Source organism: Desulfosporosinus youngiae DSM 17734 (assembly GCF_000244895.1).
GTDB classification, from domain to species: Bacteria; Bacillota; Desulfitobacteriia; order Desulfitobacteriales; family Desulfitobacteriaceae; genus Desulfosporosinus; species Desulfosporosinus youngiae.
This window is the reverse complement of the sequence record NZ_CM001441.1, coordinates 3,936,246-3,993,916: the sequence shown is the minus strand read 5'-3', so window position 1 is coordinate 3,993,916 and position 57,671 is coordinate 3,936,246. Positions and strand designations below refer to the sequence as shown.

Annotated in this window: 42 protein-coding genes, 1 pseudogene and 2 riboswitches (2 of these 45 cut by a window edge); of the genes and pseudogenes, 38 read left to right on the top strand and 5 right to left on the bottom strand. The window is 46.4% G+C overall.

The genetic code is table 11. From position 1 onward, the window contains the following. The 5 genes from DESYODRAFT_RS18520 to DESYODRAFT_RS18500 form a co-directional block, all read left to right on the top strand. On the top strand, positions 1-74 hold the 3' portion of the coding sequence (locus DESYODRAFT_RS18520; protein WP_042339868.1) for a response regulator transcription factor. The gene continues 625 nt to the left of window position 1, outside the view; only the last 74 of its 699 coding nucleotides appear in the window; its start codon lies beyond the left edge, outside the window; it ends in the stop codon at positions 72-74. 1 nt (position 75) lies between these two features. Beyond that, positions 76-1,479 (top strand): HAMP domain-containing sensor histidine kinase, encoded by a 1,404-nt coding sequence (locus tag DESYODRAFT_RS18515; RefSeq protein ID WP_007785414.1) that lies wholly within the window; start codon positions 76-78, stop codon positions 1,477-1,479. Continuing rightward, a complete protein-coding gene (locus DESYODRAFT_RS18510; RefSeq protein WP_007785413.1) occupies positions 1,463-2,962 on the top strand; it encodes a hypothetical protein in 1,500 nt (499 codons plus the stop codon). Before DESYODRAFT_RS18515 ends, DESYODRAFT_RS18510 begins: the two co-directional genes overlap by 17 nt. A gap of 110 nt (positions 2,963-3,072) precedes the next feature. Beyond that, entirely contained in the window at positions 3,073-4,146 is a 1,074-nt protein-coding gene (locus DESYODRAFT_RS18505; protein ID WP_007785412.1) for a DUF2157 domain-containing protein, read from the top strand. Then, positions 4,139-4,660, top strand: coding sequence for a GDYXXLXY domain-containing protein (locus tag DESYODRAFT_RS18500; protein ID WP_007785411.1), 522 nt, complete (start codon positions 4,139-4,141; stop codon positions 4,658-4,660). Before DESYODRAFT_RS18505 ends, DESYODRAFT_RS18500 begins: the two co-directional genes overlap by 8 nt. Positions 4,661-4,728: 68 nt before the next feature. Here DESYODRAFT_RS18500 and DESYODRAFT_RS18495 read toward each other — a convergent pair whose 3' ends face one another. Next, the gene (locus tag DESYODRAFT_RS18495) at positions 4,729-5,259 is read right to left on the bottom strand and encodes a ferric reductase-like transmembrane domain-containing protein (RefSeq protein WP_007785409.1); all 531 of its coding nucleotides are present in this window, start codon (positions 5,257-5,259) and stop codon (positions 4,729-4,731) included. Positions 5,260-5,533: 274 nt separating this feature from the next. On the opposite strand from DESYODRAFT_RS18495, the gene DESYODRAFT_RS18490 reads away from it, so the two are divergent. The 8 genes from DESYODRAFT_RS18490 (at position 5,534) to DESYODRAFT_RS18455 (ending at position 13,339) form a co-directional block, all read left to right on the top strand. Beyond that, positions 5,534-6,082, top strand: coding sequence for a helix-turn-helix domain-containing protein (locus tag DESYODRAFT_RS18490; RefSeq protein WP_007785408.1), 549 nt, complete (start codon positions 5,534-5,536; stop codon positions 6,080-6,082). A gap of 101 nt (positions 6,083-6,183) precedes the next feature. Continuing rightward, positions 6,184-6,516 carry a cupin domain-containing protein gene (locus DESYODRAFT_RS18485; RefSeq protein ID WP_007785407.1) on the top strand — a complete coding sequence of 111 codons (333 nt, stop codon included), beginning with the start codon at positions 6,184-6,186 and terminating at the stop codon, positions 6,514-6,516. A 90-nt stretch (positions 6,517-6,606) separates the two neighbouring features. Beyond that, complete coding sequence (locus DESYODRAFT_RS18480; RefSeq protein ID WP_007785405.1) at positions 6,607-7,701, top strand: M24 family metallopeptidase; 1,095 nt, start codon at positions 6,607-6,609, stop codon at positions 7,699-7,701. A gap of 50 nt (positions 7,702-7,751) precedes the next feature. Further along, positions 7,752-8,753, top strand: a complete 1,002-nt coding sequence (locus DESYODRAFT_RS18475; protein WP_007785404.1) for an ABC transporter ATP-binding protein — start codon at positions 7,752-7,754, stop codon at positions 8,751-8,753. 10 nt (positions 8,754-8,763) lie between these two features. Then, positions 8,764-9,732 carry an ABC transporter ATP-binding protein gene (locus DESYODRAFT_RS18470; RefSeq protein WP_007785402.1) on the top strand — a complete coding sequence of 323 codons (969 nt, stop codon included), beginning with the start codon at positions 8,764-8,766 and terminating at the stop codon, positions 9,730-9,732. A 68-nt stretch (positions 9,733-9,800) separates the two neighbouring features. Further along, a complete protein-coding gene (locus DESYODRAFT_RS18465; RefSeq protein ID WP_007785401.1) occupies positions 9,801-11,408 on the top strand; it encodes an ABC transporter substrate-binding protein in 1,608 nt (535 codons plus the stop codon). A gap of 82 nt (positions 11,409-11,490) precedes the next feature. Next, complete coding sequence (locus tag DESYODRAFT_RS18460; protein ID WP_007785400.1) at positions 11,491-12,510, top strand: ABC transporter permease; 1,020 nt, start codon at positions 11,491-11,493, stop codon at positions 12,508-12,510. 1 nt (position 12,511) lies between these two features. Then, the gene (locus DESYODRAFT_RS18455) at positions 12,512-13,339 is read left to right on the top strand and encodes an ABC transporter permease (RefSeq protein ID WP_007785398.1); all 828 of its coding nucleotides are present in this window, start codon (positions 12,512-12,514) and stop codon (positions 13,337-13,339) included. 697 nt (positions 13,340-14,036) lie between these two features. Here DESYODRAFT_RS18455 and DESYODRAFT_RS18450 read toward each other — a convergent pair. Continuing rightward, on the bottom strand, positions 14,037-14,480 hold the full coding sequence (locus DESYODRAFT_RS18450; protein ID WP_007785397.1) for an HTH domain-containing protein: 444 nt from the start codon (positions 14,478-14,480) through the stop codon (positions 14,037-14,039). Positions 14,481-15,136: 656 nt separating this feature from the next. Here DESYODRAFT_RS18450 and DESYODRAFT_RS29815 point away from each other — a divergent pair. The 6 genes and pseudogenes from DESYODRAFT_RS29815 to DESYODRAFT_RS26730 all read left to right on the top strand — a co-directional run. Continuing rightward, positions 15,137-15,238 (top strand): annotated as a pseudogene (locus DESYODRAFT_RS29815) (Fic family protein); the annotation flags it as partial. A 30-nt stretch (positions 15,239-15,268) separates the two neighbouring features. Beyond that, a complete protein-coding gene (locus DESYODRAFT_RS29610) occupies positions 15,269-15,700 on the top strand; it encodes a Fic family protein (RefSeq protein ID WP_052315272.1) in 432 nt (143 codons plus the stop codon). A 291-nt stretch (positions 15,701-15,991) separates the two neighbouring features. Further along, positions 15,992-17,431 carry a bifunctional diguanylate cyclase/phosphohydrolase gene (locus DESYODRAFT_RS18440; protein ID WP_007785395.1) on the top strand — a complete coding sequence of 480 codons (1,440 nt, stop codon included), beginning with the start codon at positions 15,992-15,994 and terminating at the stop codon, positions 17,429-17,431. Between the two features lie 239 nt (positions 17,432-17,670). After that, positions 17,671-19,560: a chemotaxis protein CheA gene (locus tag DESYODRAFT_RS18435; protein ID WP_042339865.1), complete on the top strand. Its 1,890-nt coding sequence runs from the start codon at positions 17,671-17,673 to the stop codon at positions 19,558-19,560. 39 nt (positions 19,561-19,599) lie between these two features. Further along, entirely contained in the window at positions 19,600-20,088 is a 489-nt protein-coding gene (locus DESYODRAFT_RS18430) for a chemotaxis protein CheW (protein ID WP_007785391.1), read from the top strand. Positions 20,089-20,112: 24 nt separating this feature from the next. Beyond that, complete coding sequence (locus tag DESYODRAFT_RS26730; protein WP_007785390.1) at positions 20,113-22,776, top strand: methyl-accepting chemotaxis protein; 2,664 nt, start codon at positions 20,113-20,115, stop codon at positions 22,774-22,776. Between the two features lie 181 nt (positions 22,777-22,957). Here the strand turns inward: DESYODRAFT_RS26730 and DESYODRAFT_RS18420 are convergent, their stop codons facing one another. Beyond that, complete coding sequence (locus tag DESYODRAFT_RS18420) at positions 22,958-24,097, bottom strand: acyl-CoA dehydrogenase family protein (RefSeq protein ID WP_007785388.1); 1,140 nt, start codon at positions 24,095-24,097, stop codon at positions 22,958-22,960. A gap of 429 nt (positions 24,098-24,526) precedes the next feature. Here DESYODRAFT_RS18420 and DESYODRAFT_RS18415 point away from each other — a divergent pair, with 429 nt between their 5' ends. The 19 genes from DESYODRAFT_RS18415 to DESYODRAFT_RS18325 all read left to right on the top strand — a co-directional run bounded on the left by DESYODRAFT_RS18415 (position 24,527) and on the right by DESYODRAFT_RS18325 (position 56,117). Next, a complete protein-coding gene (locus DESYODRAFT_RS18415; RefSeq protein ID WP_007785386.1) occupies positions 24,527-25,678 on the top strand; it encodes a thiolase family protein in 1,152 nt (383 codons plus the stop codon). 34 nt (positions 25,679-25,712) lie between these two features. Continuing rightward, positions 25,713-26,480, top strand: a complete 768-nt coding sequence (locus tag DESYODRAFT_RS18410; protein WP_007785385.1) for a 3-hydroxyacyl-CoA dehydrogenase — start codon at positions 25,713-25,715, stop codon at positions 26,478-26,480. Between the two features lie 49 nt (positions 26,481-26,529). Next, positions 26,530-27,666, top strand: coding sequence for an acyl-CoA dehydrogenase family protein (locus tag DESYODRAFT_RS18405; protein WP_007785384.1), 1,137 nt, complete (start codon positions 26,530-26,532; stop codon positions 27,664-27,666). A gap of 180 nt (positions 27,667-27,846) precedes the next feature. After that, positions 27,847-28,027: riboswitch (cobalamin riboswitch) on the top strand. A 208-nt stretch (positions 28,028-28,235) separates the two neighbouring features. Continuing rightward, positions 28,236-28,415: riboswitch (cobalamin riboswitch) on the top strand. Positions 28,416-28,618: 203 nt separating this feature from the next. Then, complete coding sequence (locus tag DESYODRAFT_RS18400; RefSeq protein WP_007785383.1) at positions 28,619-29,422, top strand: DUF4430 domain-containing protein; 804 nt, start codon at positions 28,619-28,621, stop codon at positions 29,420-29,422. Between the two features lie 60 nt (positions 29,423-29,482). Further along, a complete protein-coding gene (locus tag DESYODRAFT_RS18395; RefSeq protein WP_007785382.1) occupies positions 29,483-30,286 on the top strand; it encodes a DUF4430 domain-containing protein in 804 nt (267 codons plus the stop codon). Between the two features lie 150 nt (positions 30,287-30,436). Then, positions 30,437-35,167, top strand: a complete 4,731-nt coding sequence (locus DESYODRAFT_RS18390; protein WP_007785381.1) for an outer membrane protein assembly factor BamB family protein — start codon at positions 30,437-30,439, stop codon at positions 35,165-35,167. Between the two features lie 11 nt (positions 35,168-35,178). Next, complete coding sequence (locus DESYODRAFT_RS18385; protein ID WP_007785380.1) at positions 35,179-38,490, top strand: outer membrane protein assembly factor BamB family protein; 3,312 nt, start codon at positions 35,179-35,181, stop codon at positions 38,488-38,490. 35 nt (positions 38,491-38,525) lie between these two features. Beyond that, entirely contained in the window at positions 38,526-41,726 is a 3,201-nt protein-coding gene (locus DESYODRAFT_RS18380) for a cell wall-binding repeat-containing protein (protein ID WP_007785379.1), read from the top strand. Between the two features lie 78 nt (positions 41,727-41,804). Continuing rightward, positions 41,805-43,811: a cell wall-binding repeat-containing protein gene (locus DESYODRAFT_RS18375; RefSeq protein ID WP_007785378.1), complete on the top strand. Its 2,007-nt coding sequence runs from the start codon at positions 41,805-41,807 to the stop codon at positions 43,809-43,811. A 22-nt stretch (positions 43,812-43,833) separates the two neighbouring features. After that, the gene (locus tag DESYODRAFT_RS26725) at positions 43,834-44,622 is read left to right on the top strand and encodes a DUF4430 domain-containing protein (protein ID WP_007785377.1); all 789 of its coding nucleotides are present in this window, start codon (positions 43,834-43,836) and stop codon (positions 44,620-44,622) included. Between the two features lie 26 nt (positions 44,623-44,648). Continuing rightward, positions 44,649-45,536 carry an energy-coupling factor transporter transmembrane component T gene (locus tag DESYODRAFT_RS18365; protein WP_007785376.1) on the top strand — a complete coding sequence of 296 codons (888 nt, stop codon included), beginning with the start codon at positions 44,649-44,651 and terminating at the stop codon, positions 45,534-45,536. After that, positions 45,509-47,218 (top strand): ABC transporter ATP-binding protein, encoded by a 1,710-nt coding sequence (locus DESYODRAFT_RS18360; RefSeq protein WP_007785375.1) that lies wholly within the window; start codon positions 45,509-45,511, stop codon positions 47,216-47,218. The genes DESYODRAFT_RS18365 and DESYODRAFT_RS18360 overlap by 28 nt, the downstream gene beginning before the upstream one ends. Then, positions 47,197-47,949, top strand: coding sequence for an ECF transporter S component (locus DESYODRAFT_RS18355; RefSeq protein WP_007785373.1), 753 nt, complete (start codon positions 47,197-47,199; stop codon positions 47,947-47,949). Before DESYODRAFT_RS18360 ends, DESYODRAFT_RS18355 begins: the two co-directional genes overlap by 22 nt. Positions 47,950-48,141: 192 nt before the next feature. Further along, positions 48,142-50,223 carry a sigma-54-dependent Fis family transcriptional regulator gene (locus tag DESYODRAFT_RS18350; protein ID WP_007785372.1) on the top strand — a complete coding sequence of 694 codons (2,082 nt, stop codon included), beginning with the start codon at positions 48,142-48,144 and terminating at the stop codon, positions 50,221-50,223. A gap of 166 nt (positions 50,224-50,389) precedes the next feature. Beyond that, positions 50,390-51,019 (top strand): DUF2680 domain-containing protein, encoded by a 630-nt coding sequence (locus DESYODRAFT_RS18345; RefSeq protein ID WP_007785371.1) that lies wholly within the window; start codon positions 50,390-50,392, stop codon positions 51,017-51,019. 379 nt (positions 51,020-51,398) lie between these two features. Continuing rightward, entirely contained in the window at positions 51,399-52,094 is a 696-nt protein-coding gene (locus DESYODRAFT_RS18340) for a TorD/DmsD family molecular chaperone (protein WP_007785368.1), read from the top strand. Between the two features lie 21 nt (positions 52,095-52,115). Then, on the top strand, positions 52,116-54,656 hold the full coding sequence (locus DESYODRAFT_RS18335) for a molybdopterin-dependent oxidoreductase (RefSeq protein WP_007785366.1): 2,541 nt from the start codon (positions 52,116-52,118) through the stop codon (positions 54,654-54,656). A 12-nt stretch (positions 54,657-54,668) separates the two neighbouring features. Continuing rightward, positions 54,669-55,220, top strand: a complete 552-nt coding sequence (locus DESYODRAFT_RS18330) for a DMSO/selenate family reductase complex B subunit (protein WP_007785365.1) — start codon at positions 54,669-54,671, stop codon at positions 55,218-55,220. A gap of 18 nt (positions 55,221-55,238) precedes the next feature. Continuing rightward, a complete protein-coding gene (locus DESYODRAFT_RS18325) occupies positions 55,239-56,117 on the top strand; it encodes a dimethyl sulfoxide reductase anchor subunit family protein (protein ID WP_007785364.1) in 879 nt (292 codons plus the stop codon). A gap of 241 nt (positions 56,118-56,358) precedes the next feature. Here the strand turns inward: DESYODRAFT_RS18325 and DESYODRAFT_RS18320 are convergent, their stop codons facing one another. Both DESYODRAFT_RS18320 and DESYODRAFT_RS18315 read right to left on the bottom strand, forming a co-directional pair. Beyond that, positions 56,359-56,664: a zinc-ribbon domain containing protein gene (locus tag DESYODRAFT_RS18320; RefSeq protein WP_007785363.1), complete on the bottom strand. Its 306-nt coding sequence runs from the start codon at positions 56,662-56,664 to the stop codon at positions 56,359-56,361. Positions 56,665-56,868: 204 nt separating this feature from the next. Then, positions 56,869-57,671: the 3' end of an ABC-F family ATP-binding cassette domain-containing protein gene (locus tag DESYODRAFT_RS18315; protein ID WP_007785362.1), read on the bottom strand. 811 nt of this gene lie beyond the right edge of the window; 803 of the gene's 1,614 nt are visible here — the last part of the coding sequence; its start codon lies off the right edge, out of view; the stop codon is at positions 56,869-56,871.

The window sequence follows — 57,671 nt, the reverse complement described above, 5'->3', positions numbered from 1 at the left end:
AGGACAACCCTTCACGGCCGGAGTTTATTAAAACGGTTTGGGGTTCCGGGTATCGATGGCAGCAGGAATCTTAATATGAAAGGGATCAGGGCGCGGCTGACGGCTAATTTTATGATCGTTATCATCATCACAGTCAGCATCCTCGAAGTTCTCCTTATCTACACGGTACGGCAAAACTACTATGGAAGTTTAGAAGGAAGCCTCACTAACCAGATTAAGATTTCCGCTGATTTGTATGCTAAATATTTTTCTGACACCTCCTTACAGGAAAATGTCTTATATAATGTGGATGCCTTCTGGAATCAAAGTAATGCCGAAGTGGAGATTGTCGATCAGAATGGCAGCATTGTGATGGATTCCTTGGGTGTGATTCCTCCTGGACATGCGGTGACAAACGATATCCAGGACGCCTTAAATGGAAAAACCGGGACATGGATTGGAAGCTTGAATGGCCAAAAGGTTATGGCTGTGGCTCACCCTTTAATGGCCGACAATGAAATAGTGGGGGCCTTGCGCTTTATTACTTCCTTGAGCGCTGTGGACCAGGATATTCAGAATACGGCTTATATCTTTGTTTCAATCGGCCTGGCGGTGGTTTTAGTTGCCGGGCTGATTAGTGTTTTCTTAGCCAATACGATTATTATCCCTTTGCAAGAGGTTACTGCAGTGGCTCAGGAAATGGCTGGCGGTAATTTTCAAGCGCGCAGTAAAAAAACCCATGAAGACGAGATAGGGAAGCTCTCAGACACTCTAAATTATATGGCGGATGAGATTGTCAAAAAGGAACAGCTGAAAAATGATTTTATCTCGTCGGTTTCCCATGAGCTGCGCACCCCTTTGACATCAATCATGGGCTGGGCTATCACTTTGAAGAATGAGCAATTCCAACAGAAAGAAATGCTGGCGGATGGTCTGGGAATCATAGCCAAAGAGAGTGAACGACTTACTTTAATGGTAGAAGAACTGCTGGATTTTTCAAAGTTCGTCTCTGCCCGGGTGAAACTGCAAAAGGAAGAAATTAACTTGTCCTCTCTTATGGAGCATATTCAGAAACAATTAACTCCCAGGGCAGTGCGGGAGAATATTAACTTCACAGTTCAATACCCTGAAGATTTACCGAACTTATGGACAGATGCCAACCGACTCAAGCAATTGTTTATTAATATTTTGGATAATGCCTTTAATTTTACCCCTGCGGGTGGTCTGGTAAGCTTTAACCTGGAACTGAAAAGTGAGAAATTGTTGTTTAGTATTATAGATTCCGGTTGTGGGATAGCAGTTGATGAGCTGCCTATGGTTAAAGAAAAGTTTTATAAGGGGAAAAGTTCACGTTCGAAAAATGGAATTGGCTTATCCATATGCGAAGAGATTGTGAGCCTAATGGGTGGAAAAATGGAGATCACCAGTGAACTTAATCAAGGGACAAAGGTGTTTATCAGCTTACCAAAAGGGGAGAAGTTCTATGCCAAGAGCGTATAAGGTGTTGCTTGCTGTGCTTTCCTTACTTTTGCTCAGCGGTTGCACTAACCTTTCCTGGACGACAGCGGGGAAGATTGTTCCTCCGGTTCCTGATAGCTGCCCCTTGGAAGGGCAGTGGGAGGTAAATCAAGACCTGCAGGCCGATGGAAATCTTGAAGAGTACCATCAGAACTGGGAAGGCAAGACCATTCAATTCACACGCGAAGTTGCTGTGCTGGGTGATTATGTCTGGAGCAATCCCGCCTTTAAACTTAAGAAAGTTTCTTCTGCTCAATACCTGACCACTAAATATTTGAATCTTTCCAGTGATTTGATGCCCGATAATCAAGAGATAGAGGTCATCACTGTATCTGCAGGGGAGAACTTTTTAGGTGAATTCATGAAAATTGATGAGGCGAGACTCATTGCCTTTGTCCAAAATAAGGCGCTGTATCTTCAAAAGCTCTCAGATCAAGTGGACAGTTCTTTAGCCTTGGCTAACCTTAATGACTATCAAGCAAACGAACAAAGCAGCCAGGGATCATCAGGGGTTCTGGTGGGGTTAAAAATACCTGATGGATCAGGTGCTGGCAAGGGCGCAGATAATACCGACTATAGATATCAGACGGTATGGTTGGCTTCCAAAAATAAGAAGCTGAATCCGGTTCTGACAGAAGACAATATCTTTTTTCCGCGCAGCAGCGGCTTTTGGGAACTTCAGGTGCCTCAAATCCAGGAAGGATCAACGATGGAAGATTGGCTATCGGCTCACGATGTTTCTACGAAGGTCCAAGAACCACAATTGAGCAGCCTGAAACTTAGCCGGGGCGAGGTTAATAAGGGAACGGGTAAAAAAATAATTCATTACGTTGGGAATGACTATGTTGCAGTGGAAAATCAAGGGTATGGGAATCAACTGCAGGTGCTGCCGGTGGATAAAATCTCGGCCCTTGAAGGAATCAAGTTTTCCGACTTGCTCGATTACGGCGGATCTTCAACATTCAGTAACGCAAGGGCTCAGGCACGCCGGACTTTAAATAATAATCCGCATATTATAGATATCGATGATGACAGTTTGGAGCAGAATTTTGGGCTGACCCGTAAGAATGGACATTGGTATCTGAGAGGCAGAATTAATTATACCTTACAAAATGCTGATGACCCCAGCCATCTGGATTTTAACATCAATTTAGTTCCCCCTGCCAAATTAATCTTCTACGATACGTTATATCTTAGTTGGCAGTATATAAAAGATCGTGTCCCGGATGCTGTGGATGCCTTTACTTCTCCCAATCAGGATATCGCCCTTGTCGTAACCAAGACTAAGCTTCTGGTTTACCCTATTAGTATGGGTCAATTGGAAAGTGAGGCCTTGGCTAAAATCGATCTGGAGCCCGGGAGCTCAATCATCATGGCGGAGTGGGCTACGGGGTCTTACGTCGATAATTGGGAAAAAGCATTTCTTGCCAATGGTGCCGAAGTAACAGGAAATGAAAGCCAGTGATCAAGGGAAACTGTATTGTAAAATAACTGTTCCTAGAGTAGAATATTAAATAAGAACAATTCTTAAGAAAATACAGAGGATTGCCAGTAAGCATTAAAGGGGGGAACAGTTTGAAACGTCAAATAAGGAAAGCGGACTTCTCCTTAGTCAGTAAGGAACTAGACTATTTTGAAAGTACGGGTCTTATTTCAGGAGAGCAAAAGACTGGGATTCTGGAGAATTATGAAGTACAGGGCGGACTTAACTTTATTCAAGTTGTGGTCACGATTGGCGCTATTTTGGTGGGCCTTGGAATCTTAAGCTTCATTGCCAGCAATTGGGAGGGAATGAGTCATTTTACGAAGCTCCTGATCATCTTCGGAATTTTCGGAGGAGTAAACCTGGCAGGCTATATGCTTACGGAAAACAATCCCCGCACCGGGCGGAGTTTGATTTACCTGGGTACTCTGGTTTACGGAGCGGGCATTTTTCTCATTGGGCAAATGTATCATTTTGGCGGAGAGTTTCCCACGGCGTTTCTGCTCTGGTCCATAGGAGTAATCCCTATGGCCTTCCACCTTCAGGATAAGTATTTAATGCTGTTTGGGAACATCCTCTTCGGGGTCTACCTTTTGGGCTCTCTTGAACAGGGTTTACTCTCTGCGGGTTGGGCAGGAGTTCCCCTGATGTATTTTGCTTACAGCTACTTTGATAAATCAAGGCTGCTCTTGTTCTTCGCTAATCTAACGACACTGAGCTTCATCCTGCAAATCACGTTGCGATATGAGGTTGAAGGTTTGTTTGCAACCCTGCTCTTTTTCTTAATAGGACTGGTCATGTATGGGTTGAAGCACAACTTTGAGCGGGATATATTCCGGGTTCAGGGCAACGTTCTCTTTGGAGTGACCGGCGTCATGCTGACCGTTCCTGAATTATGGGATGTTTTGCTCAGCGCTCAGTCCACGCGGTTAGCGAGTATCCTCTTTGCCCTCGCTTTTGTCGCTTTGCTGTTTTTCCTGATCAGAAAGGGCAGCCTAATAAGCTTAGTCTTTGTATGTGTTACTATCTTCCGCTATTATGCAGACACCTACGCCTTTTTATCGAAATCCCTGTTTTTTATTGTAGGAGGGCTGCTGTTACTCGCCTTTGGTTTCTACTTTGAACGGATGAGGAGTCAGCAAAAGGAGGGATTCAGGCATGAGTAAGAAAACAAGGTTCTTATTAGCTATAGCGCTTCCCTTGCTGATTCTCCTGGGGATGACGATCAAACCTCAGGCAACGGTTCTCTTCGGGCAGGAGATCCTTCTGGAAACAAAGGCTTATGACCCTACAGATTTGTTCAGAGGGGACTATGTCGCCCTGAATTTTGCAATCTCAGATGTGCCCAAGTCTAAGGTGGACCTGTCCCTGGATAAGGTATACAATAAGAATCTTTATGTAAGTCTTAAACAAGAGGGCAAATATTTTGTTGTCGATCAGGTTAGTGACGTTAAACCAAAGCAAGGAGTCTATTTAAAAGGAAAATTCAGAGAAGGATTTAATGGGTTTGGGCAAGCCGGTGAAGCGGCCAATTACCGGGTGGATTACAGTTTGGATAAGTATTTTGTTGAGCAGGGAAGCGGCAAAGAGCTTGAGCAGGAATCTATCAAGGGTGGGCTGGAAGGAACGGTTAAGGTCCTGGGCGGATATGGAGTTCTGACGGGAATTGCCCGTCGCTAGCTTTCGGAAAATAATGCACAAAAAATCAGCCCGAGAGGACGTTTTTTAACGCCTTTCGGGCCTTTTTTTTAAAGAAGATTCAGGTGAAGGACGGTTATTAATATGAGCAGGAGGGTTGCAAAAACATGTTTAAAATACATGGATTCATAATTTGAATTCTTGAAGAATGTGTTTCTGCCTAAGATTATTACATAGAATAAGCAGGCCATAGCACATAGTCCGGTAATAACAACAAAAATAGAGATAGGAACGACCGGCCAAATGTAATAGTACAAAAAGAACAGACTGTGATAGCCTGCGAGAATAAGGATGAACCAGCCCAGGGCTTTATGCAGAAAGCGGAAGATCGTTTGTCCGCTGCTTCGTATTGAGCTGTTTTTGACAAATTCAAGAAAGGCCGCTTTGATAACCGTCAGCAGAAACAAGGCCCCTATGGCGTAAAAGGATAACCCTCCTGCTCTGGCCGAGATGTTCATAGTCGTTGAATTAAGAGGTATGGAAAATAACCCCGAACCGGCTATATATAATACTAGGGTAAGAGTAAAAATATAGGCGATTTTCTGATAAGGAGATTTAATATACCCAGCTATTCTTATCAATGTTAAGAACCTCCAATAGTTTTTTTAGATTCATCAGCTCTCAATATATTCGTTGTTCATTTTTCAATTCCTTTGGAAATTTGCACAATTTTTATAGAGTAAATTAGGCTGAAATTAATAAACTCTTTGGCTCAGAATGACTTGCATTGTTTGATTTAGTATTATCGGAGTGTTCAGTAAAATATTGTATTATTGTGGTTCAATGTCTAGACTTTTTAGTAATACTGTAATATATTTCATATAACTAAATTATTTAAGGAATTCGAGGTATTTTATGGATAATATCTATGAGCGTATTAGGAGTTTGCGTGTCAGCATGAACATGACGCTTAAAGAACTGAGTGAAAAAACAGGTTTATCCGTCAGTTTTCTTTCTCAAGTCGAACGGGGAAACAGCTCCTTGGCTATTACATCCCTTCAGAAGATTGCCGATGTCTTTAAGGTTTCTATGTCCTCCTTTTTTGAAAGCACAGAAAGCAACAGTTTTTTTACGCCTGTGGAAGCGCGGAAGCCATTTCAAATTGAGAGATCTGATTCAGTGTTTACTCGATTAGGAGGAAACTTTCCGGGCAAAGTATTGGAACCAATTCACATAGTATTAGCTCCCTTGCAAGGGCAAGAGGTTATATTTAACCATCCCGGTGAAGAGTTTTACTATATTTTGCGGGGCAGGGTTTTAATGATGGTAGGGGACAAGGAATATGAAATGAACGAAGGGGATACGATTCATTTCCCCTCCACCTTAAATCATACTTGGCATAACCCAACTGACGAAGCAGTTCATATGATCGCCGTACTTACCCCGATCATCTTTCATGAGTAATCAATAGTTTCTTCAATAGAGGCTGACAGCACTTATCCAAGCTATCCTCTGATATGTCGAATTAGGCCCTTCAAAGGAAGTAGAGAAGGAGAAAGCACACCATGAAAATTGTAACAACCAAAGATATCGAAGCAGCAAATCGTCACGATGTGATCATGAAAACCCTTTTCGGCAGTAATGCAGCGAAGGATGCTAACGTGACAATGGGAACCGTCGTATTTCCTCCCGGGGCAAGAGTCCCGGCAGAAGGTGCGGGAGTTCATGCCGAACATGAATATTCGTATATAATGAGCGGATCACTTTTAACCATGAGCGGGGGAAAAGAATGCCGCATATCCGAGGGGCAAGCTACGATCATACCGGCAGGTGAAGAGCACTGGGCCTTCAATGATGGAACAGAAAACTGTGAAATAATTTGGTTCATGGTAAAGTAGTTAATTATCTTTAGTTGAATGAGTTCTCTGCCAGGCCAGCAATATAAAAAGAAGGAAAAATGCCAGGATTTACAAGGAGGATACATATTAATGAATGTATTTAAAGAAAGAATCAAACGAATTCAAGCAATTATGAAATCTCAAAGCACGGATTATCTGGTAGTGGCCCCTTCAGCCAATTTTTTTTATCTCACCGGATTAAGGACGACAGCCGATGAAAGGCTGCAAGCTTATTTGGTGCCTGCAGAAGGCAAGCCGGTTATGGTTCTGCCGGAGATGTATCGGGAAGCGGCAGAAGATGTTGAAGAGAATAGCTTTGAATTACTGACCTGGTCTGATGGAACAGATCCTGTTGACTTGCTGCTTCCTTTGATCAAGGGACACTCAGCACTGGCTGCCATCGATGAAAGAATGTGGGCAGGACACTTTTTGCAGGTCAGAAAAGCGTTCTCCGGGTTCGAGTTTACCGGTGCCGCAAAGATTATGAGACAAGTTCGAATGATTAAGGACCACAATGAGATGAGCCTTTTAGAAATGGCCGGAAGATTAACGGACAAGGTTATGGCGGAGGTTCTAAAGGTCATCAAGCCAGATATTTCTGAAAAGGAATTGGCATTTTTTGTGGAAGGCAAGCTTAAAGAATATGGCGCGGAGGAGCTTTCTTTCAAACCTATTGTAGCCTCAGGACCTAATACCTCATCCCCTCACCACCATACCAGTGAAAGAAGGCTGATTCCAGGTGATTTGGTGGTCTTGGATTTCGGAGGGCTTTTTCAAGGGTACTGTTCAGATATGACCCGGACTTTCTCGGTAGGTAAAGCCTCCGCGGAGATCAAGAAAATATACCAAGCTGTCAAAGATGCCAATGAAGCTGGTTTTCAAGCAGTTTGCGCAGGGATTTCCTGTGAAAAAGTCGATGAGGCCGTCCGGGATACCATTTCACGAGCGGGATATGGACAGTATTTTATTCATCGAACAGGCCATGGTATAGGGTTGGATATCCATGAAGACCCCTTTATAGTTTCGGGTAATCAAGAAACTTTGCAGACCGGAATGACGTTCAGTATTGAACCGGGTATTTATATACCGGGGCAATATGGGGTACGCATTGAAGATATTGTCGGACTCTCCGAAAATGGACCGATACGTTTTAATAATTTTCCCCGGGAATTAATCGAGGCGTAAGAATCGCTGTACCTAAATGATAAATCTTTTATGATTGTGAGACATGAGCGATGAGAGATGTTTTATTAGACAATGAGGATTTACTGAGAATAAACAACCTGAATGTGCGGTTCAGAACCTCGGAGGGGGCCTTTAGGGCTGTCCGGGATGTGAGTATTTCAATACGTTCCGGGGAGACGCTGGGTATTGTAGGGGAAAGCGGAAGCGGTAAAAGTGTCACTGCTCTCTCAATTATGAATTTAATTCCTAATCCTCCCGGAGAGGCGACTGGAGATATCTTGTTCAATGGGCGGAATCTAAGAAATTTATCGCCGGAAGAGGTTCGAACCATTCGGGGTAATGAAATTTCAATGATCTTTCAGGAGCCAATGACCTCATTAAATCCGATTCATACTTGTGGTAAACAGATTATGGAACCGCTCTTGCTGCATAAAGGCTTTACTAAAAAGGAGGCTAAAGTACGCGCTTTAGAACTCTTGAAGATGGTGGGTATTCCAATTCCGGAGCAAAGATTCAAAGAGTATCCCCATCAATTATCCGGCGGAATGCGGCAAAGGATTATGATTGCCATGGCCTTGGCTTGCCGTCCTAAGCTGCTCCTGGCAGATGAACCGACCACAGCTCTTGATGTAACAATTCAAGCTCAAATTCTGGAATTGATGAAGAATTTACGTAAGGAAATCGATACTGCCATTATTATGATTACCCATGATCTGGGGATCATTACCGAAATGTGTGATCGTGTGGTGGTTATGTATGCAGGGCAGGTGGTCGAGTCCAGCCCGCTCAAAGAATTGATAAAAGAGTCGCTGCACCCTTATACGGAAGGGCTGCTGCGGTCTATTCCTACTATAACAAAAGAAAAGCAGCGCTTGCATACAATTGAAGGCACTGTTCCCAGTCCTTTCAACATGCCGATAGGCTGCAGCTTTCAACCGCGGTGTAACTATTCAACCTCACTTTGCTCCGAGAAGACTCCGGAATTGGTTCATATAACGGAAGAACGTGCTGTCAGATGCTGGCGCCATGTGAATGAAGGCAAACAGGGGTAGGAGTGAAAATATGGAAGATAGTTTACTTGTTCAGATTCAAAATCTTAAGATGTATTTTCAAACGGAAGGGAGCTTATCCTTACATAAAAAATACATAAAAGCAGTTGACGATGTCTCATTTGAGCTGTTTAAAGGAGAAACCTTTGGCTTGGTGGGTGAATCAGGCTGCGGTAAAAGTACTCTGGGACGCACAATACTAGGCCTGTATAAGCCAAATGCCGGTAAGGTGATCTTCGAAGGTGAGGATATTTTTTCGTTCAATAATAAGAGAATGAAAGAAATGCGCAAAAAAATCCAGCTAATTTTTCAGGATCCAAGTGCTTCCTTAAATCCAAGAAAGACGATTAATGATATTTTAAATGAACCTTTTCACATTCACCAAGTGGGAACCAAAATCGAGCGTAAGGCGAAGATTAAGGATTTAATGGAAAGAGTCGGTCTTTCTGAGTATCATTTAAGCCGCTATCCTCATGAAATGTCGGGAGGGCAAAAGCAGAGGGTAGGCATTGCCAGGGCTTTGGCCTTGAATCCCAAGCTGATCATCTGCGATGAACCGGTCTCTGCTTTGGATGTTTCGATTCAGGCCCAGGTTATTAATTTATTGGAAGACCTTCAGAAGGAATATGATCTGACCTATTTATTTATCTCCCATAACTTAAGTGTCGTACATCATATCTGCGATCGGGTAGGGGTTATGTACCTGGGAAAACTTGTGGAGATTGGCAGTCATGAGGATATTTATCGTAACACTCAGCATCCTTATGCCAAGGCCTTGATCTCAGCTATTCCCAATGCTGATCCGGATGATCGAAGAGAGCGGATCCTGCTTAAAGGAGATGTGCCAAGCCCGGCAAATCCTCCATCCGGGTGCCGCTTTCATACCAGGTGCCCTGAGGCGATAGACTTATGCAGTCAAGAGGAGCCTCTGCTAAAGGAGGTGTTTGCAGGTCATTGTGCAGCTTGTCATTTAGTTAAATGATCAGGAGAAGGAGGGATTATCGAATAATTACCTATAGTTGAACTTACAATTTGAAGGGAGAGAGAACAGTGAGAAAGAAGCTTAGAATTCTGTTGGCAATGTTGACCATAGTGCTGCTCTTTACGGCAGGATGTGGCGGGAGTAAAGATGCAGCCACTAAGCCTGAAGCCACGGACGGTAATAAACAGTTGATTATGGCCCTTGATCCGGATTATGAAACCTTTGACCCCGGTCTGGCTTATGAGGTGTATGCCCTGCTCGTTCTGCATCCGGTTTATGATACCTTGATGCAGTTTGAAGATAACTTGGATGCACCTGTATACGGCATAGCTGAAAGTCATGAGGTCAGCCAGGACGGTCTGAGTTACACCTTTAAGCTGCGGGAGGGAATTAAGTTTTCCGGCGGCAATCCGCTTACTGCCCAAGATGTCAAGTGGAGTGTGGAGAGATCCATTAGCTTAAAGGGCAATGGTGCATTTTTGGCGGATGGTATTAAATCAATCGAGACCCCTGATGCCAAGACAGTGGTTTTTAACTTAAAAGAGCAGGATGCTTCTTTTTTAACAAAACTTACTTATAATGCCTTTGGTGTTATCGATAGCAAAGTGGCTATGGAGCATGGCGCTACCAATGCAGCAGATGCCAATACCAGCGATAAAGCGAAATTGTGGTTTGATACACACTCTGCGGGATCTGGTCCCTATGTGATTGAATCTTATACCCCTAAAGTGGAAGTGGTCTTAGCCCGCAATCAAAATTATTGGGGCGAAGCTCCCTACTACGATAAAGTAGTTCTAAAAGCTATTTCCGATCCGGGAACTCAATTAATGATGCTCGAAAAAGGGGATATCGACATCGCCTTTAACTTAGGCCCTGAACATGTTAAACAAATTCAAAATAAGGCGGGCATTGAAATTAAAAAAGCTCAAGCCATGACCCTGACCTTTTTATTAATGAACCGTGACCCCAAAATTGGAGGTCCTATTGCCAATCCGGATGTTCAGAAAGCCATCCGCCTGGTTTTGGATTATCAAGGGATGCAGACAATTGCCGGTGAAGGGTCCATCACCCCGGTTGCACCTTTCCAAGTCGGATTTTTAGGTACGTTGCCTCCGCGGGATCCGAAAACCGCTCAAGATGTGGAAAAGGCTAAAGAGTTAATGAAAAAGGCCGGTTATGAGAAAGGCTTTAAGACCACGCTGGAAGTAGCCACCTTGGCTGTTGAGGGTATGGATTTACCTACACTTGCCCAAAAGATTCAGAACGACTTGCTCCAGATCGGCATTGAAACCGAAATCAAACCCTCGGATATTATGGTTGCTCTTGACCCCTATCGTAAAGGCACCCAAGCTTTGTCTCTGTGGTATTGGGGTCCGGACTATCCGGATCCGAACAGCCAGTTAGCCTTCTTACCCGGCAGCCCAGTTGGTTTGCGGGCTAATTGGACCGCTGAGATGAATCCTAAACTAGCTGATTTGGGCAAGAAAGCTGCGGTTGAAGTTGACAAAGCTGCCCGAATCAAGTACCTGGAAGAAATTCAAACGATGATGGATGAAGATAGCGCCTTTAATGTCTTATTGCAGCATGCTCGTCATTACGCTACTCGTGATAACATCCAGGGTACAGATTATATCGACCTTTATAAAATCAATCTCAAGAATGTTTCTGCAAAATAGTCTGGAAATAGTAAGGGCAGGTGCCTATTGGCATCTGCCCTCAATAGAATATCCAAAAGGCCTGAAGGAGGTGAAATGTCATTTGGGACTTCTAAAATACATAGCCAGAAGATTGTTATTTTTAACCTTTCTTGTCATTGGAGTTTCATTAGTTGTCTTTATCATCTCCCACTCTGTACCCAGTGACCCTGTTTTGGCCAATTTAAGTCAGAGGAACATGGATAACCCGGAAATGGTAGAAACCTTCAAAGCTAAGTGGGGCCTGGATAAACCTTTATACACCCAATACTTTATTTATGTAGGCAATTTAGTCAAGGGAGACATGGGCACGTCAATCAGAACTCAACGTCCTGTGATGGAAGACCTGAAGGACTATTTTCCGGCAACCATTGAATTAGCACTTTTTTCTATTCTTATTGCGGTTTTATTTGGAATGCTTTTTGGCATCATCTCGGCCATCAAACGCAACAGCGCAACGGATCAGCTAATAAGGGGAATTTCTGTTTTAGGAGTATCAGTCCCTAGTTTCTGGCTGGGACTTATGTTCTTACTGCTTTTTTATGTCAAGTTAGGGATAGCACCGGGACCGGGGAGGATAAGCCCCTATCTGGCACCGCCTGTGGGAGTCACCAATCTTTATGTTATTGATGCTCTTTTGGCAGGTAATTGGAACCTGGCGGTGGATGCCCTGCAGCATTTGTTGCTGCCCGGCCTGGTTTTAGGCTCATTTACTATGGGTTTGATTACTCGTACCACTCGTTCCAGCTTGTTGGAAGTGATGTCTTTAGACTTTATTCGTACGGCCAGGGCCAAAGGTCTGACTGAAAAAATGATTATTGTGCGTCATGCTTTAGGCAATGCCTTGATACCGGTCGTTACGGTTATTGGAATTGGGTTCGGCAATCTTTTAGGGGGTATGGTTTTAGTAGAAACGATTTTTGCCTGGCCCGGTATCGGGCAATATGCTTATAAAGCGGCAGGAAACTTAGATTTTCCTGCTATCATCGGGGTCTCTATTTTGATTTCCATTAACTACGTTGTTATTAATCTTGTCGTAGACATTTTATATGGAATTCTTGACCCCAGAGTGAGGTATCGTTAATATGCTGGCACGAATTATGAAAAATAATTTATTATTTTCAATAGGAATCATTGTTTGCAGCTTATGGATTGTCATTGCAATTATTGCGCCGCTGATAACCCCATACAGTTATCTGGGGCAGGATTTGGCCAACCGCTTTCAAGCGCCAAGCAGTTTGCATTGGTTTGGTACGGACAGCATTGGGCGGGATGTTTTCAGCCGGGTCCTGATAGGCAGCCGGATTTCACTGATCGCCGGTCTGGTTACTATTATTCTGGCCTCATTTATCGGCATGATTTACGGAGGAATCGCGGGTTATATTGGCGGATTGACGGATGAAATCATGATGCGGGTTTCGGAAATGGTAATGGCCTTTCCGGGAATTATCCTGGCAATGACGATTTCTGCGGCATTAGGGCCAAGTCTTTATAATACCTTGCTGGCTATGGTGATTATTTGGTGGCCGAACTATGCCAGGGTTATGCGAAGCATGGTGATTGCCAACAAAGAGAATGAGTATGTGGAAGCGGCCAAATCACTGGGTGCCTCCCATTTTAGAATATTTTTTCATGAGATTATGCCTAATAGCATCGGCCCGGTCTTGGTGCTGGCTACTTTAGATTTCGGCAATGCCATTCTTCTTTTCTCGGGCTTGAGTTTTTTAGGTCTGGGGTCTCCTCCGCCTACTCCGGAATGGGGTGCCATGGTGGCGGATGGTGTTTTGAATTTTAACTATTGGTGGATTGGGACCTTCCCCGGTTTAGCTATATTAACTATGGCGGTGGGGACCAACTTCATTGGCGACAGTTTGAGGGATTTTCTTGATCCCAGGCTGAGAAAGGAACTGTAACTGCTCAGCAATTCCGGCAGGAGAAGGGCCTGGTAGCAGGTCAAATTCGTCTGCGCAGACGAATTTGATCTGCCGCCGTCAGCGAATAGTTCATCCATTTTGATTTCCGCTTTTTAATAGCTTTAACTACAGCATATGTAGAAACAGAGGGACAGGTGCATTGTTTCGTCAAAACGAAACAATGCACCTGTCCCTCTGTTTCCCTGGCAGAAAACATGCTCATAAGAGTGCGGCCCAAGAGTTCTGTATCCCAAAGTACCGCTTAAAGCAATAGAAAATTCTAGTTCAGACATTCAACCATTTAACGAATTTCCTGGCGAAAAAGGATTACTAGAATTATGGCCAGTTACTGGTAAGGTTCATTACAAGATAACAATGTATGTTGCAGCGACAGGTTTTACGGGTTTAATGGATGTAACGGACATTAGTTCCGGTTTAAGTGGTGGGCGAAATCCAGTATCGGGTTTTAGTGGATCAGTTCCTACTTCCAATATTTCGGGACATAGATATAGTGCTTCATTGACCGGTATGACTACTTTACTGGGTATCCCTGTAGCACATACAGTTCCTAACTATATCACGTGGATAAACTAAAACGGAATAGTGAAAACGGGACGTGACGAAACTCAGTTTCGTCACGTCCCGTTTTCGTCTGCATGTTAAATGTTTCCCGCGCCCCTTTTAGATTCAATTATTTCTAATTAGGATAATTTGGTTTAAATAGATAATGCAATATCATACTTGCGGTTGCCAACTTATATTTTTTCTCATAATCAATCATAGTGGTATCTTTCATGAAGTTTTCAATATCATGTATTTTTAGTCCCGCATAATGTGATATAGTTTCATATTTAAGCCCAAATGTTTGAACAAGTACATTAATAACACTCTTTATTCTCTCATCTTCGCTAATCATTTTTATTCCTTTTGATAAGAAAATGGTTGTCTCAAATAGGAGTCCATATTTTTCAATTGGTAAATCAGCTAGTTCTTTTTTTTTATCTATATAATCAGAAAGCCAATTAATATCTATTCCAGTTACTTTATTTAAAGTGTATAACGTAATTTTATATTCTTTAATAGCTACCAATAAATTCTCCCTTATTATATCTGGTCCTCCAGTAAACTCTATACTTTGCATATGTTTCTCCTTTCTATTACGCGTCTTTTCTTAAATTAGATTGCAAAATATCTTTGTGACGTTGACACTCCAAACGGCTACAGGCAATGGGGTTCTTGGGTAATAAACCGAACTGCCTTTCTGTTATTGGAAATAACCCTAAGTTCAGAGATGTGTCATCGCCCCATCCTAGCACAGTGCTTGTTTTTGTCATTATACCATAACTTTAAACCAATCTAGATTTATCCAATCGTTAAGACTCTCATTTCTATAATCGGGAATGGTACCCCGTACCTTGCTTCGTTGGGGGTAGAGTCCCCCACCGAAGTATTGATGTTCAACTTTAGTTGAACGAGTTCACTTCCCCCCTACGATATATAGAGGAGTTGACAGGTCATAAAGGTTATCTTGTATCATCATCTTAGATGGTGGGAATGATATAAGAATAGCCCACCGATTACGCAGAAACCTCTGCGCACCCGGCGAAATCCGTGAGGTCAAAAATGCTTACGAGGCATACGAAAGGCTGCTGTCGTTCAATCCTTATTCAGTTGACGATTTACTTAAAGCGCACGGCATCCTGATGACTGATCTGGTAAAAGAAGCGGGGCGTTTCCGTTCTGGTGGTGTAGGCGTGTTTAAGGGCGAACAGATAGTACACATGGCTCCGCTAGCCGATATGGTGCCCCAGCTATATCGCCAACCTCCTGCATTGGACAGAAACCGCAAAGGCACACCCGCTGATTAAAGGTTGCGTATTCCATTATGAATTTGAGTTTATCCATCCCTTTGCAGATGGGAATGGCCATATGGGAAGAATGTGGAACACGCTGCTACTGTATCAATGGAAGCCAATATTTGCGTGGATACCTGTAGAAACTGTTATACGCGAAAAGCAGGACGTCTATTACGACTCTCTTAGTGAAGCGGACAGGATTGCCAACGCCACGCCGTTTGTGGAGTTTTTGCTGCAAGCAATCCTCGACACACTTATAGAGATTGAACGCGATCAAATACCCACCGGAAAAGTCAGCCCGCATATTCAGCTATTCTTAGATAAGCTGGGCAATGATGAATTATCCGCAAGCGAGATCATGGAGAGTATGGGACTAAGGAATCGTCCGGCCTTCCGAAAAACGTATTTGCAGCCTGCTTTGAACTCCCAGCTAATTGAAATGACGCTTCCTGATAAGCCAAACAGTAAAAATCAAAAATACAGGAAGCCTAGGCCGGAGCAATGAAAAAGTATAGTATAGCGATCGGATATATCTCTGCCCCTCGGGGTCGTACTTTTGTGCAAATATAGGGTACATGGGATAGGAGTATAAAGGTATTCTGCGTAATTGTATAGTCTGAAGTAAATTTTTCGGCCTTTGGGGAAAGTTGAGCACCGTTTAAAGACGGTGCTTTTGGTGTTTTCTGCACCTTTGGATAGTTAGGGTCTTTAAGTTGTCAAACAGGATAATTAACCAAACAGACAAATAGAGCATAGCTTGTACTAAGATTAAATAGAATCATAGGAGGAAGTTATTATGCTCAATGTCATTCCTGAGGTCCCGGAACGGATTATTCGGAATGAGATGGTCAGCCAAGACTTGTTCAAATACAATTTTGATGCGACTTTTATGATAGACCTTGATGGAAAGTTTGTTGCATTGAATTCTGCTACAACGGGACTATTCGGATATTCGTTCGAAGAGTTAAGACAAATGCAAATTTCAAACATCTTGCTTCCGGAAGAGAAGGATCGTTTATTCAGGTATTTCGAAAATTCACGGTACCATGCACAATGGTTTGAAACCGTTATCAGACAAAAACAAGGAAGCCTTCTAGATGTAGAAATGGTGGTTTTTTCGATTATTGCTAATAACCATTTCATTGGGATTTATGCAATTGCGAGAGATATAAGGGATGGAAAAATGCTAAAAGAGCAGTATAAACGTATTAGCTTCCATGATTCTATGACTGGGCTCTATAATCGGACTTATTTCGAACTGGAAATGCAGAGATTAGAGAATGAACAACGAAGTTCTATTGGACTAATTCTGTGTGATGTTGATGGGCTAAAGAGTGTTAATGATACCTTAGGGCCTGATCAAGGTGATGCTTTGCTGCTTACTGTGTCCAATGTTCTAAAAGCATCAACGGATCAAAAAGATTTAGTGGCAAGAATTGGAGGGGATGAATTTGCAGTCATCGTCGATCAAGGGGATTTATCGAAAATGGAATTGGTTTACAATAGGATTTGTGAAGCTTTAAATGACTATAATATACAAACACCCGAGCTCCCAATAAGTTTATCTATGGGTTGGGGCTTTAGTCCGGAAAATCGAAATAGCTTAACTGAACTATATAAAGAAGCGGAAGACAATATGTATCGCGAAAAACTTCTTCACAGCAGAAGCATGTGCGGAAGTTTTGTTGCAGCTCTGATGAAAGCCCTGGAGAGTCATGATTATATATCGGAACAACATTCCGACAGGGTTCAAAAAAGTGTAACATTAATGGGTACAGCATTAGCATTACCCAATCATCAAATTGCTGACTTGAGAATGTTGGCAAAAATACATGACATTGGGAAGATTGGAATTTCAGATCGGATTCTCCAAAAGGCTGGGCCTTTAACCCCTCAGGAGTACAAAGAAATACAACGTCATAGCGAGATTGGACAGAAAATTATAGAATTAGTTTCACCCCTTAAACCAATCGCCGGCTATATCCTGAAACATCATGAATGGTGGAATGGTAAGGGTTATCCATTGGGTATAAAGGGAGAGGAAATCCCTGTGGAGTGCAGGATTTTAAGTATTGCGGATGCTTATGATGCTATGACCAACGATCGGCCTTATCGAATGGCTTTATCTCGCGTAGAGGCAATGGTAGAGCTTAAACGCGGTAAAGGGATACAGTTTGATCCCAAGCTTGTCGACTTATATCTGGAGATTATCAAGAAGCGTGAATTTAAAGTTTAGATAAAAATAAGCCTCCACGTTCACTAGAACGTGGAGGCTTATTTTTATCTAAACTTACTGAACTTTTTAAAAGCTTGTCAAGATAGTTAGTACAAACATATCATATACAAACAAATTGGTTGGTATAAAATCCCATCCGTGATAGATATAGAATATCTTCAGACAATTTGTAAAGCACTAGGCGTTTAAAAAGTATCGCTAAGATATGGGGTGAATAACGATTGTCTAACCGGGAACCAATGCTGGAACTCTTCATCTTTGAGTCCATGCAACTAATTGAGCAAATGGAGTTATTAATTATTTCTAATGAATCATCGAGTTCGTATACCTTCGAGACTATCAACGAGATCTTTCGGATCATGCATACGATAAAGGGTTCAGCTGCTATGATGAGCTTTAACAATATATCTATGCTGGCACATTCTATAGAAGACGTGTTTTACGTCCTAAGGGAGGATAAACCCCGGAATATTAATTATTCGGAACTATCCGATTTAGTACTTGAGGGGCTCGACTTTATCAAGGTAGAAATTGCGAAAATAAAAAATCTGGACCGGCCGGATGGCAATGCAACTGAGTTAATTAATAATTTGCGCGCTTTTCATACCGCGATCAAAGGACGTGGTCCGGACGCAACTCCCTGCAGAAATAAGTTCAAGGCCATACTGCGCTTTGATCAATGTGCAAGTGGAATGGAAAACGTGCGGGCGTTCGTGGCAGTTCGTGATTTGGAAGATCTTATTGAAGAGTACTATCATATTCCGGAAGATCTCAATCATGAAGATAGTGCCGCTGCTATCCGGGAGCAAGGGTTTATCCTGTTTATGAAAACCGAGCGTTCCTTGGAAGAAATTCGCAATGTTCTGCTTCAGACTATTGGTTTAAAAGATCTTCAATTGACTCAAGAGGAAAATAATGAGCGGGTTAAGGATCCGAAAGACAACAATCATCCTTCAACCAAAACTCAGCCAAGCATTATTAGTGTTAGTGTTGGGAAGCTGGATCAGCTCATGGATTTGGTGGGAGAAATGGTAATCGCCGAAGCCATGGTCACACAAAATCCGGATCTCAAAGGCTTGGAACTGAACAACTTTTCCAAGGCCGCCCGCCAACTCAGAAAAATTACCGGCGAATTACAAGATATAGTTATGTCCGTGCGCATGGTACCGTTAGCCGGCACATTCCAAAAAATGAAGAGGCCGCTTCGGGATATGTGTAAAAAACTCAACAAGGAAGCTCAGCTTCAGCTTATTGGTCAAGAAACAGAGGTTGATAAAAATATCATTGAGCATATTTCTGATCCCTTAATGCATTTAATCCGCAATTCCATCGATCATGGCATAGAAATGCCGGATGAACGTGAAGCCAAGGGCAAACCTTGTTTAGGAACCATTACTTTGGAAGCTAAAAATGCAGGCGGGGATGTCTTAATCATTATTCGTGATGATGGTCAAGGTTTTAATAAAGACCGAATCTTGATCAAAGCTCGTGAAAAGGGGCTAATTCAAGTGCCGGATGAGGAAATCACGGATAAGGAAATTTATAACTTGGTCTTATTGCCTGGGTTTTCGACGAACGAGAATGTTACGGAATTTTCCGGGCGCGGGGTTGGGATGGATGTGGTTGTGAAGAATCTCGAAGCCGTTGGGGGAGCAATAGCGGCGGATAGTGTGCCTGGAAAGGGAACGACCATTACCCTCAAAATTCCTCTAACCCTGGCTATCATAGATGGAATGAATATCAAGGTAGGGGATTCGGGCTTTACCATACCGACGACCGCGATAAAAGAGTCCTTCAGGCCCATAATGACAGACGTGATTGTCGACCCAAATGATAATGAAATGATAATGGTTCGGGGACAGTGTTTTCCCATCCTGCGTTTGCATGATATTTACCATGTCCGGACAGATGTAACCCAATTGGCAGATGGGATCATCATTATGGTGGAGCAGGACAACAAAACCCTTTGTGTTTTTGCAGATAGAATGATTGGTCAGCAGCAGATTGTTGTGAAAGCCCTGCCAACGTATATTCGGAACACGAAAATAGTTAAGAGTTTGGCTGGATGTACCTTATTGGGGGATGGAAGTATCAGCCTCATACTGGATATCGGGGGGCTGATGAGTTAGATAATCATCATGTTCTTTGGATGAGAAAGGAGAACTATTATGCCGGATATTGCTGAACAAGATACTCCGGACTTGATCGAAGATACTCAGAAAGGCAAGTTTCTTACCTTTTGCATGGGCAAAGAGTTTTACGGGATTGAAATTGAATATGTCACGGAAATCATTGGAATGCAGCCTATTACTGAAATTCCCCAGATGCCTGATTATATTAAGGGAATCATTAATTTGCGAGGTAAGATTATCCCTGTCATGGATGTGCGGCTGCGCTTTAAGAAACCCTTCAGAGAGTATAATGATAGGACTTGCATCGTGGTCATTGATATAAGAGATGTTTTGATAGGTCTCATAGTTGATAGTGTTTCCGAAGTATTATTTATTGCTGATCAAGAAATTGTTGCTCCTCCGAACATGGATAATGAAGGTAACAAATATATCAAAGGGATCGGTAAAGTGGGAGGGGAAATCAAACTTCTCTTGGATTCAGGTTTGCTCAGGGAAACAGAGTTGGACACTATAAATGATCTTTAAGATACTAAGTGGAGGTGTTCGGGAATGAAATGGTTTATGAATATGAAAATTGCCGCAAAGTTATCGACTGGGTTTATCATAGTTTCTTTGCTTACAGCAGTTGTAGGTGTTATAGGCATCGTAAATATAAAGGCCATTGCAAAGTCTGATGTAGAGCTTTATGAAAACGTGACAGTGCCTATCTCAGAATTAGCGGATATGTCCATAGAATTTCAGCGGCTAAGAGTCAATTTTCGCGATATTCTCCTAACAGACGATCCGTTAGTGGTAAAAAGTAATTTAGACCAAATAGCGCAGAGACAAACGATTATGGCTAAGGATTTAGAATCGATTAATAAAACAATAACATCAGTCCGGATGAGAGAATTATTTGATGACCTGGTTAAGAAGAACGCGGAGAGTCAACAGAGTGTTGATAGGGTATACGAGCTGGCAGAAAAAGGTGAAGTGGCTGGAATTCCGGCACTAATGAGTGCAACAGGTGCCGCTGGCATCACTACAAAAGCACTGGAGGGTGCCATTGATAATATGATCAAAGTTCAAATAGAGGATGCAAAGTTAAAGTCCGATGATAATACAGCGATTGTTAACAGGGCGACAGTAATCATGGTTATTGTTATACTCGCAGGGGTGCTCATAGCAATAGGGTTAGGTATGTACCTCAGCTCAATTATCAGCAAACCGCTGAAGTTTCTTGCAGAAACGGCGGATAAGTTAGCGGTTGGAGATATTGATGTTGATGTGAATGTAAAAAGAAAAGCAAAAGATGAGATAGGTACTTTGCTGGGGTCCTTTGAAAAAATGGTTGAAAATGTTCGTGATCAAGTCGATGCAACTGAAAAAATGGCAGATGGAAATCTATCGGTTACAGTTAAGGTGAAGTCGGATAAAGACTTATTGGGTAAAAAACTTGTGGAGATGCAGGACACTATGAAAGTTCTTTTGGATGAAACCGATAAGCTGGTTGTGGCAACCCAAGAAGGGAAGTTAGACACCCGGGGAAATGCCAAAGCTTTTGTAGGCAGCTGGGGAACTTTAGTCGGCGGTATCAATAATCTAATAGATACCTTGGTTGGGCATATTGATTCAATGCCAAGTCCCGTAATGATAATTGACAAGGATTTCAACATTGTTTATATGAATAAAACTGGCGCAAACTTACTGTCAGCCACTCAAAAACAGCTTGTTGGCAATAAATGTTATGATGTTTATAAAACCTCTGATTGCAAGACAGCAAATTGTGCCTGTGCTATGTCCATGCAACAGGGGCAGAAAGTCAGCCGAGAAACTGATGCACACCCCAACGGAATGAATCTTGATATATTGTGTACAGCCATACCGCTGAAGGACAAAAAAAATCAAGTAATAGGAGCTATGGAACTTGTAGTAGACCAGACCGCTATTATGAATGCCGCCAGAGTAGCTGAAAAACAGGCGAAATATCAGGAAAAAGAGACTTCAAAACTTCTTGTCAATATTGAGAATCTGGCCCAAGGAAAGTTACATTGCAGTTCTAAAATCGAACCGACGGATGTAGATACGAAGGCAATTGGAGAAATGTTTACCAACATCTATAAAAGTTTTGAAGAAAGCCTAAATGCTATGTCGGCTTATGTTAAGGAAACAGCAAAGGTTCTTACCGAAATGTCCATGGGCAATCTGGATTTGAGTATTACTGATGATTACAAAGGGGATTTTGCTGAAATTAAGAGTTCGGTGAATTTAATCATAGACTCCTTTAATGAAGTATTAAGTAATATGAATAACGCTTCGGTTCAAGTTGCTGCCGGGGCAAGACAGGTGTCAGATTCCGCTCAAGCCCTCTCTCAGGGGTCTACCGAACAAGCGAGTTCTATCGAAGAGTTAACTGCCTCGATGGAGGAAATATCGACTCAGACGAAGCTGAATGCTGCAAATGCGAATCAGGCCAATGAGTTGGCCTTGGCGGCAAAGGAAGGTGCTATAAAAGGGAATGAGCAAATGCAGGGTATGCTTAAGGCTATGGCCGATATTAATGAAGCATCCGGAAATATTTACAAGATTATTAAGGTCATTGATGAAATTGCCTTTCAAACAAATATCTTAGCCCTAAATGCGGCAGTTGAAGCTGCACGAGCGGGTCAACACGGCAAAGGCTTTGCGGTGGTCGCAGAGGAAGTGCGCAATCTGGCAGCTAGAAGTGCCAACGCTGCGAAAGAAACGACAGCTCTCATCGAGGGCTCGATTAATAAGGTCGAGGGCGGTACGAAAATTGCTAATGATACGGCTGCAGCTCTCAACCAAATCGTTGAAGACGTTTCAAAAACCACAAATCTTGTGGGGGAAATCGCTACTGCATCCAATGAACAAGCGTTAGGAATTAATCAAGTGAATCAAGGGATTTTGCAAGTCTCAGATGTTGTACAGACGAATTCGGCGACGTCGGAAGAGAGTGCCGCTGCGAGTGAAGAATTATCAAGTCAAGCTGAACTGTTAAGAGAACAGGTTAGTAGGTTCAAACTTAAGAAAACTACGGGCTCTGCCTATAGAGGCCTTGAGCATATGAACCCGGATGTTTTACGCATGTTAGAAAATATGTCTCAAAAGAAACAGGAGAATAGTTCAAAGAATCGGGGGAATGCCGAGGCAGCGAAAACAAGCAGTAAGTCAAGAATCGCTTTAAGTGATCAAGAATTTGGGAAATATTAATGAATTTAATAGGGAGAGCCACAAGGCTCTCCTGAATTCAACAGTTATAAAGGAGACACAGAACCTCAAAGAGGGAGGTTGAATAATGTAAATGATTTCAGAATGAAAACAGGGGGACAGGTGTGCTGTTTCGTCAAAACGAAACAATGCACCTGTCCCCCTGTTTCTTTAGCTGAGCGAGTTAAAAGAGTCTCTTAGCGATGGTTATTTTCTCGATCTCCTTAGCCCCTTCATAAATCTCCAGAATTTTAGCATCTCGATAGAAACGCTGAATATCATATTCGTCAATATAGCCATAGCCACCGTGCATTTGCAGGGCTTTATCAGTCACCCAGACCGCCGTTTCTCCGGCATAGAATTTGGCCATAGCGTTGAGAGCAGGATCTAACTGACCGTTGTCAGCTTTCCAGGCAGCTTTATAGATTATGTTGCGGGCCAATTCTATTCGTGTGGCCATTTCTGCCAATTGGAACTGTATCGCTTGATTGGCGGCCAGAGGAAGCCCGAAGGTTTTACGCTCCTGCACATATTTAATGGCTAAATCTAAAGCTCCTTGAGCTAGACCCAGTCCTTGTGAGGCTACCATGATGCGCGTCTGATCAAAGAAATGCATTAATTGGTAGAAGCCGTTGCCTTCTTTGCCGACAAGATTCTTTTGAGGAACCCGCACATCTTCGAAAGTGATTTCGGCAGTATCTGAGGATCTGATTCCCATTTTTCCATGGATTTTCATCCTGGTAATTCCCGGAGTATTGGCATCAACAATGATCAGGCTGTGGCGCTGGGTTTTCTTAGGCGACTCGGGGTTTGTCACGCATAGGGCGACCATATAGTCACAAATCGTTCCGTTCGTGATGAAAGTTTTACTGCCGTTAATAATATAGTCGGAACCATCTTTGACAGCCCGGGTGGCAGTTCCTGCCACATCGCTTCCGGCATTTGGCTCGGTGTAAGCACCGGCAAAGATTGCTTTACCGGCAGGAAGCAAGGGCAGATAAGTTTGCTTTTGTTCTTCGCTGCCATAGTTGATGATGTTTTCTGCCCCAAAGGTTGCAGCGACGGCAGCTAAGCCGAGACCTAGGTCTATTCGCGAGAGCTGCTCGGTGACTAAAGCTGTTTCCATCCAGCCGGCGCCGGGTCCGCCGTATTCCTCAGGAATGGCAATTCCGACCAGTCCTGCTTCACAGGCCTTTTGCCAGACTTCTCTCGGATATTTTTCCTCCCGATCACATACTTGGGCGAAAGGGGGGAATTCTTTGAGGGCAAATTTGTAGGCCAGGCTTTGAAAGGCTCTCTGTTCTTCCGATAATTCAAAATCCAATTGGTTTACCTCCTCTTATTGGGGAGTTTTTCATCCCCGGAAGGAACTAAAATGTAACAAACTTAGGTTAGTTCCTTATTTCAGAATATTTAAATACATTTACACTGCAATTTTAGTGCCAATAAAAAAAACAATGTTTCTCTGGTAATGAGTGTCGGATGAGCAAGACAAAGTATGTAGTGTGTTGTCAACTGTCCGTCATTGAGGACAACAGAGGACAGGGTTGCATTCCCCTTCCTTGAGAAGGAGTCTCCTGATTGAGGCAGTGTAATAAAAAGAGTTTTAAGCCTGAGTAAGGGGTCATAGACTGTTGAGGTTAAGCTTAGATCTAAGTGGCATGGGATTTGCAATGCTCTGGAAAATGAATGGACAGAAAATTCAGAGTTTTATTGACACATGAGAATTAGAAAAGAAGGGTGATGTGAAACTATGCGGGAAGCAGTCATAGTAGAAGCAGTGAGAACCCCGGTTGGACGTAGGAAAGGGGGATTAAGCCATCTTCGCTCTGAGGACCTGGCAGGTCTGGTTCTCAGAGAGGTGGTTCAGCGCGCAGGCCTGGACCCTGCCTTGGTCGAGGATGTGTTAATGGGATGTGTTTCTCAAGTGGGAGAGCAGGGGTTCTGTATTGGGCGGCAGGCTGCCCTTATTGCGGATTACCCAATCCATGTTCCTGGTCTGACCATTGACCGGCAATGCGGCTCAAGTCAGCAGGCGGTTCATTTCGCAGCCCAAGCAATACTGGCAGGGGATATGGATGTGGTTGTGGCAGCGGGGGTTGAAAATATGTCCCGGGTACCCATGGGCTCTAATATTGCAGGAACTGAATTATCTCAGGAGCTTACATCACGCTATGAGATTATCAATCAAGGCCTCTCCACAGAGCGAATCGCCCAAAAATGGGGGATCAGCCGGCAAAGAATGGACGAATTTTCCTTAGAGAGCCATATGAAGGCTGTAAAATCCCAGGAGGAAGGACGTTTTGAACGGGAGATCATGCCTTTAAACGTCGTTCTGCCGGATGGCAGCCAAACAATTGTAAAAAGGGACGAGGGCCCAAGGCCTGATACGAACTTAGAAAAGCTGGCCGGTTTAAAATCACCCTTCCTGGAAAATGGCCAGGTTACTGCCGGCAATGCCAGTCAGATTTCGGATGGAGCAGCAGCAGTCCTTATTATGTCCCGAGAAAAAGCGGAGGAATTGGGGATTAAGCCTCGCTTCCGTATCCTGGCCAGGAGTGTCATCGGTTCAGATCCGACTCTGATGCTTACGGGTCCAATTCCTGCCACAGCTAAGGTGTTAAGCAAGGCAGGTCTTAGTCTGTCGGAGATTGATATTTTTGAGGTAAATGAAGCTTTCGCCGCAGTGCCCTTGGCCTGGCTGATAGAGACGGGAGCAGATCCTAAGAAACTTAACCCTTGCGGCGGAGCTATTGCTCTCGGACATCCCCTGGGTGCCAGCGGAGCTCGCTTAATGACCACGCTCATGCACGAATTAGAACGCACCGGCGGGCGTTATGGGCTGCAAACCATGTGCGAAGGACATGGCATGTCCAATGCCACCATTATCGAGCGGTTGGACTGAGAGAAGAAATAAGGTTTAGGAAGGGGAGTTTGGAATGGATTTGAAACAAGTGGTTGGGTTCGTTACAGGAGGGGCTTCTGGTCTGGGGGAAGCGACGGTCCGGCGGATTGTTAATGATGGCGGCAAGGTCATGATTCTGGATCTTGCGGTGGAGCGGGGAGAGAGGTTGGCTTCTGAATTAGGCGGGAAGGCCTTATTTCAGAAAATGGATGTTTGCAGCGCAGAGAGCGTACAGGAGGCCTTAGAACGCACAGTTGAAGAGTTTGGCCAGTTGAATGCCGTTGTGAATTGCGCGGGGATTGCTGCCGCGGAGAAGGTGATTGGCAAGAAGGGACTTCATGGGCTGGAGAGTTTTTCTAAAATAATAGAGGTAAATCTTATCGGAAGTTTTAACGTTATTAGGCTGGCCGCGGCCCAAATGGCGGGTAATGAGCCTAACGTAGGGGGGGAACGGGGGGTTATCATCAATACTGCTTCTGTAGCGGCCTATGAAGGTCAGATCGGGCAGGCTGCTTACAGTGCTTCAAAAGGAGGGATTGTGGGGATGACCTTACCCATAGCCCGGGAAATGGCTGTCCATGGGATCCGGGTAATGACCATCGCCCCAGGTCTTTTTGAAACACCGATGTTCAATACTCTGCCTGAGGAGGCCCGCAAGTCACTGGGTGCGATGATCCCCTTCCCATCCCGGCTAGGCTACCCGGAAGAATATGCACTATTAGTGAGAAGTATCCTTGAGAATCCTATGCTCAATGGTACAACGATTCGTTTGGACGGAGCTATTCGCATGCAGCCGAGATAGAACAGATTGCCTCGTAAGCGCTGTAAGAGTGAAGAGAGGTGAGGGGCATATGGACATCTATTCGGAAGAGCATAAAATGTTTCGCCGGTCCTTCGTAAAGTTTGTGGAAAGCGAACTTTCTCCTCACATCGAGGAATGGGAGGAAAAGCGGGAGATTCCCCGTTGGGTTTGGCTGCGTATGGGAGAAATGGGCTATTTATGTCCTTGGCTGGAAGAAAAATACGGCGGGACAGGAGCAGATTTTGGTTTTTCCGCCATCCTTAATGAGGAACTGGCCAAAGCAGGGGTGGGCATTGGGTTCGGATTGCATAGCGATATTATTGCTCCTTATATTCAGGCCTATGGCACGGAAAAACAAAAGTCTGACTGGCTTCCTGCCTGTGCCCGGGGGGAGAAAATATTGGCTATCGCCATGACCGAACCCCAGGCCGGATCTGATCTTCAGGGAATGAGAGCGATGGCTGTCCGGGACGGAAATGACTATGTTATTAATGGGTCAAAGACGTTTATCAGTAATGGGATTTCTGCCGATTTGATCATTGTCGCGGTCAAGACTGAGAATGCCGGGATTCCGGGCAACAAGGGAATCAGTCTTATTGTAGTGGAAGATGGGACGCCCGGCTTTACAAAAGGCAAAAAGCTGAATAAGTTGGGGATGCACAGCCAGGATACGGCAGAGCTCTTTTTTGACAACTGCAGAGTGCCAATGAGCAATCGTTTGGGTGAAGAGGGTAAGGGGTTCTCGTATCTCATGGAGAAGCTGCAGCAGGAGCGACTGATCTCGGCACTTTGTTCCCAGGGGTTGGCGGAGCGGATGCTTAGTGATACTCTAGCTTATGTTAAGACAAGAGAGGCTTTTGGGAAACCCATCGGTAAATTCCAGCATAATGCCTTTAAGCTTGCTGAAATGGCGACGGAGGTCGAGTTGGGGCGAGTGTTCCTGGATAACCTCATCTCAGATCATATGGCAGGAGAAGAGATTGTGGCCAAGGTTTCCATGGCTAAGTACTGGATTGGCGAAATGGCTAATCGCGTGGCTTATAACTGCCTCCAGCTTTACGGAGGGTATGGCTATATGGAAGAGTATCCGATTGCCCGGCATTACCGGGATGTGCGGGTGCACACGATTTATGCGGGTACCTCAGAGATTATGAAGCTGATCATCGCTCGAACGTTAGGATTGTGAGCGGGAAGGTGAACCGGATGATGTATCAGCTATTAAAAGGAGCGGATTCTTGATTTAAAGAAGCAGTGTAAACTCAGCGGCAGGTCCCGGCGAAATTTTACTTTTTTAGTCAAAATATGCTGTTGACTCTGGTAATTAATTGGTATAATGTAAGTGATAATATAGGGTCGGAAAGAAATAACTCAATAGGTTGAATATGGTTGCTTAAATGCATTAATATGGGAACTCTGGTGAGAAGCCAGGACAGCCCCGCTACTGTATGAATGACGAATCCCTTAATGGAAACCACTGGGTGAAACCGGGAAGGCAAGGGAGGAGGATGATTTCAAGTCAGGATACCTGCCATGTTCAAAAGTCACAACTCTTTCGGGGGAAGGTAAGTGTGGTAAATTGAAGTTTTGGATGGAGACATCCTACTTTGTTATATCATGTTTGCAAAGAGCCGGAGGAACCGGCTCTTTTTGTTTTCACTATATAGACATCAAAGGAAGAAGTCGAGGTGAGATAATTAAAAAGAGAGCAAGTATTAATTAGAATTAGCAAAGAACATTTTAAATAAATACTCACAAAACTTAATAGCTGATTAGGGTTGCTGAAAAAGCATTAATAAGGAATCCGGTGAGAAGCCGGAACAGCCCCGCTACTGTATGAATGACGAATCCCTTAATGGAAACCACTGGGTAAAACCGGGAAGGCAAGGGAGGAGGATGACTTCGAGTCAGGAGACTTGCCCTATTCAGGATCATAAGGCTTTCGGGGGGAAGTACGTGAACAACTTTGCTGTGGATGAGAAGAACTAGGAGCATACTTTAGGCTGCCTGTTTTTATCGTTATCTTTTACAGCGGGGTCACATTATCTCTGAGCCGAATACATCGGCTCTTTTTTATATCTTGGGCGGAATTTTCAGAGGGCTTATTTAAAGTAGATTTAGATGAAAAGGAGGAAAAGAGTATGAAAACCAAACAAAAGATTCTCAGTTTGTTCATGATGTTGATTCTGGGACTAACCTTCTTTGTCGCACCGGCACCTGCTAAGGCAGCCACGGATATGCTTACCTTAGCCGACTCCGAACATTTCACTATTTTAGGAGAGGTTAATGATGAGGTAGCGGATATCCAAGTCTTGGGTCTGGATGGGACAACCTGGATGACGGAAGAAATCAGCGACCCGGAAAATATTGAGTGGACCACCTCAGACGCCTCTGTGGTTAAGTTTTTAGATGGTTCAACCCCTGTTGCCACTATTGATGAGACGGATACCGTTAAAATCAGACTTTTAGCAGAAGGAAGAGCTTACGTGACTGCCCACTATGACAGCATGGAAGTCAGTGCCTATGTGGTAGTGGAGACAAAAGGCCTTCCTACTGCCAGTGTATCGGATATCTCCGTCTATGTGGATGCACCTGGCACAGTTAATGACTTTTATGTCATTAATGAAACTGTCAATCTCAGCGATCTGGACTGGCTGCTCGATCAAAGCCAAACTCTGCAATTAAATTGCTCTGCTCTCCATGCCTTAGCCATGGCCGGAAATGAATACTATTCCGACCCGGACTGGGCGGAAAATAACCTTACGGTTTTCAACGGCGGCGGCTATGTGGCCGGGATCGGCACTGACTTTGCTTCCGGCCTGGAAGGCTGGGTGTATACCATAGTAGATGTGAACAACAATATTATCGAGCCTGATTATCCTGCAGCCAGCTATGAGCTGCAACCCGGCGACTCTGTAGTCTGGGAATATAAATCTTTATATTAAATCTTTTGGGCGGAATTTTCAGAGGGCAGATTAAAAGATCAGATTAAAGGGGGAAAAAGTATGTTTAAAACCAAACAAAAGTTTCTCGGTTTAGTAATGAGTTTGGCCTTGGGACTAACCTTCTTTGTCGCACCGGCACCGGCTAAAGCAGCCACGGATATGCTTACCTTAGCCGATTCCGAACACTTCACTATTTTAGGAGAGGTTAATGATGAGGTAGCGGATATCCAGGTCTTGGGTCTGGATGGGACAACCTGGATGACAGAAGAAATCACCGACCCGGAAAACATTGAGTGGACCACCTCAGACTCCTCCGTGGTTAAGTTTTTAGATGGTTCAACCCCTGTTGCCACTATTGATGAGACGGATACCGTCAAAATCAGACTTTTAACAGAAGGAAGAGCTTACGTGACTGCCCACTATGACAACATGGAAGTCAGTGCTTATGTCGTCGTAGAGACTGACGGCTCTCCTACTGTCAGTGTATCGGATATCTCCGTCTATGTGGATGCACCCGGCACGGTTAATGACTTTTATGTCATTAATGAGACTGTCAATCTCACCGATCTGGACTGGATGCTCGACAATGGCAAAACCCTGAAAAAAGATTCCTCTGCTCTGCATGGCTTAGCCATGGCCGGAAATGAATACTATTCCGACCCGGACTGGGCTGAAAATAACCTTACGGTTTTCAGTGGCGGCAGCTATGTGGCCGGGATCGGCGCTGACTTTGCCTCCGGTACAGAAGGCTGGATGTATACCATAGTAGATGTGAACAACAACATTATCGAACCTGATTTTGCCGCATCTGTTTATGAGTTGCAGTCTGGCGATTCTGTAGTATGGGAATATAAAAACTGGTAAAAGAAGAAGTTCTTGACCGCCCTCTGAAAATTTAAATATCACACTGCCGCTCGGATCAGGAAGGGACAACCCTTCCTGATTTAGGCGTCCCCAAATAAAACCCAAAAAAGTATTTAATAGAAAATAATAACGTTTATAGGGGGAGATATCATGAAATTTGCCCACAAAGGGCTGAATCTGTTCCTGGTCCTTCTTTTATTAATAGGTTCCGTATGTCTGCCTGTGTCCGCTGCCTCTTCCGGTTCTGAGCAGGGAGGGGGGGAGCCCTCTCCGGCAGGTCCGGGATCAGAGCTTAGCTTGACCGTGGAGCCTGATCAGGAGGCTTACCGAAGCGGGGATGTGGTCACACTGCAGGCCCGGTTTGGAACAACAGAAAGCCCTATCGGCACAGGAATCCAATGGCATTGCCTTCCCGAATCTGAAGAGGGGCCAGGGCAGACTCTGGAGGAGGACAGTGACCGCCTTAGCTTCACAGTGCCGGAAAACCCTGGGGAGGACATGCTTGAAATCACAGTTTTTGCTTTTTACGAAGGGCAGACCCAGCAGGCTGTTTTAAACATTTTACCGGATGAGCCTGAACTCAGCCAAGAGAATCCGGAGAGCCAAGAAAGTGAAGAGGGCCAAAAGGGTGAAGAAGATCAAACTATTCAGGAACCATTAAATCAAGAGAATCCGGAACAGTCAGTCGCCCCGGCAAATCTGGCGGGAGAAGGACTAAGCCTGTCTTCCGCAGATGAGCATAACCGGGTCCCAATCGGAGCCGGTCTGCCTCTGATGGTTCATGATCAGGAGGGCAATGAGGTAACCACCTCTTCGGCCTTGGTCTGGACAAGTCAGGTGCCGGAAGTTGCTTCAGTGGACAGTGACGGGGTGGTCACCGGAAAGCTGGCCGGTATCGTGTACATTACCGCTGCCCTGGAAGAAAACAGGGAGATTAAAGGCAGTTTGGCGGTAACGGTGGGAGACAGTCTGGATCCCGAGCTCACTGTTGTCGCCCGGACCCCCACGAATAACCAAAACAATGTCTATCCGGGCTACAATCCCCAAGAGGTCAGCCTTACCTACAATCGTCCCATTGACGGGGAGAACCCGATAGGAGCTGTTGCTCTTTATTTGAGCACTGGTTCTTTGATCAGCAGCTCCCTCCCTGTCGCCTGGGATGAGGAGGCGCCGAACAAGCTGAAGGTAGATTTAAGCAAATCTCTTTGGAGCGAAGTGGGAGCGGGCTGTGTTCCGCTGGCCTTTAATAAAACCTATAAATTTGAAATGGCAGCCGGAGCGGTTCCCGTGGCCGGAAGCAGCAAGACTTCTCCCGCCATCACGGGAACCAGCGGCCCAAACTGCTGGTATTTTAAGACCGGGCAGCCTCTCAGCATTGTGCTTGCTCCGGCCGGTTCCAGCGCCCGCCCGGCCTCCTTAAAAATCGGAGAGATGCTTACCCTTACCGCAACGGTCAACATTCCTTCCCCCGTTCCCCAGGGAACAGACTTTAAACTCGAATGGCAGTCAGATAGTCCGCAGGCAGTGCCTGTCGACGGAACGGAAAAATATACGCTGGTGACCAATGCTCAGGGTCTGGTAAATAAACTGACAGTCACCAAAGAGATAACCGGTCAAGACCTGGGGAAAGTGAAGCTGACAGCTTCTTTATCGGGGATCCCCAGTGTTTCCAAGGATTGGTATGTAGAAGTCCAAGCCAGTTACAATCAAAAGCTGGCCCCCCTTTGGACGTATGCCGTGCCAATCACTACACCAGGGCATGGAAAACCGGCATTGACGTCAGATGGCTCCAGTTATACTGTGTTGTCCAACCCCTTTGGTGATGTTGTTTACGAGCCTACACGGTACCTGCTGGCCCTTGATCCTGAGGGAAGGCCCAAAGCGGGTTTTGCTTCCCCTGTCCTGACCCAGCTTTTCCCGGCTAGGGTAGTAGAACAGGAGGGACAGGAATATGTGCTGGTGGTGCAGGAAAAGAGTCTTTTAGCCCTCGATCCGGACACCGGGGCTGTGCTCCGCCAGGTGGAGCTGCCGGCCCAGATCACAGGCATGCCGGGACTGGGGCCCAACGGGCAGATTTATTTAAGCTGCGCAAACAATGCCCTTTACAGCCTTGACCTGTCGGATGAGAAATGGACCTGGAGTTTTCCCGTTGTGCAGCCGATTCTTAATGCTAAAGGCGGCCAGGTCTTGTATTCCGCTCCAACCGTAGATCAGAGCAATCAGGTTTATCTGGTGCATGGGGATACCCTTTCCGTCCTGAACGGTTTGAACGGGGAATTGCTCTGGGAATATAAAACCCCCGCCGCTGCTTCGTTCAAAACCCAGGCTGCGGTGGACGAAGGCGGCAGAGTTTATCTGGTGGATAATGCCGATCAAATCTACTGCCTCAATCCTCCCGGCGGGGGACAGCCGGTTAGTTTAGCCTGGCAGAACAGCTCCTGCCGGAATGTTATGATTTTTCCGCCACTGATCATGCCTGAAGGGCTGCTGGTCTCCAGTGAGGGCAGGCTGGTGGAGCTGGACCTGGCAACAGGTGCTAAGACCGCCAAGAATTATGCCATAGATTATTCTCTGTGTGTTATTTATCCCAAGAACGGACCTGATCCTCAGCTGGGAGCAGACGGATTGCTCTACACCACGAGAGGAATTTATGCGCCGGACGGAACCGTGGTGGCCTATTATGCTGAGCCCAATACGTCCTTTCCTAATAATGATTACAGTATGTTTGCCCTTTCTGAGGACGGAACCTTGTACAGGGCAATCAAATCTGGAGAAAGTTATGACGCCCTGGAGAAGGCAAGGCTGTATGATTTGACAGGGGCGGTTCCTGTTCAGCTGGTTATCGGGCAGCCGGAGCTTACCCTCTATTCTGAGGAAAGCGGCCGGGTGCTGACCCAAGTGTTGGATCAGGCAGAGGTTAGTCTGCCCGGTGTGGCTCTGGAATGGTCCAGCGCCGATCCCCAGGTAGCCGCGGTGAGCAGTGATGGTTTGATTACCGCCGCTAAGCGGACACCCGGTCAAGAGCAGGTCACAACGACGGTAACGGTTAAGGTTAAGGACAGCACGGACCCTGCCCTGAGCCAAGCGATTCAGGTGACAGTGCTGCCTCAGGCCGTAGTGCAGAGCATGGTCTTTATTTATGATAAGAATGATTACGCCGGTAAAACCCTGAGCGACTACCAAGTCGTGGGGGAAAAGCTTTCGGAGGTCAACGGAGAAGCCTTTAGTCCGATCCGGGTGTTTGTCGCCGATCAGAGCGGCTATTTTGTACCCAAACAATTAATCAAGTGGGAGCTGATTAAGGAGGGGGATGAAACAGGGAAGGTAGCCATGCTCAACTATCAGGGGGGCAGCGGGGATGACAGCATCCGCTACAATGCTAACCTGACAGGCAAAGAGGTAGGCACGATCAGCCTGAAGGCCAGTCTGATCAACAATCCGGAGATTTACTGCACAGTAAAGCTGGAAGTTCTGCCCGCCCCTTATGAAATTCTCTGGCAGCTTCCCTTAGGCGGCTCCTATGGCAAAAAAGTGGCGGAGCTGGCGACAGGACGCCGGGGGGAGATCTTTTATGTCAACCAGAATCAACTTCAGGCAGTGCGCCGGAGTGATGCCACCCCTTTGTGGACGTCCGATCCGGGCAGTTATTACGGAATCAGCCTCAGCGCACCTCAAGTCGATGAGAACGGCAATGTCTTTCTCTATGCCACTAACAGTACAGCCGTCGTTGCCGTGGAAGCTCAGAGCGGGAAGGTTCTCTGGGGGTACACAGCCCCCGGCAACGACCCGGTTGCTAAGCTGGTCTTTGGGGGGGACAGCGTCCTGGCCCTTACCAAGGGAGGGCTTATTTACAAGCTGGATAAAGCAAAGGGAGAGCCGCAATGGAATCAGCCCTATGCCGCCGGCGGGGTGGTCAGCGGACTGGCCGCAGCTTCCACGGGAAAAGCCTACTATAGTTCAGGATCAACTGTGTATGAGCTTTCTGCCGATGGACAAAAAAAATCTCTTTATACTAAAGGGGGAGCCGGTCTCAAGCTGGAAGGCAGCTCCGCCGCAGGGGCTCTGATCCTTCAGCAGCAGGAAGGGAGTCAGGTCAGTCTTCTTGCCCTTGATCCGGGTAAGGATGATCCGCTGCAATGGGTTTATCCGCTGGCTGAGCGGGTGGTGGTCACTGTAGCTCCCAACGGCATGGTTTACGCCGTTTCCGCTCCGGCCAATCAAGAGCGGAAACATTTGTACTTCCTTCGTCCGGACGGCACGGCACAGGTAGACGGACAGTTCCAGGTCAATAGTTGGAAGAAGGAGGCCCAGGGCCTTTATACCCCGGTCATCGGCGAGAATGGGCAGCTGTATATTCCGCTGGTAGGCTTGTATGTCTTCGATCTGAACCTGACCGGTGAACAAGGGGAGATGCTCAGTCCTCTTTGGCAAGCGGAGATCAAAGACGAATTTTCCATAACCGTACCTCACTCCATCGCCCCGGCTGACGAAGGAATGGTTTTCCTGTCCATGGGAGAATTAGGCTTAGTGGCTCTGCAGGGCACCGATTTATCCGGGGGGGAGGGCCTGCAAGTCAAAGTGAGTAATTCAGTCCTTAAACTGGGTGGGCTGCAGGAGCTGAAGATTAAATTAATGAATCAGCAGCTGAGTTCTCAGTCTGTGCGCCTGACTATTACCCTGATTCAAAAGGGAAATCAGGGAACGGAGCAGGTGATCAGCTATTCTTCGCTCACCGATACCCTAACCCCGGGACTGATCAAGGAATACCCGGGCAGTCTGAGGATTCCCAAGACCGGAAATTACCAGGTAAAAATTCAAGTGGCAGCTCCGGATCAGCTTGAGCCCGTGCAAACCATCCTGCTGCCTGTTCAAGCTCAGTGAGGAGGAGAATAATGGTGATACAAATGAAAAAGAAGCGGGCTGTCCTGGCTTGCCTTATGGTTTTTGCCATCTTATGGAGCCTGCTGCCCGCCGCTGCTCTGGCCGGACAGACAGAGGTCTACCCCGACTGGCTGCGCTCCTATTATAAGGATGCGTCCGCGATACCCAGACTGGATGATCTGCCTAGCGTAGACCGGGAAGGGCAGGTCTATACCGTGGATTCCCAAGGGTATCTCTACTGCGTTTTCCCGGACCGGACCTTGAAATGGAAGGTGGATCTGGGGCAGAGAGGGGCTTATTATGCCCTCGGCGGAGTGGGGCCAGTCATTGATGAACAGGGGATTTGCTATATCGGTTCGGGGAACGGGCGGGTCTATGCCATTAACCCCAATGGGCAGGTGCTCTGGACTTCGGCCATGGAAGGACAGGAGGCTGTGGCGCCCGGAACGTCCCCTGCCCTGTCGGCAGATGGCAAGACTCTTTATGTGGTGTCTGCCAAGAGCCTTTATGCCTTGAACACCGCAGACGGTTCCCGGGCCTGGGTAGTAGCCCTGACTTCTAATGGGCTCAATACGCCCGTGGTCTCTCCTCAGGACGGAACAATCTATGTGGCCAGCTTATCAGCCATTAACGCCATAAAACCCGAGGGTACACTCCGGTGGACAAAGGTCCTTAACCAATTGCCGGATATTGAAGGCCGGGGAGACTATTCTCCTTTTGTGGGAAAAGCCAATGGCAATGTGGCAAGGCGAGAAAAGCGGATGGCTGTGGATGAGGCGGGGGCCGTCTATTTCATTACTTTGAATAATGATAAAGGTACCGCAGAATCAGATCAGAATAGACTGTGGGTCTTTACCCCGGCCGGAGAGGTAAAGTGGTACCGGGATATCGAAGCGGTGGTCAGCTCCCCGGCTTATTACCAGGGGACGGTATACTATAAGACAGCCGGAAATGAGCTTTACGCGCTGGAGACGGAAAGGGGCAATCTGAAATGGACTTATCCGGTTGTAGAGACTACCTCTCCGGATAAGCATGTTGCCTTCAGGGCCGCTCCGCTGATTGGTCCGGATGGGACACTTTATACAACATTCTATGACAAAATCTATGCCTTCCAGGATAAGGAGGAAGGGGCCGAGCTGAAGTGGAAATCCCAGCCTGCTCAAACAGACAGCCAGCTCTATGCTGTAGCCGGCCCCGGACCCCAGGGAGAGCTGTATGCTGCGGTAGGGGGGAGTGCTTTAGCACGCTTTACTGATCCCGGGTTCACCCCTGTTCCCTGGCGGTTGGAACTGGAGGGGGAGGAATGCACCCTGTTTGCGGGCGGAGAGTATACGCTGCCTGTGCGTTTGCTGGACACCTACGGCCGTCAGCTTCCGCTGAATGGTCTGAGCTGGGAAAGCAGTAACTCCGCAGCAGCAGAGGTAAAGGATGGCCTCTTAAAGGGCAAAGCTCTGGGCGAAGCCAGGATCACCATCCGCCACTCTGACAATGATGAAGCCGACAATCGTCTGCGTGCCGAGCTTAACGTCAGGGTAGTGGCCCCAGGGTCAGGGTTCAGTCTCAGCCTTACACCTGCCCGGCCGGTAGTGTTAATCGGTCAGAAGCTGCCTCTTCAGGCTCGAATCCTCACACCTGACGGCAAGGTGGTCCAGGGTGAGAGCTTGGAGTGGAAAAGCGGCTCACCTTTGGCGACTGTGGATAATCAGGGTCTGGTCACAGCCGGTCAGCAGGCGGGGACAGTCTCAGTTAACGCCCGGGTGGCAGCCCATCCTGAACTGCAGGCGACGATTAACCTGGAGATCAGGGCTTATCAAGTGACCCCCGTTGACAGGGCAGGAATTCAAACGGCTATTGCCAAAGCCGCTAATTATGTCAATGCCAATTCCCAAGGGGGGAAAATTTTGTCGGACTGGGATGTCTTTGGCCTCAATGCCTGCAGTCCGGAGTGGATTTCCGCCAATGACCGGGAGGAGTATTTGTCCCAACTGACCGCCAAGGTTAATGAAAGCGGAGTAGGAAGCCAGCTCACAGATTATGCCCGTACTTCCCTTGGCGTGCTCTCAGCAGGGGGGGATCCTTATGCTTTTGCCGGGGAAAACCTCCTGCAAGAAATTATGGATTACCCCAGTCTGAGTCAGGGCATCAATGCCGGAATCTGGGCACTGATTGCTCTGGACGGGGCTGGAGCTATTGTTCCTTCCCAAGTCAAGAACAACCGGGAAGCCTTAATCCAACATATCCTGGACCACCGGGTGAAAGAAGGCTGGTCTTTCAGCGGCGGATTGCCGGAAGTGGATATGACCGGCATGGCCCTTTATGCCCTGGCCCCCTACCGGGATATGCTGGCGGTAAAAGAGGCGGGAGAACAGGCCATTCGCTGGTTGAGCGAGAATCAACTGAGTGACGGCAAATTCGGCTCCTGGGGTTCGGTGAATTGTGAGTCCGCAGCCCAGGCTATTATGGGGGTTACGGCTTGGGGAGTTGATCCTCAAGGACCGGACTTTACCAAAACCACGGGCAATGCGGTGACAGCACTGCTAAGTTTTCAGACCTCCTCAGGTGTATTCAAGCATGTCGATACGATAGACGCTTACATGGCTACCCCTCAGGCAATGGAAGCTTTAGGTGCGATTGTCTGCTTTATGGACAAAGGCCGCTCGGATATTTACTACAAAATCAGTGCTGCCCCGCCTGCGCCTGAGGAAGTAAACTCTTTAGAAATCACTCCGGCTACCGCGGAGATCCCCGTGGGGAGAACGATTCAATTGAAAGCTGAGAATCAAGCCGGGCAAGGGGTGGACAAGGATGATCAAGGGCAGTTCCTTTTAACCTGGAGTATTTTAGGCGACCCGAGCCTGGCTCAGATTACAGAAGAGGGTCTCTTCACAGGGATGAAACCGGGAACGGCGGATGTCTTGGTGCAATTGAAAAGCAATCCTGCAATTCAAGCTCAGGCCCAGGTTAATGTGGTCGGTCAGTTGATTGAAGTTAGTGCTCCGCTAACGCCTGAGCAGCCGATCATCGGGATCAGCGGCAAAGAACTTGCTACTCAGGTTCACAATCTTTCCGGGAAAGCCATCAAGGTTTTGGTTAATATAGTACTTTATCAACAGGATCAAACCTCAGAGACTGAGCCCAGCCTGGAGGTTCAAAGCATCGTGCAGCAGTCTTATTTGGAAAAAACTCTCGCACCTGGTGAAATATACAACATTGGCGGTGGATTTATTTGGCCGCCAGGTGACAAAAAGTTTCAGGGCAAGGTGATGATTTGGAGCGGCTGGGATGGGAAACCTCTCTGCGAGCCAATCATTATTTCCCGGTAGAACGTGGGCAGTAAGTAGCGCAAGGAGGAAATGCAGTGCGATTATCAAAGCAATTTCTAAGAGTTCTGGTCCTGCTGATGACCTTTGTCATGCTCTGCCCAACGGGGGCCTTAGCCCAGGTCAACAGCCCGTCGCCGGGAGAGGTTAACCGGCTGGTTGCTTATCAGGAGAACCTAACCCTGTCGGTGTATGCTGAAGGCAGACAAGTTACGGTCAATGGCAAAACCACTCCCGATACCCAGGTATCCCTGGTGGTTGCCCGCAGTCTGGACGGAGAAAAGTGTTATCTGGATCAAACCAGCTCAAATCAAGCAGGCCTGTATCAATTTGCTTTGGACATGGACTCAGGGGATTATCGGGTTAATGTCACCAGCAACGGTATCTATCAGCAGAAGAATTTAAGGGTTAATGACGCCCGTCAGGCTACGGTAAGTGTACGGGTCGAAGGACTGAGCCAGACTCTTTTACCTCAAAAAAGCATCGAAATTTTTGATGGTGAAACAACTGTCATGGAAGCGGTCAAAAAAGCTTTGGATGGGAATGCTGTTCCCTATGAAATAGCTAACAACATGATTAACTGGATCGGCAAAGATCAAGAGAAAGACTGGCAGTGGCTGATCAATGGCACAAGCGGGATGGCCCTTCCCACCACCCCTCTGAAGCAAAGTGATCAGATCGTCATGGTCAGCGGCAAGCTCTGGAATCCCAGCCTTACCCGGCTCAGTGTGGAAGGGAAAAATGAGGACATTTCGGTAAAGTCAGGAACAGAGTTCAAGGTTACGCTCGAAAACTACTCCGGGGGAGGGTACTTGCCGACAGAGGATCAACCGGTCACATTTGCCGGGAGCACCAAGTATACCAATGACAAAGGGCAGGTTACCTTCCAGGCGGATGAAAAGGGAGTCTATGGAATAACCGCCCAAACCGAGGGGAATTTCATCCGCCCTGTTCCATTGACGGTGGTGGTTTCCACCACCGGGTTGGACCCGTATCCGGTAGAAGATAGCGATACCTTTCAGGTCAGGATGCGTATTGAGGGCTACCGGGGAACTGTCTTTGACGGTAATATCAGCTTTAAGCCCGAAACCTATAAAAATAAGACAACCGGCAAGTATGAAATTACTGATCCGGACGGAAAAAAATATTCGTTTAACTATCCTACTGTTCTAATGGCTACGATTGCGGCCTGGAACAAGAAAAGCATCCGGGACAATAAAGTGACCTTTAACGACAACTATGTAGCCCGCATGGCCGGGGAAGAGGAATTTGATTTTAAGGCGCAGCACCCTACCTGCGGCTGGCTGGTTCGGGTTAACGACCGCTTGATTAATCAAGGGGTCGGGGTATGGGAGATTGAGGACGGGGATACGGTGGAGTGGTTCTATGGGGATATCAAGAGCTCATTCGGTTATCTCGATCTTAGTTCTTCATCCTTAAACACCGGGGATAAACTCCTTGTTAAAGTTACCGCTAAAGGCAATGGCGGGGTGGATGGGGGAGATTCCACGACCAGGACAACCGTGAGCGGAGCTACGGTCCACGTTGGTTCAGAAACCTACATCACTGATGCGAAAGGTGAAGCTGAGATCACGATGAACCGATCCGGCAGCTTCACGGTTTATGCAGACAAAACTGATTCCGGCTCATCCTACAAAGGGTATAACTTTCCCCTCATGGCCCGCACGGAAAAAGCTACGGTGACAGTCAAGGGGCCGGAGGTTAGTATTCCCATCGAAGAAGTAATTCCAGTGATCGACTATACAGATTATAATCAAACGATTTTGGCGACGTTGGAAACGGTTACCCCGGAACAGTTGGCAGCGGCCAGGCTGCCGGAAAATACTCCCGCTGTTAATCCGGAGAATACAGAGCCGACGGTGTTAAAGACTATGGATGGAGTGCAGCTGACCATACCCCCGGGGGCACTCAGGCTTTGGAGTGGTCCGGTACAATTTTCCGTGGAGGTAGGACAGGTGACAGTTCCTCCCCAGGCTGAGCTAGGAGCCATGGTGCTTGATCCCATCAAATACCAGCGTGAGTTTAGCTTGGTGGATCAGGCTCAGGATAGGGTTGAGTTTGCCTCCCCGGTGACCTTGACCTTCCCCATTAACCCAGAGGATCTGCCGGAAGGGGTATCGACAAGGCAACTTGCGTTTTATTTGTGGAATTCAGCCAAAGGGGATTGGGTCAAACAGGGCGGAGTGTATGATTCGAGCGCGAAGACCCTTTCACTGACCACCTATCATTTTTCCACCTATGCGGTAATGGCTGATACGGCGCCCACCCCGAAGCGGATCGCCGGGCAGGAACGTTATGACACGGCCAACCAAGCCTCCGCTTACGGCTGGAAAGCCGGGGCGGATCATGTGATACTGGCCAATGCCTATGCTTATTCGGATGTTTTGGCCGCTGTACCTTTGGCCTATAAAAACCAGGCCCCGATTTTGCTGACTGAGGCTGCCGTTTTAACCCCTTCGACGTTTGAGCAGTTAAAGAAGCTAAATCCTAAAAAAGTAACCTTAATTGGAGGAACCAGCGTTATTTCCCAAGTCATTCAGGATCAGCTCAATCAGCTTTATGGAGCAGAAAATGTTATACGCTGCGGCGGTAGGGATCTTTATGAAACGGCTGCTCTGATTGCCAAAACTCTGGGAACTACGGGCCAAGCTGTGATCGCCAATGGAGGACCTGCCAGCTATGCGGATGCTTTGGCAATCTCCAGCTATGCCGGTTATCATGGCATACCGATTCTTTTCACAGAGCGAACCGCTTTGCCGGCTGAGACGCTCCAGGCCTTAGCCGATCAAAAAGTAAGTCAAACCCTGGTTGTAGGCGGCGGCTATGTTGTGCCTGAGGAAATCTATCGGCAACTGCCGGGGGCTGTGCGTTATGGCGGAGTGGATCTTTACGAGACAGCCACCAAGCTTGCCGAAGGATTAGAGCTTAATCCAAGCAAGGTGTATGTAGCTACCGGGCTGAACTTTGCGGATGCGCTTACAGCAGGCAATCTTGCAGCGCGCACGCTTTCCCCTATTGTCTTAGTTAACGAGGGGATCCCCAGCTCCACTTTGAATTTCCTGCATAACCATCAGACTCAGCAGTCTGAGCTAATTATTCTAGGTGGAGAAGGAATTATCAGGGCGGATCAGGAAAGCGCGCTTCGCTCTGCTCTAACCCCCTCACCTGAAGGAACTGAAAGTATAGAGGGTACGGTAAGTACAGAAAGCCCGGAGTGATTGTACCCAATCCAGCCTTAGAGTCAACTTTTTTAGAGGGTTGGCTCTAGGCTTATCACTTTGTAAAGGAGTAAGAAAATGAAAAGAATAATTAAACAGGGTTTAGGAACGTTTCTGACCTGCCTGCTGCTGCTGAGTACGTTAGTGACCGGTTTAGCCGCGGAAGCCCAAGCTCAGACTGCAGCCAACCAAGGAACAGCGAGCCGCACGACGGTGGATCAGGTAATCAATGCTTTAGAGCAATGGGAAAGGGCATCTATTCAAGCCGCTTTTCAGACAGCGTCTGAGCAAGAGATTGTCGACCCTACAGTGTATAACTGGCCGACAATTGGCCTGGGCAGACTGGAACGGTATGATGGGCTCTCCGTTTACCTGGCGGAGAATGAAAAATATATCCAACAGAATTGGAATTCTATTTTGCGAAAGGTGACAGATCTGGCCAGAATCAGTTTGGCAGTTGGGGCAGCTCAGGGAAATCCCCAGGATTACGGCGGCAAAGATTTGATCGCCGAGATTTATAACTATCCTAACATTGAAGCCCAAGGTATTAATGGACCAATTTTTGCTTTGATTGCCTTGGACAGCGGCAGATATGAGCTGCCTGCCACGGCCAAGTGGACGCGGGATAAACTATTAGAGATTATTTTAAGCAAGCAATTGTCCGATGGAGGCTTTTCCTTGGATGGTACTGGAAATGGGGATGTGGATATTACCGCCATGGCAATCCAAGGCTTGGCTCCATACTACAGGGCAGGGCTGCCTGAGGTGAAAGCGGTCGTAGATAAGGCTCTGGCTTATTTAGCTCAGGCCCAGGAAGCGGACGGGGGCTTCAGATCCTGGGGCACGAAAAACAGTGAAAGTGTCTGTCAGACGATCATCGCTCTGTGTTCCATTGGGATCGACATAGATACGGATGCCCGTTTTATTAAGAATTCCAACACGTTGTTAAGTGATTTGCTTAAATTCAAGTCCAATGATGGCGGTTTTAGACACACTTTAGAGGACAGCACGAACCCTATGGCTTCAGAACAAGCCTTGATTGCGCTAGCGGCCTATGTAAGGTTTCAGGATGAAAAGTCCGGTTTGTATGACTATCATCCGGAAAAGCCTATTTCTATTCCAGCCCTTTCTAATGAACAAACCGGCCCTGCGATGCCTGAGATCCTGCGAATCGCCGGAGCGGATTGTTACGCTACAGCGGTGGAAATTGCTAAACGGAATTTCCCGCAGGGAGCAGAAACGGTCATTCTTGCCCGGGGGGATGTTTCGGCCGATGCTCTGCCGGCTGTGCCTTTGGCCAGGAAGTATCAGGCACCCCTCTTGCTGACTCCCTCTGATCAACTGCCGAGTCAGGTTTTTAATGAAATTCGAGCCTTGGGAGCAAAAAAGGTTTTGATCATGGGAGGAGAGGGCGCAATTGGCAGACAGGTGTCCGCTGTCTTAGATCAAGCGGGACTTGACGTACAGAGAGTATCCGGCAACGATCACTACTCCACGGCTTATGAAATTGCTAAACTGCTGGGGACTCAAGGGCAGGCTGTGATCGTCAGCGGAGATTATAGTCACAGCTACCCTGATGCGCTCTCCATCTCAGCTTGGGCGGCTTATAACGGTGTGCCCGTCCTCTATGCAGATAGATCTGCCCAACTGCCTAAGCCGACAGGGCAGGCTATCTCTGAACTGGGAGTCAAACAAACCCTCCTGATCGGCGGCACAGCCGTACTGCCGCTGGAATTAGAACAAATACTTCCTGACCCGAAACGCTATAGCGGCCAAACCCTTTATGATACCAATGCCATAGTTTTGGGTCAACTCCAGCCTAATCCCACAAAAATCTTTGTAGCTACCGGAGGCGGGTTTGCCGATGCCTTGGCCGGGGCAGCCGTTGCCGGTCAGTCTAATGCCTGGATTTTACTGACCGAACGAGGATCAAATGAGGGAAAAGGTTTGACCGGCGGGCAAGAGCAGCTTCTCCGCTCGGCCCGCGATCTTGTCACAGAGACCTATGTTCTGGGCGGCGCCGCCGTTATATCCGACAGCACGCTGCAGGCCCTAAAGCAGATTCTCCAAGCCGGCACTCCATAAACGCTGAAGGAAGGGAGCTACTATGAAAAAAGTTTCTGTTTTACTCATCCTGATCATGCTGCTGTCCCTTGTCTTAACCGGCTGCGGAGGAACCAAGATTGCCAACGGCGATCTGCCGGCGGGAATCACTAAATCGGTGGATGATTCAGCCTGGAAAGCAGAGGAGAGCAGTGCGCTTGAAACCGATGGGAAACGTATTGAGCAACAGCCCGACAATACTCAGGCTGTTCACGCCGCTTTGGAGCCAAGCACGCAAGAGAGTCAATCTGATCAGCCCTCCTCAGAAAATCAGGAGAGCAAGTCAGCTTCAGCCGTGAGCCCGCCCAGTTCCGGCAGCTCTGGTTCAAGTGAGGGTGCCGTTCCGGCTCTTACAGCCCCTCCGGTCCCTCAGCCAAATACTACTGCTGAAAATACCGTCACCTTCTCGATTAGTTGCCAAACTTTCGTAGCTAAGGGTTTTCACCTTAAGGAACAATTTCAGGAGGCAGTGCCTGCCGACGGAATTATCCTGCCTCCCACGGTCGTGGAATTTAAAGAGGGAGAAAAGGTGTTTGACGCTCTGAAACAAGTGGTACGCCAACATAAAATTCATATGGAGTATGAAGGTTCGAAGGGTACCCCTTATATTCAGGGGATCAGTAATTTGTATGAATTCGACGGAGGCCCGTTGAGCGGTTGGATGTATTGTGTCAATAAAGTATATCCCAATTATGGCTGTGGAGAATACAAGCTCAAACCGGGAGATCTGATTGAGTGGAATTACACCTGCGACTTAGGTAAGGATCTGGGACAGACCTGGTTGAGTGAGTAGAGGCAGGAAAAGGAAGGAAGAGAAGAATGAATAAGGCGTTTGCCTCGTATCATCCTGTGGTTAGTTTCAGCTTTTTTGTCTTGATTTTCATATTAGCCATGCTTTTGATGCATCCCGTGTTCGTTGGCCTGAATCTAATCTCAGCCTGCCTGTTTTCCTGGTTTTTGAATGGTCTAAAGGGACTTCGCTTCAATCTTAAATTTGGACTGCCCATGTTTTTGTTGGTTGCACTGGCAAATCCTTTATTAAATCATCGGGGGAAAACGGTTTTATTCTTCTTCAGGGATAATCCCATTACCCTGGAAGCCACCATGTATGGTCTTTGTTCCGCAGCCTCCCTGATCGGGATCATTGTCTGGTTTTCTTGTTACAACAAAGTCATAACCTCGGATAAGTTTTTGTACTTATTCGCTAAAGTGATACCTTCGATTGCCCTGTTGATTACGATGAGCATCAGAATGGTCTACAAGCTGCGCGGTCAGTTGAAAATGATCACCGCCGCTCAGCATGCCATCGGTCTGGATGCAAAAGAAGGGCAGGTCAGGCAAAGAATTCGGCGGGGAATGAGAACGATTTCCATCCTGCTCAGCTGGGCGATGGAAGACGGGATAGAAACTTCAGATTCTATGAAAGCCAGGGGGTATGGCTTAAAAAACCGCTCCACCTTTTCTCTGTTTAAATTTTCCCGGCGGGATGGGGTTATGTTGGGCATCATCATGGCTCTGGGTGCATTCTGTTGGGCCGGTTATTTTGCGGGCTATGGTGTGATGCGCTTTTACCCGTCGATAGCCCCCCTCAAAACATCTTCTCCGGCGCTGGGAATGTATCTGTGTTTTTTTGCCCTGGCCTTAATGCCTAGTCTGATCGAATTAAGGGAGAATGTGCAATGGCGCTCTTACAAATCAATGATTTAAGCTTTACTTATCCTGAATCCTCGCACAAAGCACTGGATAAGATCAATCTGGCGGTGGAGGAGGGAGAGCTGATTCTGCTTATTGGTGTGTCCGGATGCGGTAAAAGCACCTTACTTCGTCATATCAAACGGGAATTGGCGCCTCATGGTCATAAACGTGGGGAAGTCTGCTACGCAGGTGTAGAAATTGAACACTTAGATCAACGGACTGCCGTCACAGAGATTGGCTTTGTGCTGCAAAATCCCGAGACTCAGATTGTGACGGACAGGGTCTGGCATGAACTGGCCTTTGGTCTGGAAAACTTAGGGCTGGAGAAGGGGGAGATCCGGCGGAAGGTCGCGGAAATGGCCAGCTTTTTCGGGATTGACAGCTGGTTCAGAAAATCAGTGGATGATTTATCCGGAGGGCAAAAGCAAATTTTAAATCTAGCTTCAATCATGGCCATGCAGCCAAAATTGCTTTTATTGGATGAGCCTACCGCTCAGCTGGACCCTATTGCTGCCCAGGAGTTTCTCGCCATGATCGAAAAGATTAATCGTGACTTGGGCGTTACGGTCATTTTAAGCGAACACCGGCTGGAGGAAGTCTTTCCCCTGGCCGACAGGGTGGTTGTGATGGAAGGGGGGCAGGTCTTCTGTGCTGACAAGCCGGAGAAAGTTGCCCAGGTGTTAGGGGCGGACAGCAGTAAGGTGATCTTTAAAGGTCTGCCATCGCCTATTCGGATTTATAGTGAATTGCCGATAGGGGAGAAGTGTCCTTTGACTGTGCGGGAAGGGCGGCAATGGCTGATTCAGCAGGTTCTGCCTAATTTGGCTGAAACGGATAGCCTGGATCAGATGGGTCAGCCGGCAAAATCTGTTTGGACTGGAAACACAAAGGCGGAGCGAAGCAGGCCGGCCCTTGAAACCAAGGAAATCTGGTTTAAGTATTCTGCAGAAGGAAGTGACATCTTGAGGGGCGTGTCCTTGCAGGCTTACGCCGGAGAAACGCTTTGTGTGCTGGGCGGCAATGGCACAGGCAAGACCACTCTTTTAGGTGTGCTGTCCGGAGTCCTGAAAATAAAAAGAGGGCAGGTATGGGTGGATGGGAAAAAGCTGACGGATTTTAAATACGGTGAACTCTATCGGCATAATTTGGCGATGTTGCCCCAGAATCCTAAAGCACTGTTTGTATCGGATACGGTGCGGGGGGACCTGGAAGAAGCGGCAGAGCTGATCAGCCGGGATAAGACCGTACGAGAGCTGACAATCTCCAAAGTGATGGAAGAATTGGGCATTGAAGAGCTGGCTCGGCGTCATCCCTATGATTTAAGCGGAGGAGAGCAGCAAAAGGCCGGGATAGCCAAGCTTCTGCTCCTCCAGCCCAAGGTTATCCTGCTTGATGAACCGACTAAAGGACTGGACGCTTATTCTAAGGAAGGATTAGCCCAGATTTTCTTCCGTCTGCGTTCTCAAGGGGCAGCGATTGTTGTAGTGACTCATGACCTTGAATTTGCGGCTGAATACGGGGATCGCTGTGCCATGATGTTTGATGGAGAGATCGTCTCGGAGGGGAATCCCCGGGAGTTTTTTGCCGGGAATAGCTTTTACACAACCGCAGCCAACCGCATGGCCCGGGGCATCTTTTCCCAAGCGGTTACTTGCAAGGATGTGATTAAACAATGTCAAATAGGATTCGCATAATCCGTTGGGTATTGATGATGACAGTGCCCTGCTTATTGGTCGTTTCAACGTTGAGGGGAGATAAGAATTATGGTTTATTGAGTATTTTATTGATCATTCTGATCATGATTCCTTTTTTCCTGAGTTTTGAAAGACGCAGGCCAGAGGCCAGGGAGCTGGTAGTTATCGCAGTCATGGCCGGAATTGGTGCTTTAGGGCGAGTGGCTTTTGCCCCGATCCCTCATTTTAAACCCACCTCGGCTGTCGTGATTATTACCGCTATGGTGTTTGGACCGGAGGCCGGTTTTTTGACAGGTGCTGTAGCGGCACTCACCTCTAATCTGTTTTTCGGGCAAGGGCCATGGACCCCGTGGCAGATGTTTTGCTGGGGAATGATCGGCTTTGCGGCCGGAATGCTCAGAAACGCCGGTTGGCTGAAAAGCAGGCCGGGTTTAGCCGTCTTCGGTTTTATGACAGGCTTTGGCTTTGGTTGGGTCATGAATATTTGGTATATCATTGGCTTTATTGAACCCATCACCTATCAGGCCGTTATTGCAGCTTACATCTCCAGTTTCTGGTTTGATTTTACGCACGCTCTTTCTACCTTGATCTTTCTCGTGGTTTTAGCTAATCCTTGGATTAAAAAGCTGGAACGAATTAAAAAGAAGTTTGGTTTGCTGGATAATGGAAAAGAGGGTAGAGATGATGTTGTTTTAGAACCCTCATTAATTGGAAAGACGCTGGATAAATAGTTTGTTAAAAGAGCCTCAGCATTTTTGCATTGCTGAAGGCTCTTTTTAAGTGGAAAAGGATAGTTCATGAAGTATGAATGTTCTGAAGATAGAGGAATAGCAGTTGTCCAGGGAGAATAATAGGGTAGGTTCCTATATTGTGGAGACCATGAGTTGATCGTTTTCTCTAGTTTTACGGTGAGGTGAGATATAATGCTGATGAGCGATATGATGACCCGGGATGTCCCTCTGCTGCATCTTCAGGATAATCTTAGGCGGGGGGTGGAGCTTTTACGCTGGACCAAGCTGGATGCGCTGCCGGTGGTGGACAAGGATGGTTTCCTAATTGGGATTTTTACTAAAGCCAATGTCCTGGATGCCTTTTTGGCCGGGGCAGATTCTTCGGAAATAATTGAACGCCATTATAATACCCAGGTAGTGACTGTTGAAGCAGATATTCCTTACCAGGAGGTTGAACAGCAGGCTAAACAGACTTCTGTAGGTACAGGTGTCGTTGTCGACAAAGAGGGAAAAGTATTAGGGATTTTTACTAAAGTTGACATGATCATAGCTCTTTTTAGAGAAGCAGAACAACAAGCTAATAAGATAAATACGGTCTATCAAGCCATGCCCAACGGAATTATCGTTGTGGATCAGGATAACCGTATTCAACAGATAAATCCTGCCGGTGAAAAAATTCTGGGTTTGAAGCAGGAAGTCATTAAAGAACAGCTCTTCAATAGGGTTATTTCAGGTTTGGATTTGGATTCAGTATTAAGACAGTCTCAATATTTAGTTGGAGTTCAGACTGAAATGAATCAGGTGACCGTTCTCTGCAATATCAGCCCTTTGGGTCAGATGGCCGGAGCTGTGATTGTTTTCCAAGCTTTAACGGATTTAGACCAAGTGGCCTTAGAGCTGGATGCCACGAAACGCTTGTATGAAACCTTGCTTACAGTTACCAATATTGCCTATGAGGCGATTTTCGTTGTAGACGACCAGGGAAAAATTACGCTGGCCAATGAGGCAGCCTGTCAATTTTTTGGCAAGAGAGAAAACGAATTATTGCAAAAACCAATTGATCAAGTCATCGAGAATACCCGGCTTCTGCGAACCTTAAAAACCGGCATGGCGGAAACCAATGAAATCCAGGTCATATATGGCCGTCCTTATATCGTCTCCCGCCTGCCTATTGTGCGCCAAGGCAAGATTATTGGAGCGGTGGGTAAAATTACGTTTCAGAAATTGGATGAAGTCAAGGAGGTTGCTCAAAGACTTGCTCAGTTGGACCTGGAATTAAATTATTACAAGGAACAAATAGGCTCAGCCAGAGGACCTGTTACATTTAATCAGATTATTACGGTTAATCAGGATATGCGCAGATTGAAGCAAGAGGCTGAAATTGCCGCCCGGGGTAATTCGACAATTATGCTGACGGGGGAAAGCGGTACGGGCAAGGAACTTTTCGCGGAAGCTATTCACCGGGCAAGCCCCCATCGAAATGGTCCCTATGTCAAGGTTAATTGCGCAGCAGTTCCGGAAAATCTTCTGGAGTCCGAATTCTTTGGCTATGCCGGCGGTGCATTCACGGGGGCCCAGAAGGGGGGCAAAGCAGGTAAATTTGCTGTTGCTGATGGAGGGACACTTTTTCTGGATGAGATTGGCGATATGTCCCTTAATTTACAAAGTAAACTCTTAAGGGTATTAGAGGACAGGTCTTTTGAACCAATCGGGAGCAATGAATCTGTAAAAGCAGATGTGAGAATCATTGCGGCTACGAATAAAGATCTTACGGAAAAGGTCGCGCGTGGCGAATTCCGCAGTGATCTTTACTATCGTCTTAACGTTATTTCATTCCGCCTAATCCCAATTCGAAACCGCTCAGAAGACATCATTCCTTTAGTTCATGTTTTCTTAGAACGGCTAAATCAAGATTTTGGCAAACGAATTTTAGGGGTTAGCCCGGAAGTAGAAAAGATTCTTATTGCTCATCGTTGGCCCGGAAATGTGCGGGAGCTGAAAAATGTGATTGAGAGGGCCGTGAATTTTGCTGCCGGGGAATTGCTGGAACGAGCAGATTTACCCTTTTACCTCAGAGAAGAACGACAAGGGCCGCCCTTATTTTTAACGAAGGATTGGAACTTGGAGAATGCCCGTGAACATTTGGACAAAGAAACCTTGGAAAAGGCCCTCCTCGAAATGAACGGCAATAAATCCGAGGTTGCCCGGCTGCTCGGAATTTCGCGATCCTGGCTTTATGAAAAAATGCGGCGTTACGATATTAAAACTCCGTAGTGAAACTATAGCAGCTTGAGTCTCCTCAAGACATTTTCTTTATTGAAACCACACAACATCTTAAAGTTGGATTCACAATTTTACCATAATTGGTGGCTATCATAATAGTGACCCGATTATAAAGTACCTGCTTTGAAATCGGAAACAATTTTTAAGGAGGAATCCAATGAAAAAGAAACTAGCGGTAGGGATCCTGAGTGCTGTCTTGTTGGTTGGAGGTGCAACGGCAGCTTTGGGCGCCACAGATTCAGCAAAGCTCGATGAAATTAAAAGCCTGACACAGCAAATGTTTGGAATTCAGAAGCAAATTGTGGACAAACAAGTGGAAGCCGGGCTAAAGACAGCTGAACAGGCAGACACGATGAAAAAATTTATTGACGAGCGGCAACAGGCCAGCGAACAAGCCTTAGCTGAAGGCAAGGTACTAGGTCCTTGTATTGGCGGAAATGGCATGGGGATACGCGACAAAGTCAAGATATTTAATAATGGTGAACCTATGACGGAAGAACAGATTGAAGCCTGGAGTGAAGCTGCCGAAAAACGCATAGCGGCTCAAGTAGAAGCCATGAAGAAAAACGGCAAATTAACGGAGGAGCAGATCAAAACTTGGAGCGAAGCTGAACAAGCCCAGCTGGAAGTTCAGAAAGAAGCTATGAAGAATGGTACCTTTGTTCCTGGCGGCATGGGCGGTGGCTTAGGCAAAGGAATGCGCGGCGGTCATCGGGGTGCTTGGAATGAAAAACTGGCGCCGGAAACAAACGCCACACCGGAAAGTACATCTCAGACTAATTTCTAGGAATTTGGTACATCTTGGGGGATTAGCAGAAAAACTAAACTATACTTAAAGAGCCTGACACTGGCAGTTCAACATGAAGTTGGATTGCCAGTGTTTTTTAGTGGCTTTCTATAGCTATATTGATTAGAAAGTAACAAAAATGGAGCCCTTTCTTTGGATGATTATACAAAGGGAATTCAGCAAGAATTTGCGAATAATGATATAGGTCGAAATAATAGTGATATTGAGATATTTTATAGAATCGAGGAGGTTAAAGCAATAATTTGCATTAACTTGCTGGACTTTGTGCTGCTAAAGGGGATTAGTTTACCCTGAAGTAAGGAATGTTGATTATAGCTGGAAAAATGCGTCTCGGAAGGGGATTAAGAAGTTGATTAAGATGCCTTCAGGTCAAACAACGCTAGAACAGGTTCTGCCGCTCCTGCAAGTGAGAATATTCGCTTATGATTGCCTGAGAAGAACGTTTCTGGGCGAGCCGTCTAAGGAGTTTCTCCGAACCGTGAGTCATGAAGGTTTCATCGAAGGGTTTCCTTTTGCCGAAGATAGTGCATTGATACACGAGGGAGCAGAAAACGTCTCGGAGTATCTTAAAAATCAGGATGTTTTAAGTGAAGAAGTGCACGATAAATTGCATTGGGATTATACGCGTATGTTTATAGGACCTTACGAATTGCCTGCTCCCCCTTGGGAATCGGCTTATTTAAATAAGGAACGGCTTTTGTTTCAAGAAGAAACCATAAACGTGCGAAGAGCTTATTTGAAGTATGCATTTCTGCCAAAGGACTTTGGCCATGAAGCAGATGATCATTTGGGATTAGAGCTTGACTTTATGTACCAACTCAGTGAATTAGCCGAAGCGAAGGTTAGCAAGCAAGACATTGGAGGCCTGGTGGAAGTCCTTAGGGATCAAAAGGCGTTTTTAGAAGATCATTTGTTGAAGTGGGTACCGGAGTTCAGTAAACAAGCCGCCCGACATGCTCAAACCCAATTCTACGAGGGTATGGTCAAGATTTTAGCTGGATTTTTAGAATTGGATCTTAAAGCTTTAGAAGAGCTTTTAGATATAAATGTTTAAAATTTAGGAGGTGTCTAACGAATGGCGGACCTGATTGGAAAAGCCAAGGACTACATGTTAAGCAGACGGTCGTTTCTGCGTATGACGGCGACGTTTACAGCAGGTGCAGCGGCGGCGGTCACTCTGCCCGGGTGCGGGCTGGTCAAAGTTGATGCGGAGCAAGCGGAGATGTTAGCCAATCAAGAGGGTAAGTGGGTTACATCGGCTTGTTGGCATAACTGCGGTGGTCGCTGCCTTAATAAGGCGTTTGTTGTCAACGGAATCGTTACTAAGATGAAGACAGATGATACACATCCGGATAGTCCGGATAATCCGCAGCAACGAAGCTGCCTGCGGGGGCGTTCTCATCGTCAACATATCCTGGGGGCGGATCGTCTCAAGTATCCGATGAAACGTAAGAACTGGGAACCTGGCGGTGGAAAGAAAGAGCTGCGCGGTAAGGATGAATGGGTTCGTATTTCCTGGGACGAGGCTTTGGATATCGTATCCAGCGAAATCAAGCGAATTAAAGAAAAGTACGGAAACGGTGCTTTCTTCTACCCAAGCGGCGGCACTGAAATCCCTAGAGTGCTTAGTTTATATGGCGGATATACGGCTCGCTGGGGATTGGTTTCCTGGGGAACCTGGGCGGACGTTTATCCCAAGATCACCGGAATTGCCAACAATGGGGCTTCTTCAGGGAACGACCGCTTCAGACTGCGCGACTCGAAGCTGATTATTCTTTGGGGTGCTAACCCTGCATCCTCAAGTATGGGTACGCCGACTTATAATTTCTTACAAGCCAAAAAAGAGGGCGTTAAATTCATTGTCATCGACCCTCTCTACACCGAATCGGCCAGGGTTTTAGCTGATGAGTGGATTCCGATTCGCCCCGCGACGGACACTACCCTCATCCTCGGCATGGCCCACTATATTATTACAAACAATTTAGTGGATAAGGCATTTTTAGATACCTATTGCCTTGGTTATGATGCTGATCACTTGCCCGAGGGGGTTGATCCGAAAGAGAACTTTAAAGACTATGTACTCGGCACCTTTGACGGAACTCCTAAGACTCCTGAGTGGGCGGCTGAAATATGCGGTGTCAGCGCCGATCTTATCACAAAACTGGCTAAAGAGTATGCCACATCAAAACCGGTAGCGGTGATCACCGGCGGTGCACCGGCCAGGATCAATAACGGGGAACATTTCCCGCACTCATTGATGACGTTAGCTTTTATGACCGGTAATATCGGGGTTCCCGGTGCCGGCGTAAGTCCTAATATGCATAATAGCTCGACCAATGCTGGTCCGGCTCTTGTTAAAGCCGGAGGCAACGGTGTTCCCGCTATTGCCAATCCCATAAAAGCCAAGTTGAATAACTTGGAAATGTGGCAGGCAATGCTTGATGGAAAATACACGGATGGTCCCGGTCCCAAAAAAGATGTCAATATTCAAATGATCTATCATGGATATGCTTCGGATCTCAATCAGAGAGCCGGAATGATGAAAGGGATTGAAGCTCACCGGAAGGTTGAATTTGTAGTATCTCAGAACTTATTCCTGAACACTAACTCCCGATATGCGGATGTTGTTTTACCCGTCTCTTCCCCATGGGAGTCTTATGGCGGAACCCTTACAGGCAATCGGGAGATCTTGATTTACTACAGTCAGGTAATAGAGCCGTTATATGAGAGCAAAAGTGATATGTGGATTGCTAAAGAACTTGGAAAACGATTAGGGCTTGATCCCCAGGTCATTGATCCTGTTTCTGAGGAGCAACAGGTCTACAACCAATTAGCCGGAGCTACGGTTATGAAAATGGATGCTTCGGGCTATGAAAAATTAGTCACATTTACAGCCGAAGACATTCAAAGCTTGGGGGTTAAGGGTACCCCTCAAACAGGGCGCATAACTTATGCCGAGTTTAAGGAAAAAGGTATCTATCAGTTTCCCAGATCCCGGGGAGATAAGTTTGAATTTACCTCGTTTGAAGATTTCTTAGCGGATCCGGTGGGCAAAAAGCTAGCGACTCCCAGCGGTAAATTAGAAATTTACTGTCAGCCCTTAGCAGATCACATCGAAAAGATTGGCTTTAACCTCAAGTCGCCGCTGCCCAAATACGAGCCTTCTATCGAAGGGTATGAAGATGGTGTAAAGGATGGATATCCATTCCAGCTCGTGACCATACATTATCAAAGAAGGTCACACTCAACCATGGATAATGTGCCCTGGCTGAGAGAAGCATTTCCCCAGGAATTTTGGATCAATGCCAGCGATGCTGCTGCCTTAGGAATTAAGAATAACGATATTGTTAAGGTCACTAGCCGTTGGGGTTCCATCATCCGTCAAGCCTATGTCACTGAACGAATTAACGTTGGGGTTGTCGCGGTCGGCGAGGGTGCCTGGATTGAGTATGATGATGCAGAAGGGGTTGACAAGGCGGGTGCTACCAATGTTCTTAATGGACCTATTCCATCAGGGCAAGGGCATACGGGTCATAACTCCTGTAATGTTAAGGTCGAAAAATACAATAAACCTCTTGCACCAGACTATACCTGGCCGCAACGGATCATTTTTTAAGGAGGTGGAATAATGGCACAACTTGGTTTTTATTACGATATGACAGTCTGCACAACCTGTAAAACCTGTCAAATAGCCTGTAGTGACAAAAATAATTTGGAAGCGGGAACCACTTTTAGAAAGGTCCATAATTTCGAAGGCGGAAAATTTCCTAAACCTTGGGCTTATCACATCTCCATGGGGTGTAATCATTGTTCAGACCCGAAGTGCGTCAAGAACTGTCCTTCAGGCGCGTTATCTAAACGCGAAAAGGACGGTGTCGTCACGCATGATAAGGAAAAATGTATTGGCTGTAAACTCTGTACCTGGTCTTGTCCCTATGGAGCACCGAAGTACCTTGAGAAGCAAGGTAAAGCCGGAAAATGCAACATGTGTGCTGACCTGCTTGATATGGGAGAAGAGCCGGCCTGTGTAACTGCCTGCCAGATGAGAGCTTTGCAGTTTGGAGACATCGAAGAGCTGCGTAAGAACCATAAAGGCACAGCAGATGTCAAAGGGTTACCGGATTCAGGAATAACCAATCCTTCGCTTATCATTAATCCTAATAAAGAAGCTGTGAAGTAAAATGAAGGGGGCCTTACAATGTTTGCTGAAGAATGGCCTTTAATGATGTTCACTTTATTAAGCCAGTTGGCAGTAGGAACTTATTTTATCTTAGTAGTCGTGCGGTCAATCCTGAACAGTAAGAACAACTCACCGGTTGCAGATCAGATCACAAAAGGCGGGATGAGAGCAGTCGGTCCGTTAATGGCCTTAGCCTTGATCTTTTCCTTATTCCATTTAGGATCACCTTTGGGTGCCTACCGGTCGATTTCTAATTTAGGATCATCCTGGTTAAGCCGTGAGATTGTAACGGCCGGAGGTTTCTTTGTACTATGGGCAATTGGTTACTATCTTGAGAGAAAAGGCAAGAGCGGAGCTGCTCTGAGTTGGGTCACAGTACTGTTTGGGTTGGCGGCGGTCTTTAGCATGGCCAGCATTTATGCCACGTCTGTTCGTCCCGCTTGGGCTGACACCAATACTTATATTGCCTTTTTCGGCACAACACTTCTCTTTGGTGCGACTGGAGCCTTAGCGTCCATGGTTCACGGGATGAAAGGGGCCGACGTTTCGCCGGAGGTTTCAAGCACCTTGAAGAAAGTAAGTTTTGTAGCTATCGCAGCGTTGGCAGTCCCCCTGATCTATTTGCCGGTCTATATCTCGGGCTTGGGGTCCGGTGGAAGTGCAGCAATGGCTTCAGCTGAACTCCTTAAGGACAGCTATGCTATGACGTTGATCTTAAAGTGGGTCATTTCCATCTTGGGTGGAGTTCTTTTACTGAATGCCATCTTTAAAGGCGGCAAAGGGACCATTCCTGCCAACTCAGTTTACCTTGCTTTAGGCGTAGTACTTGTAGGAGAGTTCATTGGGCGTTATGTATTTTACGCTTCCGCGGTATCGATCATGGTGGGCTTACACTAGGCTCAAAGACGCGTAATTACGTTTTAGACTTTAAATCCAAGTTCAAATAAGCAATAGATGATACGGGCAGCTCCACAAGAAGTTGGAGCTGCCCGTATGCTTAGAAAGACCTCCATGTCGCTGACGGCACCACCAAAGAATGAATTGAGATCTACTATGTTTGGTGCTTACGAATACGAAATAGTATATTAAAAGACCTTCCCAAGCAAGCTTAGGAAGGTCTCAGTGTGCTGATTAGTGATTACCAATTGCTGCGTGAACGTGGTTGATAGCACTCACGGCAATAAACTGGCTTGTCGCCTGATGGTTGGAAAGGAACGGTTGTTTCTTTTCCGCAAGTAGCGCAAATGGCAGGGAACATTTCACGTTGCTGACGGCCATATCCGCCGCCGTTGTTTCTGTTTTGTGCTTTTTTGGCTGCACGGCACTCAGGGCAGCGACCAGGTTCGTTAGTGAATCCTTTTTCTGCATAGAACTCTTGTTCAGATGCGGTAAATTCGAAATCCCGTCCACAGTCTCTGCAATTTAGAATTTTGTCATTAAACATTATAAAAAACCTCCAAAAATATATTACCCGTGCTCTACATGGCAAGTTCAACAACTTCATCCCAGAGCCTTAGGCAATAGAGAAGGTTTGCTAAATCCACAAGTTTTTACGAGCTTATATCAGTATAACAAAATAATGACAGATGTCAAATAGTATATTTCCTAATAACCATATTTTAAGCTATTTATGCCAAAATTAACGGAGTTAGCTATACATCTTCTCCAGCAGGGCTTTAACATCTTCATTTTCAAGGTATTCATCGTAGGTCATCTGTCGATCCAGGAGTCCTTTAGGTGTGATTTCAATGATACGGTTGGCGATGGTTTGAACAAACTGATGATCTTGAGATACAAACAGGATATTTCCGTCGAGGTTCGTTAACGAATTGTTGAGCGCCGTGATTGACTCCATATCCAAGTGATTGGTAGGCTCATCAAATATGAGGATGTTCGCGCCGCTGAGCATCATGCGCGAAAGCATACACCGTACTTTTTCTCCCCCGGAAAGGACACTCGCCTTTTTCAAGGACTCATCTCCGGAGAATAACATCCGGCCAAGGAATCCCCGGACAAAGGACTCATCAGGGTCTTTAGAGAATTGTCTCAGCCAATCCACAAGATTCAGGTCCGTCTCAAAGTACGACGAGTTATCCAAAGGAAGATAGGCTTGAGTCGTTGTAACCCCCCAGCTATATTCACCGCTGTCAGGGGTAATCTCACCCATCAATACTTTAAACAAGGTTGTCTTGGCAACGCCATTTGGACCAACGAAAGCAATCTTGTCGCCTTTGTTTACCATAAAGGAGAGGTTATCGAGAATTTTTTCGCCGTCAATAGTGACACTTAAGTTTTTGACATCTAAAATATTGTTACCTGCTTCCCGATCCGGCGTGAAGGCTATATAAGGATATTTACGGGAAGACGGCTTGATATCGTCAAGAGTTAACTTGTCAAGCTGCTTTTTACGGGAGGTTGCTTGTTTTGCTTTGGATGCATTTGAACTGAAGC

Coding starts and splice junctions, on each gene's coding strand:
- DESYODRAFT_RS18355 (WP_007785373.1), top strand. CDS start 47,197: ATGTCAAATAGGATTCGCATAATCCGTTGGGTATTGATGATGACAGTG.
- DESYODRAFT_RS26730 (WP_007785390.1), top strand. CDS start 20,113: ATGAAATGGTTTATGAATATGAAAATTGCCGCAAAGTTATCGACTGGG.
- DESYODRAFT_RS18365 (WP_007785376.1), top strand. CDS start 44,649: ATGAATAAGGCGTTTGCCTCGTATCATCCTGTGGTTAGTTTCAGCTTT.
- DESYODRAFT_RS18485 (WP_007785407.1), top strand. CDS start 6,184: ATGAAAATTGTAACAACCAAAGATATCGAAGCAGCAAATCGTCACGAT.
- DESYODRAFT_RS18430 (WP_007785391.1), top strand. CDS start 19,600: ATGCCGGATATTGCTGAACAAGATACTCCGGACTTGATCGAAGATACT.
- DESYODRAFT_RS29610 (WP_052315272.1), top strand. CDS start 15,269: ATGGGAAGAATGTGGAACACGCTGCTACTGTATCAATGGAAGCCAATA.
- DESYODRAFT_RS18490 (WP_007785408.1), top strand. CDS start 5,534: ATGGATAATATCTATGAGCGTATTAGGAGTTTGCGTGTCAGCATGAAC.
- DESYODRAFT_RS18415 (WP_007785386.1), top strand. CDS start 24,527: ATGCGGGAAGCAGTCATAGTAGAAGCAGTGAGAACCCCGGTTGGACGT.
- DESYODRAFT_RS18475 (WP_007785404.1), top strand. CDS start 7,752: ATGAGAGATGTTTTATTAGACAATGAGGATTTACTGAGAATAAACAAC.
- DESYODRAFT_RS18515 (WP_007785414.1), top strand. CDS start 76: ATGAAAGGGATCAGGGCGCGGCTGACGGCTAATTTTATGATCGTTATC.
- DESYODRAFT_RS18435 (WP_042339865.1), top strand. CDS start 17,671: ATGCTGGAACTCTTCATCTTTGAGTCCATGCAACTAATTGAGCAAATG.
- DESYODRAFT_RS18350 (WP_007785372.1), top strand. CDS start 48,142: ATGCTGATGAGCGATATGATGACCCGGGATGTCCCTCTGCTGCATCTT.
- DESYODRAFT_RS18405 (WP_007785384.1), top strand. CDS start 26,530: ATGGACATCTATTCGGAAGAGCATAAAATGTTTCGCCGGTCCTTCGTA.
- DESYODRAFT_RS18360 (WP_007785375.1), top strand. CDS start 45,509: ATGGCGCTCTTACAAATCAATGATTTAAGCTTTACTTATCCTGAATCC.
- DESYODRAFT_RS18440 (WP_007785395.1), top strand. CDS start 15,992: ATGCTCAATGTCATTCCTGAGGTCCCGGAACGGATTATTCGGAATGAG.
- DESYODRAFT_RS18385 (WP_007785380.1), top strand. CDS start 35,179: ATGGTGATACAAATGAAAAAGAAGCGGGCTGTCCTGGCTTGCCTTATG.
- DESYODRAFT_RS18335 (WP_007785366.1), top strand. CDS start 52,116: ATGGCGGACCTGATTGGAAAAGCCAAGGACTACATGTTAAGCAGACGG.
- DESYODRAFT_RS18395 (WP_007785382.1), top strand. CDS start 29,483: ATGTTTAAAACCAAACAAAAGTTTCTCGGTTTAGTAATGAGTTTGGCC.
- DESYODRAFT_RS26725 (WP_007785377.1), top strand. CDS start 43,834: ATGAAAAAAGTTTCTGTTTTACTCATCCTGATCATGCTGCTGTCCCTT.
- DESYODRAFT_RS18400 (WP_007785383.1), top strand. CDS start 28,619: ATGAAAACCAAACAAAAGATTCTCAGTTTGTTCATGATGTTGATTCTG.
- DESYODRAFT_RS18320 (WP_007785363.1), bottom strand. CDS start 56,664: ATGTTTAATGACAAAATTCTAAATTGCAGAGACTGTGGACGGGATTTC.
- DESYODRAFT_RS18375 (WP_007785378.1), top strand. CDS start 41,805: ATGAAAAGAATAATTAAACAGGGTTTAGGAACGTTTCTGACCTGCCTG.
- DESYODRAFT_RS18390 (WP_007785381.1), top strand. CDS start 30,437: ATGAAATTTGCCCACAAAGGGCTGAATCTGTTCCTGGTCCTTCTTTTA.
- DESYODRAFT_RS18510 (WP_007785413.1), top strand. CDS start 1,463: ATGCCAAGAGCGTATAAGGTGTTGCTTGCTGTGCTTTCCTTACTTTTG.
- DESYODRAFT_RS18410 (WP_007785385.1), top strand. CDS start 25,713: ATGGATTTGAAACAAGTGGTTGGGTTCGTTACAGGAGGGGCTTCTGGT.
- DESYODRAFT_RS18340 (WP_007785368.1), top strand. CDS start 51,399: ATGCCTTCAGGTCAAACAACGCTAGAACAGGTTCTGCCGCTCCTGCAA.
- DESYODRAFT_RS18500 (WP_007785411.1), top strand. CDS start 4,139: ATGAGTAAGAAAACAAGGTTCTTATTAGCTATAGCGCTTCCCTTGCTG.
- DESYODRAFT_RS18450 (WP_007785397.1), bottom strand. CDS start 14,480: ATGCAAAGTATAGAGTTTACTGGAGGACCAGATATAATAAGGGAGAAT.
- DESYODRAFT_RS18345 (WP_007785371.1), top strand. CDS start 50,390: ATGAAAAAGAAACTAGCGGTAGGGATCCTGAGTGCTGTCTTGTTGGTT.
- DESYODRAFT_RS18330 (WP_007785365.1), top strand. CDS start 54,669: ATGGCACAACTTGGTTTTTATTACGATATGACAGTCTGCACAACCTGT.
- DESYODRAFT_RS18480 (WP_007785405.1), top strand. CDS start 6,607: ATGAATGTATTTAAAGAAAGAATCAAACGAATTCAAGCAATTATGAAA.
- DESYODRAFT_RS18325 (WP_007785364.1), top strand. CDS start 55,239: ATGTTTGCTGAAGAATGGCCTTTAATGATGTTCACTTTATTAAGCCAG.
- DESYODRAFT_RS18455 (WP_007785398.1), top strand. CDS start 12,512: ATGCTGGCACGAATTATGAAAAATAATTTATTATTTTCAATAGGAATC.
- DESYODRAFT_RS18470 (WP_007785402.1), top strand. CDS start 8,764: ATGGAAGATAGTTTACTTGTTCAGATTCAAAATCTTAAGATGTATTTT.